At 45.5% G+C, this 57,671-nt stretch carries 54 protein-coding genes (2 of these 54 running past the window's edge); 15 read left to right on the plus strand and 39 right to left on the minus strand.

The annotated features are described in order from the left end of the window. The 5 genes in view from agaW to agaR (L3Q72_RS18975) are tightly spaced (at most 23 nt apart) and all read right to left on the minus strand, a layout consistent with a single transcriptional unit that may run on beyond the window. On the minus strand, positions 1-555 hold the 5' portion of the coding sequence (gene agaW / locus L3Q72_RS18955) for a PTS N-acetylgalactosamine transporter subunit IIC (protein ID WP_275133721.1). The gene continues 222 nt to the left of window position 1, outside the view; only the first 555 of its 777 coding nucleotides appear in the window; its start codon is at positions 553-555; its stop codon lies off the left edge, out of view. 18 nt (positions 556-573) lie between these two features. Continuing rightward, positions 574-1,047 carry a PTS N-acetylgalactosamine transporter subunit IIB gene (agaV, locus tag L3Q72_RS18960; RefSeq protein ID WP_275133722.1) on the minus strand — a complete coding sequence of 158 codons (474 nt, stop codon included), beginning with the start codon at positions 1,045-1,047 and terminating at the stop codon, positions 574-576. A gap of 23 nt (positions 1,048-1,070) precedes the next feature. Then, the gene (locus tag L3Q72_RS18965; RefSeq protein ID WP_275133723.1) at positions 1,071-2,240 is read right to left on the minus strand and encodes an SIS domain-containing protein; all 1,170 of its coding nucleotides are present in this window, start codon (positions 2,238-2,240) and stop codon (positions 1,071-1,073) included. Further along, positions 2,237-3,544, minus strand: coding sequence for a D-tagatose-bisphosphate aldolase, class II, non-catalytic subunit (locus tag L3Q72_RS18970; RefSeq protein WP_275133724.1), 1,308 nt, complete (start codon positions 3,542-3,544; stop codon positions 2,237-2,239). The genes L3Q72_RS18965 and L3Q72_RS18970 overlap by 4 nt, the downstream gene beginning before the upstream one ends. A 9-nt stretch (positions 3,545-3,553) precedes the next feature. Continuing rightward, the gene (gene agaR / locus L3Q72_RS18975) at positions 3,554-4,330 is read right to left on the minus strand and encodes a transcriptional repressor AgaR (protein ID WP_275133725.1); all 777 of its coding nucleotides are present in this window, start codon (positions 4,328-4,330) and stop codon (positions 3,554-3,556) included. 126 nt (positions 4,331-4,456) lie between these two features. Here agaR (L3Q72_RS18975) and L3Q72_RS18980 point away from each other — a divergent pair, with 126 nt between their 5' ends. Continuing rightward, positions 4,457-4,594: a hypothetical protein gene (locus L3Q72_RS18980; protein ID WP_275133726.1), complete on the plus strand. Its 138-nt coding sequence runs from the start codon at positions 4,457-4,459 to the stop codon at positions 4,592-4,594. A gap of 92 nt (positions 4,595-4,686) precedes the next feature. Here the strand turns inward: L3Q72_RS18980 and agaR (L3Q72_RS18985) are convergent, their stop codons facing one another. Then, a complete protein-coding gene (agaR, locus tag L3Q72_RS18985) occupies positions 4,687-5,454 on the minus strand; it encodes a transcriptional repressor AgaR (RefSeq protein WP_275133727.1) in 768 nt (255 codons plus the stop codon). Positions 5,455-5,712: 258 nt separating this feature from the next. Here agaR (L3Q72_RS18985) and uhpT point away from each other — a divergent pair, with 258 nt between their 5' ends. The 4 genes from uhpT (at position 5,713) to uhpC (ending at position 10,730) form a co-directional block, all read left to right on the plus strand. Then, positions 5,713-7,107 carry a hexose-6-phosphate:phosphate antiporter gene (gene uhpT, locus L3Q72_RS18990; protein WP_275133728.1) on the plus strand — a complete coding sequence of 465 codons (1,395 nt, stop codon included), beginning with the start codon at positions 5,713-5,715 and terminating at the stop codon, positions 7,105-7,107. Between the two features lie 116 nt (positions 7,108-7,223). Then, the gene (gene uhpA, locus L3Q72_RS18995) at positions 7,224-7,832 is read left to right on the plus strand and encodes a transcriptional regulator UhpA (protein ID WP_275133729.1); all 609 of its coding nucleotides are present in this window, start codon (positions 7,224-7,226) and stop codon (positions 7,830-7,832) included. Between the two features lie 9 nt (positions 7,833-7,841). Next, entirely contained in the window at positions 7,842-9,374 is a 1,533-nt protein-coding gene (gene uhpB, locus L3Q72_RS19000; RefSeq protein WP_275133730.1) for a signal transduction histidine-protein kinase/phosphatase UhpB, read from the plus strand. A gap of 12 nt (positions 9,375-9,386) precedes the next feature. Next, the gene (gene uhpC, locus L3Q72_RS19005) at positions 9,387-10,730 is read left to right on the plus strand and encodes an MFS transporter family glucose-6-phosphate receptor UhpC (protein ID WP_275133731.1); all 1,344 of its coding nucleotides are present in this window, start codon (positions 9,387-9,389) and stop codon (positions 10,728-10,730) included. A gap of 165 nt (positions 10,731-10,895) precedes the next feature. Here uhpC and L3Q72_RS19010 read toward each other — a convergent pair whose 3' ends face one another. Further along, complete coding sequence (locus L3Q72_RS19010; protein ID WP_275133732.1) at positions 10,896-11,969, minus strand: SDR family NAD(P)-dependent oxidoreductase; 1,074 nt, start codon at positions 11,967-11,969, stop codon at positions 10,896-10,898. 96 nt (positions 11,970-12,065) lie between these two features. Here L3Q72_RS19010 and L3Q72_RS19015 point away from each other — a divergent pair, with 96 nt between their 5' ends. Then, positions 12,066-12,989 carry a LysR family transcriptional regulator gene (locus tag L3Q72_RS19015; RefSeq protein ID WP_275133733.1) on the plus strand — a complete coding sequence of 308 codons (924 nt, stop codon included), beginning with the start codon at positions 12,066-12,068 and terminating at the stop codon, positions 12,987-12,989. Between the two features lie 301 nt (positions 12,990-13,290). On the opposite strand, the gene L3Q72_RS19020 is transcribed toward L3Q72_RS19015, so the two are convergent. The 7 genes from L3Q72_RS19020 to L3Q72_RS19050 form a co-directional block, all read right to left on the minus strand. Then, positions 13,291-13,908 (minus strand): LysE family translocator, encoded by a 618-nt coding sequence (locus tag L3Q72_RS19020; protein ID WP_275133734.1) that lies wholly within the window; start codon positions 13,906-13,908, stop codon positions 13,291-13,293. Positions 13,909-13,949: 41 nt separating this feature from the next. Continuing rightward, a complete protein-coding gene (locus L3Q72_RS19025; protein WP_275133735.1) occupies positions 13,950-14,081 on the minus strand; it encodes a hypothetical protein in 132 nt (43 codons plus the stop codon). Positions 14,082-14,106: 25 nt separating this feature from the next. Then, positions 14,107-14,433 (minus strand): multidrug efflux SMR transporter, encoded by a 327-nt coding sequence (locus tag L3Q72_RS19030; RefSeq protein WP_275133736.1) that lies wholly within the window; start codon positions 14,431-14,433, stop codon positions 14,107-14,109. Next, positions 14,430-15,374, minus strand: a complete 945-nt coding sequence (gshB, locus tag L3Q72_RS19035; RefSeq protein ID WP_275133737.1) for a glutathione synthase — start codon at positions 15,372-15,374, stop codon at positions 14,430-14,432. Before gshB ends, L3Q72_RS19030 begins: the two co-directional genes overlap by 4 nt. 42 nt (positions 15,375-15,416) lie before the next feature. Continuing rightward, a complete protein-coding gene (gshA, locus tag L3Q72_RS19040) occupies positions 15,417-16,967 on the minus strand; it encodes a glutamate--cysteine ligase (protein ID WP_275133738.1) in 1,551 nt (516 codons plus the stop codon). 98 nt (positions 16,968-17,065) lie between these two features. After that, positions 17,066-17,905 (minus strand): S-formylglutathione hydrolase, encoded by an 840-nt coding sequence (gene fghA, locus L3Q72_RS19045; protein WP_275133739.1) that lies wholly within the window; start codon positions 17,903-17,905, stop codon positions 17,066-17,068. A 78-nt stretch (positions 17,906-17,983) separates the two neighbouring features. Then, on the minus strand, positions 17,984-19,132 hold the full coding sequence (locus L3Q72_RS19050) for an S-(hydroxymethyl)glutathione dehydrogenase/class III alcohol dehydrogenase (RefSeq protein WP_275133740.1): 1,149 nt from the start codon (positions 19,130-19,132) through the stop codon (positions 17,984-17,986). A 188-nt stretch (positions 19,133-19,320) separates the two neighbouring features. Here L3Q72_RS19050 and L3Q72_RS19055 point away from each other — a divergent pair, with 188 nt between their 5' ends. Both L3Q72_RS19055 and L3Q72_RS19060 read left to right on the plus strand, forming a co-directional pair. Further along, entirely contained in the window at positions 19,321-20,190 is an 870-nt protein-coding gene (locus L3Q72_RS19055) for a LysR substrate-binding domain-containing protein (RefSeq protein ID WP_275133741.1), read from the plus strand. A 151-nt stretch (positions 20,191-20,341) separates the two neighbouring features. Further along, positions 20,342-20,935 (plus strand): DUF938 domain-containing protein, encoded by a 594-nt coding sequence (locus L3Q72_RS19060; protein ID WP_275133742.1) that lies wholly within the window; start codon positions 20,342-20,344, stop codon positions 20,933-20,935. A 197-nt stretch (positions 20,936-21,132) separates the two neighbouring features. Here the strand turns inward: L3Q72_RS19060 and L3Q72_RS19065 are convergent, their stop codons facing one another. The 11 genes from L3Q72_RS19065 to L3Q72_RS19115 form a co-directional block, all read right to left on the minus strand. Next, the gene (locus L3Q72_RS19065; RefSeq protein WP_275132130.1) at positions 21,133-22,395 is read right to left on the minus strand and encodes an MFS transporter; all 1,263 of its coding nucleotides are present in this window, start codon (positions 22,393-22,395) and stop codon (positions 21,133-21,135) included. A 135-nt stretch (positions 22,396-22,530) separates the two neighbouring features. After that, positions 22,531-23,703, minus strand: coding sequence for a hypothetical protein (locus tag L3Q72_RS19070; protein WP_275132131.1), 1,173 nt, complete (start codon positions 23,701-23,703; stop codon positions 22,531-22,533). A gap of 8 nt (positions 23,704-23,711) precedes the next feature. Then, positions 23,712-24,389: an energy transducer TonB gene (locus L3Q72_RS19075; protein ID WP_275132132.1), complete on the minus strand. Its 678-nt coding sequence runs from the start codon at positions 24,387-24,389 to the stop codon at positions 23,712-23,714. Further along, the gene (locus tag L3Q72_RS19080; RefSeq protein WP_275132133.1) at positions 24,390-24,794 is read right to left on the minus strand and encodes a biopolymer transporter ExbD; all 405 of its coding nucleotides are present in this window, start codon (positions 24,792-24,794) and stop codon (positions 24,390-24,392) included. Beyond that, positions 24,791-25,276 (minus strand): MotA/TolQ/ExbB proton channel family protein, encoded by a 486-nt coding sequence (locus tag L3Q72_RS19085; RefSeq protein WP_275133757.1) that lies wholly within the window; start codon positions 25,274-25,276, stop codon positions 24,791-24,793. Before L3Q72_RS19085 ends, L3Q72_RS19080 begins: the two co-directional genes overlap by 4 nt. Before the next feature lie 86 nt (positions 25,277-25,362). Further along, positions 25,363-26,685: a MotA/TolQ/ExbB proton channel family protein gene (locus L3Q72_RS19090; RefSeq protein WP_275132134.1), complete on the minus strand. Its 1,323-nt coding sequence runs from the start codon at positions 26,683-26,685 to the stop codon at positions 25,363-25,365. Beyond that, entirely contained in the window at positions 26,682-27,446 is a 765-nt protein-coding gene (locus tag L3Q72_RS19095) for a DUF3450 domain-containing protein (protein WP_275132135.1), read from the minus strand. The genes L3Q72_RS19090 and L3Q72_RS19095 overlap by 4 nt, the downstream gene beginning before the upstream one ends. Before the next feature lie 31 nt (positions 27,447-27,477). Further along, on the minus strand, positions 27,478-28,728 hold the full coding sequence (locus L3Q72_RS19100; protein WP_275132136.1) for an MFS transporter: 1,251 nt from the start codon (positions 28,726-28,728) through the stop codon (positions 27,478-27,480). Between the two features lie 4 nt (positions 28,729-28,732). Then, positions 28,733-30,721: a TonB-dependent receptor gene (locus L3Q72_RS19105; protein WP_275132137.1), complete on the minus strand. Its 1,989-nt coding sequence runs from the start codon at positions 30,719-30,721 to the stop codon at positions 28,733-28,735. Between the two features lie 41 nt (positions 30,722-30,762). Continuing rightward, a complete protein-coding gene (locus L3Q72_RS19110; RefSeq protein ID WP_275132138.1) occupies positions 30,763-32,469 on the minus strand; it encodes an ABC transporter ATP-binding protein in 1,707 nt (568 codons plus the stop codon). After that, on the minus strand, positions 32,462-34,129 hold the full coding sequence (locus L3Q72_RS19115; RefSeq protein ID WP_275132139.1) for an ABC transporter ATP-binding protein: 1,668 nt from the start codon (positions 34,127-34,129) through the stop codon (positions 32,462-32,464). Before L3Q72_RS19115 ends, L3Q72_RS19110 begins: the two co-directional genes overlap by 8 nt. Positions 34,130-34,381: 252 nt before the next feature. Between L3Q72_RS19115 and L3Q72_RS19120 the strand changes: the two genes are divergently transcribed. Beyond that, positions 34,382-35,272 carry an AraC family transcriptional regulator gene (locus L3Q72_RS19120; protein WP_275132140.1) on the plus strand — a complete coding sequence of 297 codons (891 nt, stop codon included), beginning with the start codon at positions 34,382-34,384 and terminating at the stop codon, positions 35,270-35,272. A gap of 353 nt (positions 35,273-35,625) precedes the next feature. Here L3Q72_RS19120 and L3Q72_RS19125 read toward each other — a convergent pair whose 3' ends face one another. The 4 genes from L3Q72_RS19125 to L3Q72_RS19140 all read right to left on the minus strand — a co-directional run bounded on the left by L3Q72_RS19125 (position 35,626) and on the right by L3Q72_RS19140 (position 39,360). Further along, entirely contained in the window at positions 35,626-36,147 is a 522-nt protein-coding gene (locus tag L3Q72_RS19125) for a DUF2058 domain-containing protein (protein WP_275132141.1), read from the minus strand. 60 nt (positions 36,148-36,207) lie between these two features. Further along, positions 36,208-36,933: a gamma-glutamyl-gamma-aminobutyrate hydrolase family protein gene (locus L3Q72_RS19130; RefSeq protein ID WP_275132142.1), complete on the minus strand. Its 726-nt coding sequence runs from the start codon at positions 36,931-36,933 to the stop codon at positions 36,208-36,210. Positions 36,934-36,980: 47 nt separating this feature from the next. Next, positions 36,981-37,748, minus strand: coding sequence for an SDR family NAD(P)-dependent oxidoreductase (locus tag L3Q72_RS19135; RefSeq protein ID WP_275132143.1), 768 nt, complete (start codon positions 37,746-37,748; stop codon positions 36,981-36,983). A gap of 139 nt (positions 37,749-37,887) precedes the next feature. Then, complete coding sequence (locus L3Q72_RS19140; protein WP_275132144.1) at positions 37,888-39,360, minus strand: PLP-dependent aminotransferase family protein; 1,473 nt, start codon at positions 39,358-39,360, stop codon at positions 37,888-37,890. A 141-nt stretch (positions 39,361-39,501) separates the two neighbouring features. Between L3Q72_RS19140 and L3Q72_RS19145 the strand changes: the two genes are divergently transcribed. From L3Q72_RS19145 to serC, 6 genes are all read left to right on the plus strand, one after another. Beyond that, complete coding sequence (locus L3Q72_RS19145; protein ID WP_275132145.1) at positions 39,502-40,875, plus strand: aminotransferase class III-fold pyridoxal phosphate-dependent enzyme; 1,374 nt, start codon at positions 39,502-39,504, stop codon at positions 40,873-40,875. 206 nt (positions 40,876-41,081) lie between these two features. After that, positions 41,082-42,110: a taurine ABC transporter substrate-binding protein gene (tauA, locus tag L3Q72_RS19150; protein WP_275132146.1), complete on the plus strand. Its 1,029-nt coding sequence runs from the start codon at positions 41,082-41,084 to the stop codon at positions 42,108-42,110. A gap of 32 nt (positions 42,111-42,142) precedes the next feature. Then, complete coding sequence (locus tag L3Q72_RS19155) at positions 42,143-42,997, plus strand: taurine ABC transporter ATP-binding protein (RefSeq protein WP_275132147.1); 855 nt, start codon at positions 42,143-42,145, stop codon at positions 42,995-42,997. Further along, positions 42,994-43,947 carry an ABC transporter permease subunit gene (locus tag L3Q72_RS19160; protein WP_275132148.1) on the plus strand — a complete coding sequence of 318 codons (954 nt, stop codon included), beginning with the start codon at positions 42,994-42,996 and terminating at the stop codon, positions 43,945-43,947. The genes L3Q72_RS19155 and L3Q72_RS19160 overlap by 4 nt, the downstream gene beginning before the upstream one ends. Positions 43,948-44,107: 160 nt before the next feature. After that, complete coding sequence (locus L3Q72_RS19165) at positions 44,108-44,860, plus strand: sulfite exporter TauE/SafE family protein (protein ID WP_275132149.1); 753 nt, start codon at positions 44,108-44,110, stop codon at positions 44,858-44,860. Between the two features lie 25 nt (positions 44,861-44,885). Further along, complete coding sequence (gene serC, locus L3Q72_RS19170; protein ID WP_275132150.1) at positions 44,886-46,085, plus strand: 3-phosphoserine/phosphohydroxythreonine transaminase; 1,200 nt, start codon at positions 44,886-44,888, stop codon at positions 46,083-46,085. Positions 46,086-46,313: 228 nt separating this feature from the next. Here serC and L3Q72_RS19175 read toward each other — a convergent pair whose 3' ends face one another. From L3Q72_RS19175 to L3Q72_RS19220, 10 genes are all read right to left on the minus strand, one after another. Beyond that, positions 46,314-46,745 carry a cupin domain-containing protein gene (locus L3Q72_RS19175; protein ID WP_275132151.1) on the minus strand — a complete coding sequence of 144 codons (432 nt, stop codon included), beginning with the start codon at positions 46,743-46,745 and terminating at the stop codon, positions 46,314-46,316. A 30-nt stretch (positions 46,746-46,775) separates the two neighbouring features. Continuing rightward, a complete protein-coding gene (locus L3Q72_RS19180; RefSeq protein WP_275132152.1) occupies positions 46,776-48,272 on the minus strand; it encodes a DUF1566 domain-containing protein in 1,497 nt (498 codons plus the stop codon). 42 nt (positions 48,273-48,314) lie between these two features. Next, positions 48,315-49,532, minus strand: coding sequence for a multidrug effflux MFS transporter (locus L3Q72_RS19185; RefSeq protein ID WP_275132153.1), 1,218 nt, complete (start codon positions 49,530-49,532; stop codon positions 48,315-48,317). 121 nt (positions 49,533-49,653) lie between these two features. Beyond that, complete coding sequence (locus L3Q72_RS19190) at positions 49,654-50,985, minus strand: MFS transporter (RefSeq protein WP_275132154.1); 1,332 nt, start codon at positions 50,983-50,985, stop codon at positions 49,654-49,656. Between the two features lie 641 nt (positions 50,986-51,626). Beyond that, positions 51,627-53,363 carry an FAD-binding protein gene (locus tag L3Q72_RS19195; RefSeq protein ID WP_275132155.1) on the minus strand — a complete coding sequence of 579 codons (1,737 nt, stop codon included), beginning with the start codon at positions 53,361-53,363 and terminating at the stop codon, positions 51,627-51,629. A 12-nt stretch (positions 53,364-53,375) separates the two neighbouring features. Beyond that, positions 53,376-55,040 (minus strand): FAD-dependent oxidoreductase, encoded by a 1,665-nt coding sequence (locus L3Q72_RS19200; RefSeq protein ID WP_275132156.1) that lies wholly within the window; start codon positions 55,038-55,040, stop codon positions 53,376-53,378. A gap of 106 nt (positions 55,041-55,146) precedes the next feature. Beyond that, positions 55,147-55,584 (minus strand): MarR family transcriptional regulator, encoded by a 438-nt coding sequence (locus tag L3Q72_RS19205; RefSeq protein WP_275132157.1) that lies wholly within the window; start codon positions 55,582-55,584, stop codon positions 55,147-55,149. An 87-nt stretch (positions 55,585-55,671) separates the two neighbouring features. Further along, positions 55,672-56,112: a type II toxin-antitoxin system HicB family antitoxin gene (locus L3Q72_RS19210; protein WP_275132158.1), complete on the minus strand. Its 441-nt coding sequence runs from the start codon at positions 56,110-56,112 to the stop codon at positions 55,672-55,674. A gap of 487 nt (positions 56,113-56,599) precedes the next feature. Then, positions 56,600-57,469, minus strand: a complete 870-nt coding sequence (locus tag L3Q72_RS19215; RefSeq protein ID WP_275132159.1) for a 4Fe-4S dicluster domain-containing protein — start codon at positions 57,467-57,469, stop codon at positions 56,600-56,602. Positions 57,470-57,471: 2 nt separating this feature from the next. Continuing rightward, positions 57,472-57,671, minus strand: partial view of a molybdopterin-dependent oxidoreductase gene (locus L3Q72_RS19220; protein WP_275132160.1) — the 3' portion only. Its footprint extends 2,770 nt past the window's final position; the window shows 200 of its 2,970 coding nt (coding positions 2,771-2,970); its start codon lies off the right edge, out of view; it ends in the stop codon at positions 57,472-57,474.

A 57,671-nucleotide genomic window follows, 5' to 3' on the forward strand; every position in this document is an offset into this window, starting at 1 on the left:
GCCCGCTACACCCAACCCATCAATCAGGTCCTTCGGCAGTTTTTCAACAATAGCTCCGGCGTGTTCTGCACCCAGGAAAATAGGCAGGAAAGCACACAGGAAATAGAAGGTACCCAGCACCGCCAGTGCAAAGTAGTTCACCCGTTCAATCCCTTTAGTGTCAGCATTATCTGCATACTCATCACAACGTGACATCACCGCAGACATGGCAGAGAAAAGTAGGGTGATACCCATCTGAACCGCCACGGCAAAAGGTACGGCAATACCAACGGCGACGTTAGGTTCAACACCGGTGGTAATCGCAAATGAAGTACCCACTATGGTGCCGATAATTACGTTTGGTGGCTGAGCACCGGCCAGAGGGGCCAGTCCCATCCAGATAAGCTCAAGAGTACCGCCTACCAGAATACCAGTATTCAGGTCACCAAGGATAAGGCCTACCAGAGGTCCTAAAACGACCGGACGGTGAAAGTGGGTAAGACCGTTAAACAGGTCTAGCCCGGCAAAAAAGGCGAGGATGCCCAGCATCGCTGCCTGTAATAATCCTATTTCCATGTTATTGCTCCTTAAGAATTAAAGTAGAGTAAAAATATCTGTTGCACTTTCTGTTGGAACTCCCTGAACCGTGCAGGAAACACCGAGCGCTTTTAATGTGTTAAAGTGTTCAATGTCATTGGCATCCACTGACACGGTTTTAGAAACCTGATTCTTTCCTTCCGCGTAGTGCATGTTACCCACATTGATCTGGGTAATAGGTACACCGCCTTCCACCAGGCTGCGGAAGTCTTTTGGTGAATTACAAACCAGCAAGATCTTCTGCCTGTCAGCGGCTTTGTGAATGGTGTCGATGGTCTTTTGGATAGACCAGAAACGGATAGCAATACCCTCAGCCAATACCATTTCCATCAGGTTCTGCTGGATCTGATCTTCAGCAACAGCGTCATTGGCTACCACAACAATATTTGCTCCGGCAAATCCAACCCACTGTACGCCAACCTGGCCGTGGACCAATCGTTCATCAATTCTGCTTAGTACAATATTAGGCATCTGTTTTTCTCTCACATTTTGAATTAGTTACTGTTATTAGCGTTATATGTATGAATAGTGACCCCCTGGACCACACGGTTCACTTCGCCTGTCGGACAGGGGTTATCGGGGGTAAGTCCCAGCTTCAGAGACTTACCAAGCGCAAGCATTTGGGTGAAAACAATGTATGGGAACAGCAACCATTGCTCGTCCAGGCCATTAGAGCCCAGCTCAACAACGGTATCGGCATCGAAACTTTCTGCGGTCAGTGCAACCTGACCAAGTACCTGACCATCAGCCTGCATTTCATTGTGCAGGTCAATGTCGTACTTTCTGGAGTAGGTATCGCTGGAAAAGAACTGGATAACCAACGAGCTACTATCAATGATAAATTTAGGTCCGTGACGAAAACCCAGCGAAGAATCAAACGCAGTCATTACCTTACCGGCACTCAGCTCTAATGATTTCAGAGCGGCCTCTCTTGCCAGTCCGGCAAAACCACCGTTACCCAGAACCACCAGGCGCTTGTATGGCAGATCCGTCAGTTGGCCAATTTTGCCGATCCAACTTTGAATATGTCGCTCACACGAGGTTGCCAACGTATCTACATTCTCACCAAATGCAGCCGTGTCGTCGTCTCCCAGTACTGCCAGCGAAGCCATCATCATGCAGGTAAAGCTAGAGGTCATAGCAAAACTCTTATCATTAGAACGCTCTGGCATGAGGACGCAAAGCGCGCTTTTTTCCTGGTCCGCGTATTGTGCCAGCTGACCTTCACCGTTACAGGTTAAGAACAGGTGATAGCATTCCGGAATAACCTGACTGGCCAGCTCTACCGCCGCCACACTTTCTGGGCTATTACCTGAACGGGCAAACGAAACCACCAGGGTTGGCCGGGCAGGATCAAGATACTGCTCTGGATTAGACACAATGTCCGTCGAAGCAATAGCTTCTACTGCAAAACGGTTGTTATTTTGAATAAACGGAGCCACTGCATCTCCGGCAAATGCCGATGTTCCGGCTCCTGTCAGGATGATCCGCAGATCCCGCTTTGCTTTCAGTGGCTGCATAAAAGCATCAATTTCATCTTTTTTGTCAGCCAGAATTCCTACCAACTGCCGCCATAACTCAGGCTGCTGATGGATTTCTCTGGCCGTATGTATCGCCTTGTGCTCAAGAAGCCAGGCTTCGTCATATCCCAGATAACTACTCATAATTGATTCTCCAGCGATAACTGCTTGTCTGGAAAACAAGCTCGCGCATATAGTTGGGTAACTTCCATTACCTTGTGAATGATTAATTCTTTCGGGTTGTTGGCTAGCGTGCCTTCCATCACGGCCCGGGCCTGATTGGTCATATACTGGCTGATAAGAGTGACAGGAGCCGGCCTCTCGGTTAGATTGCTGATCAGTTTATTGCACGCCTCTTCCACTTCTGGAAAAGGCCAGTAATAACGAATGCGGTCACTTAAACTGTATGAGCAATCTAAAAACTGTTGATGACCGGTTTCCTTGTAGTAAGAATGCCAATAGTCCCGGTTCTGATGCATCACCTGATCAAGAGTGGATCTTAGGTGAGAAGCGTTCAGACTCCCCAGCCACTCCTGCTCAATAGCATCCAGAGCGTAAAGTGCCTCTCTCAGAGCAAACGTCAGAGCTGGCCCCACTTTTAAAATGGCAAAGTGATCACGAACCAGTGCAAGGTATGACTCTGCAACCTGATAGTCTGTTGAGTGAGCCTCAAACACCATATTTGGGTAGGCTTCAATCATCTCAGACAGTGGTTTAGCTTTTTCTGGCTGGTAATGGATTACGTTATGATGATCAAACTCAACACCGGGTTGTACCACCAAACCGATTACCCGCTCCCAGGTTGACTCCAGGTCATGCTGTGCAAATGCGTCTTTGTGAGCCCGAATCGTCTGTTGCGCTGCATTTGGTGAGGTGACCTCTATCCCCTCATCCAGCGACTCCTGAGCACCGCCCGGAACAGGGACTTCCGTACCAACGATATAAACCGGTGCTTCGCCACCGCAAGTTTCCCAGGCACGCTCAGCTATCTGGCAAAGTCGTGCTGCACGGTTTGCGACCACCTCGTCACTCAGTGGCACAGGGTCGTCGGCACAGGACATAGAGCAATCAAGATGAATCTTACGAAAACCGGCTGATACATAGTCATGGATTAACACTTCTGACTTAAGCATTGCCTCTTCAGCATTCAAGTCTTGCCAGCAGTTAGGGCCTAAGTGGTCACCCCCCAACAAAATCTGTCCCCGGTTTAATCCGTTCTCTTCCGATAGCGTTTGTACATAATCGACAAAATCCGCTGGTGTCATACCTGTATAGCCACCATCCTGATTGACCTGATTAGAGGTGGATTCAATCAACAATAGTTGCCCGTCTTTTTTTGCCTGCTGCATTCCTGCCGCCAGCACAAAAGGATTAGCAGAGCAGACGGAATAGATACCTACCTGCTGGCCCTGCTTATGCTGTTTTATTAAATTAGTTAGTGCCTTCATCTCATCTCCTCAGCAGGTAATCTTGTCAGCAAGAATGACTTCTACGCCCATCCCCGTCAGGGTCTGATAGTAGTGCTGCGGAATCTGACTGTCGGTAATCAACATATCAATCTCATCCGCCCCACGAATCATGCAAAAGCTTTTACGACCAAATTTGCTTGAATCAGCGACAGCGATAACCTGTCGGGAAACCTCGCACATCGCTCTGTTTACCTGAGCTTCTCCCTGATTAGGTGTCGTTATTCCCGCTTCGAGATCAAAGCCGTCAACACCGAGGAAAAGCTTGTCAAACCGATACTCTTTCACCTGTTGCACACCATGAGATCCCATAAGAGAAAAGGAAGCGCGTCGCAGGTTTCCCCCAACCACGAATAAGTCAACATTGTTATAACCACTCAGTTGATGGGCGGTATTTAACGCATTGGTCATAACCACCAAATCCTTTTTCCTGCCCAAATAGGGAGGCATACAGGCGATAGTGGAGCCAGAGTCAAGAATGACTGCCTCTCCGTCCTGGACTAACGATGCAGCAACCGAAGCAATCTTTTCTTTCGCTGATTTATTCATCAACCCCTTACGATGCAGCGGTTGGTCAAAGGCAAAGTTGGGATTAAGTGTGGCACCGCCATAGCAACGGTGTACGCATCCCTGTTGTTCAAGCAGGTTAAGGTCATGACGGATGGTCACAGCGGAAACACCAAACTGGTCAGCAAATTGATCAACTTTGCCTTCGCCCTGCTGATGAATAAGCTCTATTATTTTTTGTCTGCGTTCCGAACTGGTCATCGTAACTCTCACATATTTCGTTTGATTTCGCTTAACAAGAAAACCTTTCGATTTCTTTCGGTGAGGATTACAACATTCTTGATAAATTTATTTTGCAAAGCAGATCACAAGGCATTAGGAAGGAAAATGAAAGAAAAAAAACTTTCACTTCAGGCAAAACGAAAGACTTTCGCAACAAGCTGTAGTGAGAGAAATAATAATAAGACCACACAGGGAAAGAAGTTTTACCTCTCAGGAACGAAAGATGCCCTCAAGAGAAGATAAATTGAAGAGTTTCAGTGTAACGAAGGATCGATGTCACGTTTTCGAATAAAAGGCGTTTTTCGCCTGCCATATCGTACAGTGTGCAGGCACAACTAATCAGCAATAATAACCTCCACACCGTGAGCCACAAGCGCATCGACATAGTGTTGAGAGATACCACTATCGGTGATCAGTACATCAATATCTTCAAGAGTCGCGATAATGCAGAAACTCTTACGGTCAAGCTTGGAAGAGTCACAGACCGCGATAATTGTTTTCGCCACTTTACACATGGCACGGTTAACCAAGGCTTCTCCTTTATGCGGGGTCGTGATCCCCAGATCCATGTCGAAGCCATCAACACCAAGGAACAGTTTATCAAAGCGATACTTAGCAAGTTGTTCCTCAGCATTTTCACCATGTAGTGAGAAAGCATTTTTCCGCACAGTCCCACCGGTGATCATTACCTCTATGTTTTCATAGCTGGTTAAACGGTAAGCTATATTGAGTGCATTAGTCATAACCACCAGAGCTTTATCTGATGGAAGTTGCTGAGCTATCTTGTCTGTCGTTGAGCCTGAATCCAGAATGATAGAATCGCCATCCTGAATAAGATCGACAGCCTTCTTTGCTATCTGGGATTTAAGATCAGCCTGAAGCAGCCCTTTTTCTTTCAGTGAACGGTCAAACGCAAAATGTTTGTTAATCGTCGCTCCACCGTAACAGCGTACAATGCAACCCCGCTTTTCCAGAACATTCAGATCATTACGAACAGTAACACTGGATACCTGATACTTACGGGCAAAATCTTCAACGTAACCAATACCATTTTCCTGAATATGTGTAAGTATCTCTTCACGGCGCTGTGTAGTTATTGTCATGGCTTATCAATTCGCTTACAAACGTATATCCCATTATTTTTTACTTTCTTGAAAAGAATGCAAGATCTAGCGTCTAGGTTTTGCCCGAAACTTCATTAATACTATGTTCTGACCAATATGTGATCCAGCACATGTTTATTTCTCCACTCCAGCAAAACTTAGACTATTTCTTAGTTAAGTTAAGTTTCCGTCTCATGCGCTCCACCTCGTAGCCTTCTTATAATTCAGCTCATAAACTGACCCCAATGAGGAAATATCATGCTGAAGATGCTCGAGCAGGTGCGTCGTCCTACTCTGGACATACCTGTTGAAGAACGAAAAAAAATGTGGTTTAAGCCATTTATGCAATCTTATCTGGTTGTATTTATTGGTTACCTGACCATGTACCTAATCCGTAAAAACTTTAACGTTGCCCAAAACGATATGGTTTCAACTTATGGTCTGAGTATGACCGAGTTGGGTATGATCGGTCTGGGTTTCTCTATTACTTATGGTATTGGTAAAACGGTGGTTTCCTATTATGCGGATGGGAAAAATACCAAGCAGTTCTTGCCATTCATGCTAATCCTTTCAGCCATCTGTATGATTGGTTTTGGTGTCAGCATGGGTGCATCAAGTACCAGTCTGTTTATGATGGTCGCTTTTTACGGTCTGAGTGGTTTCTTCCAGAGTACTGGCGGACCTTCAAGTTACTCCACTATTACAAAATGGACACCACGTAACAAACGAGGCACATACCTGGGTATGTGGAACATGTCGCACAACGTAGGTGGTGCGGGTGCTGCTGGTGTTGCTCTGTTTGGTGCGAACTTCTTCTTTGACGGCCACGTTCTTGGTATGTTTATTTTCCCGTCGATTATTGCCCTGGTAGTTGGCTTCTTTGGCCTGCGATATGGTAGTGACTCACCTGAAGCCTATGGTCTTGGTTCTGCTGAAGAACTCTTTGGTGAAGAAACCAGTGAAGAGGATATGATCGCTGAAGAAAATCAGATGACCAAACGTGAAATTTTCATGGAATATATCCTGAAAAACAAAGTAATCTGGTTGCTGTGTTTTGCCAACATCTTCCTTTACATCGTTCGTATTGGTATCGATCAGTGGTCTACAGTATACGCTTATCAGGAACTTGGCTTCTCAAAAGAAGCCGCTATTTCCGGCTTCACTCTGTTTGAAGTAGGTGCGCTGGTTGGCACACTAATGTGGGGTTACTTATCTGATCTCGCGAATGGCCGCCGTGCATTGGTTGCTTGTGTATCACTGACGATGATTGTTTTCTGTCTTGAGTTTTACCAACACGCCACCAGTGAGTTTATGTACCTTGCATCTTTGTTTGTACTGGGCTTCTTAGTGTTTGGTCCTCAGCTACTGATTGGTGTTGCGGCAGTTGGCTTTGTACCTAAGAAAGCAATCAGTGTTGCTGACGGTATTAAAGGGACATTTGCCTACTTAATCGGTGATAGCTTTGCTAAACTTGGTCTGGGTATGATTGCTGATGGCACACCTATTTTTGGACTGACTGGTTGGAAAGGAACTTTCGTTGCTCTGGATACCGCTGCTGTTATCTGTATAGGGTTACTTGTCTTTGTAGCGATTGCTGAAGAGAAGAAAATACGCAGGGAAAAACGGCTTCAACTGGCATCCGACAATGCGTAATCACTTAACAACTAAATAATTTTTACCCGAATACTGGTCATGCCATGTATTCGGGTTTTGTCGTTTTTATCTGACCCTATGTTTCTGTTTATTCTTAAATCGTTTGGGCTTTCACTATGATCAACGTAGCACTTGTAGATGACCATACTATCGTTCGTTCCGGCTTTGCGCAGTTGCTTTCACTGGAAGATGATATTCAAGTTGTAGGTCAGTTTGATTCTGCCGCTGAAGCGCGAAAAAAACTGCCTGGTATTCAGGCTCATGTCTGCATTCTTGATATTTCAATGCCAGACGAAAGCGGGTTAAGTTTACTGGCGGATCTCCCTTCAGGACTGGCTTGCGTAATGCTAAGTGTTCATGATTCAGCCACTATGGTAGAAAATGCACTCAATGCCGGAGCAAAAGGGTATTTAAGTAAACGTTGCAGTCCGGAAGAACTCATTCAGGCAGTGCGCACGGCTTATTCCGGAGGCTGCTATCTCACGCCCGCTATCGCACTTAATCTGGCTTCAGCCAGTCGTGCAACCAGCTCACTGGAAAGCCTGACCAAAAGAGAACGCCAAATAGGGGAATTGCTCGCCAAAGGAATGGAGGTCAGAGCCATAGCGGACCAGTTAAATCTAAGTCCAAAAACGGTTCATGTTCACAGAGCGAACGCTATGGAAAAACTTGGCGTGACCAATAATGTCGCACTTGCCCGTTTTTTTGAGTCTGATGTGATATAAGCGGCCTTTATGCGAAACTCTCCGATACTCAGCCTGAGTATATTCCTTGGCATGTCTTGCAGCTGGTTCTGCCTGTGGGTCATTTCGTACCATTTCGTATTGGATGCCGAGCTGGCAATTCTTTTTTTCCCATTTGCTTTACGTCTGGGGAGTTGTCTGCATATATCCCGGACATACTGGCCGGCAGTCTACCTTTCTGAATGGCTGCTCACGATATCTCTTGCACTTCTGATGGAGCAGCCCCAATGGTTCTCAGTTCTTGGGGCCAGCATGGCAAGCTACCCTTTTCTCTGGATGATAAAACCACATTACTATGGCGAACAATGGCGTAAGTTGATGTTTATGGGAGCATGTATCCTGATGCAAACCCTTATCAACATATTACTTGTTGATTTGTCATACTCTATGTTGCTGACTGTCAGTTTGGTGAGCATCACCGGAGGGCTGATGCTGGTCCCTTTCTGTTATTTGCTCAGAAGTTACCTTTTTAATACCAACTGGGCTCCGCTCACTGCAAGTTCAATTTCGAGTTCTACACATCTGCGCTATCAGCATATAGCACTTTATGCTGTCCTGTTCGCCGCCAGCATTGCAGTGCAGATCGGTTTGCCCAGTGATATGCGTAGTTTTGCTCCATTCTGTCTTGCTATACCAATTGTACTGCTTGCCTATCGTTACGGATGGCAGGGCGCATTGATAGGGACTCTACTCAACAGTGTGGTTCTTATAGCGGCACGGGGTAGCATATCTCAGTTGGAGATCACCGACTTACTGTTATCTCTTAGTGCTCAGAGCCTGACGGGTATCATCCTGGGCGTAGGTGTACAAAAACAGCGTGACCTCAATGAACAGCTACGAAAAGAGTTAAGCAGAAATCAGAACCTGTCAACTCAGCTGGTTAAAGCGGAAGAGTCAGTACGCCGTGAAATCGCGCGAGAATTACATGATGAGATTGGTCAGAACATTACTGCGATTCGCACTCAGGCTAACATCATCAAAAGAGTCAATAATGTATCGGCAAGCGAGCAGTGCGCTTCTACTATCGAAAAACTATCTTTAAATGTCTACGACACAACCAAAGGACTATTGAGCCGGTTACGCCCTAAGATTCTTGATGACTTAGGTATTAAATGTGCGTTAAAGCAGCTGGTCTCTGATCTGGAGTGCGAGGCAAATGGAATCGAGGTTAGTATCCATCTATCTGAAGATCCCACATCCGGTAATAAGCTTGCTGACCTGAGTGACACGCTAAATATCACTATCTATCGTATTTGTCAGGAGTCCCTGAACAATACCGTTAAATATGCCCAGGCATCGAATGTTACGGTGAACATTCATCTTTCAGATAAAATAAGGATTGTAATCGCAGACAACGGAATTGGAATCGATGCCAAAGATACCTTTCAGGGTTTTGGCTTAAAAGGAATGAAGGAAAGGGTGCAAGCATTGGGGGGAACCCTGCACATCCGCTCCTGTCTGCACAATGCGAATCCTCAACACAAGCATGGCACAAAAATTAGTGCCGAACTCCCGTTAATATAAGTACCCTGCCCTATGTTTGGAATATTAAAAATCCCGTCAGAATCCAGCCATGAAAGAATCCCTGCAGATCAGGTGGATGACTGCTACAAACACTGGCGTATACATATTATGTTTACTATGTATATCGGTTACGCGGCATTCTATCTGACCCGAAAGAACCTGAACTATGTCATGCCGGTAATGATCAGTGATCTGGGATTAGATAAGTCTGACATAGGTATGATGGGGACCTTATTCTACATTTGTTACGGCTTATCCAAATTCGTGTCAGGCATGATGTCAGACAAGTCCCGTCCCCGGTATTTTATGGGTATAGGATTAATTATTACCGGGATCGTTAACATCCTATTTGGCTTTTCCAGCTCTATTGTTATGTTGACCTTTTTGTGGATATTAAATGCTTGGTTTCAGGGATGGGGCTGGCCTGCCTGCTCTAAATTGCTGACAAGCTGGTACTCCCAGTCAGAACGGGGGCGCTGGTGGGGAGTGTGGAACACCGCGCACAATGTCGGCGGCGCTATGATCCCGCTTCTTGTTAGCTACCTGACGCTGCACTATAGCTGGCGCTACGGATTTATTGTTCCCGGATGTATTGGGGTGGCTGTTGGTCTGTTTCTTTGCTTTTATCTCAAAGATACTCCTAAGTTTATGGGACTTCCCAGTGTTGGTTCCTGGCGGAATGACAGTCTGGAAAAGACCAACGAGAACCTGGATCCAGGAATGTCCTATGGCAATATCTTGAAAAAGTATGTTATTCGAAACAAGTTTATCTGGTTACTCGCTTTCAGTTACGCCCTGGTTTATTTTGTCAGAACATCCATAAATGACTGGGGTAATTTATACCTTACGGAAATGCACGGTTTTGACCTAATCACGGCAAACTCGGCTATCTCATTGTTTGAAATCGGCGGCATCTGCGGATCTCTTGTTGCAGGTTGGGGCTCTGACCGTCTGTTTGGCGGAAACCGGAGTCCAATGAATTTGTTGTTCTCTATTGGCATTTTCATGTCTGTAGCAGCCTTATGGTTAATGCCGATGGCGAGTTTTGTAGTGCAGGCTGCCGGGCTATTTACTATCGGATTTTTTGTATTCGGCCCCCAAATGCTAATTGGTATGACCGCAGCAGAATGTTCACATAAAAGCTCTGTCGGAGCGGCAACCGGGTTTGTTGGCATATTTGCTTATATGGGAGCAGCAATAGCAGGGTATCCTATTGCTGTTGTTCTGGAGTATTTCAGCTGGAGCGGATTCTTCATGATAATTTCACTCTCTTCTGCTGGCATAGGCCTGCTCCTGTTACCGTTTTTGTTGGTTCAGACTCCGGCTATAAATACAGTGAAAGCTCAAACTAAATAGGACTATTTGTACCATCGAAAACATCAGATAAAGCTAGTGGTAACCGATAAACACAATTACCGGTTACCACTAAACATTCTACAAGCTGGGGGTTGGGCAAATTAAGTCAGATCTTCAGTATTTTCTTTGAACTGAACACCTGCGTACCCGGTGTTCAGAGAACGATTAAAGTGTTAGCACAACACTATTTAGGCCCTGAAGTTGCCCTGCTTCATCGATTCCTTGCTCAATTTCCTCAATAGAGAAAGTTTTTGCAGGGATCTGAGACAGATTGATCAACCCGGATTTAACCAATGAAATCAGTGCGAGGTAGTCTTCTTTGGTGTACATGAAGTTACCTTTAATTTCCCAGTTATTCAGAAGTAGCTGGTTATAATCAATAGACAACTCTGCCAGAGTACTTCCCATCAGAATTAACTGGCCGCCACGTTGCAATGCATTCAGACTTACTGAAGTACTGTGAGAGTCAGTAGACTGCCCAACCATACAAAGTGCCTTGTGCGCCGGAGTAGCAAATGCCTGGCGAAGTGCAGCAACATCGGTCTCGACATCACCGGTTTGTGCCACAACCCTTACGCGCTCTTCTGCTACGTTCAGCTCAGAAACCACTTTGCTAAGTTTGGCTTCGCTGCGTCCGGTTAATATAACATTGGCTCCCATTGCCAGTGATAGCATAACGGCAGCAGAGCCGAAGTAACCACTTGCACCATTGATGATGACGGTTTCACCAGCCTTAAGCTGCATTCTGCGCAGCCCGCCAAACGGAACAACCAGCTTTGCGATAGATGCAAGTGTAGCTGAGTCTACGCCATCGGTATCTTCGATTGGGAAAACAACAGAAGCAGGGAAATCTCCGTATTGACGCCAAGTGCCATTCGGATACTCTTCCAGCATAGGTGCGCTTCCCATACTGATACCCGTTAACCCAATAAGAACCCGTTCAGGCTCACTCACGGCCTCATCTTTTTCCCAGTTACAATCTACGATAACTCTTTGGCCCACTTCCAGACCCAGAACGCCTTCACCAATCTCATGTACGACACCAACAGCGTTAGTACCCGGAGTAAATGGCATTGGTGGATACATGTAAGGCAGTTTGCCCTCAAGGTAATTTCGGGAGTAACTTAGTAGTGGTGTTGCTTCAAGCCTGACTACTACGCCATTTCTTTTCGCTTGAGGGATGTCACTTTCAACAACTTTAACTGGCTGGTTTGTATCTAATAACTTAACTTCTAACATACCAATATTCCTGTGGTCTGGTTCTCGTGTGGATTTGAATCTTAGCAACTGGCGAGGTATCCTTGAAATTGATTATTTAGATTAGGGGTATCGATAATGGCGATAGATGGTTCGACAGATAGTTTAAGAAAGGTGGACTTAAATCTGCTCGTTTCATTAAATGTCCTGTTAGATGAGAACAGCGTCACTGGAGCAGCCCGTAGATTAAACCTGAGTCAATCTTCAGTATCTACTCAGCTATCAAAGTTAAGAAGAGTTTTCGACGATCAACTGTTGGTTCCTGCCAGCAACGGTAGAGGAATGCTACCAACCTCGAAAGCCAAAGAGATTCGTTCATCATTGAAACACCTTCTGCATGGTCTGGGGGAGTTGGTATCGCATGGTCAGGAATTTGACCCAAAAACAGACAAACGTATCTTCAATGTTGCCATTGCAGATTATCCCCTGACAATAATTAGCAAAGTCTTAGTGCCTAAGCTCTTTCATGAGCTCGGAGACAGAGTTCAAATCGCTTTCCATACAGATGTCAGGCAAGCGAATGAAATGATGGAAAGAGGAGAGCTGGATCTTGTGATTGCATCTGAAAGAGGTATTCCTCTGGACTCTAAAGCGGCTTTGCTTTTTGAAGAAAAATTTGTCCTGGCACAAAGGAAAAATCACCCAAGAGGAACAAAACCTCTGTCTCTGGACGAATACTGCCAGCTTAAACATATTTTGGTATCGACTTCAGGAGGAAGCTTCTTCGGCTTCATGGACGAACAGTTGCAAAGCCTGGGAAAATCACGGCAGATTGCGCTGTCAATTACACAGTTTAATATGGTCAATGAGCTGCTAAAAGGCTCCGACTTTGTCTGCACTCTTCCTTCTAAACTGGTACAGCATTATTGTGATGACCTGGACGAGTTTGAGCTCCCCTTTGAAGCAAAAGGATTCAAACTCTATCTGGGCTGGCATACAGCTTATGATAAAGATCCGGCCATCAACTGGCTAAAGTCTCTATTTATAGAATCATATAATTAGCGCAACACGTTTCTGCTTATAGCAAAGAGTGCGACTGGAACAAACCCAAATAACACCCGCACAAATACTATCTGCATCGGAGAAATCTGCAGGGCTGCCAACTTCATAAAAATGAAGTTACTTCCCCAGATTAAGCCGACAAAACTGAATGCGAGCAGCGTTAAGTGTTTTTTAGAAAACAGCATAGTAAAGGTTCTTTTTCTATTTGATTTAATGAGAGTGCGCAGCCGACAAATTTATCACCATGACACCAAAAGCGATAAATGAAATACCAATCCAAACGGTTACATCCAAGGCGTAATTATTCTTCATAAACAAGACCTAATCCGAATCCAACGAAAGCGGCAGCTGTTAACTTATTGAATATCTTCATTGGGCCTTCCTTTGAAAGGACATTAGCTAGCCGAGATGCAATAAATGCATAGGTTGATAACACCAAAAGGGACACACTCTCAATAGTAAGGATCAATACTGCGTACTGTGGTATTACACTCGTTGTCAGGTCTATAAACTGTGGGAAAATTGCTGTAATAAATGCGATTGCTTTAGGATTTGCCAATCCAACACTAAATCCTTCTTTAAAACTTGCACGTATCGTCCTGTTGCTCTTTGTTCTTTTCACTTTTCCAAGCTTGTTACTCGGGGCTCTCCATGCTTGAACTCCCAAGTAAATCAGATATAAACAGCCCAGTACTTTTAGTGCATAAAATAAAGAGTGAGACGCCATTATAATAGCCCCTAATCCTAATGCTGATATAGAAGCCAGAATTACCATTGCGACAAAGTTACCTAAAATGCCAGAAATCGCAATTCTTCCTCCATATAAGATAGAGTTCTTAATAGTGAGGATAGCTAATGGCCCAGGGATAACAGTTACAGCGAAAGCCAAGGTAAGATATAGAGCGTAGTCATTAATCATAAGGGATGCTCGTCTTGTGGGTTTTGTATTGCGAAAAAGGATTATACTGCTTCTACTATCTGCATCGGAGAAATCTGCAGGGCTGCCAACTTCATAAAAATGAAGTTACTTCCCCAGATTAAGCCGACAAAACTGAATGCAAGTAGCGTTAAGTGTTTTTTAGAAAACAGCATAGTAAAGGTTCTTTTTCTAATTGATTTAATGAGAGTGAGCAGCCGACATGTTTATCACCATGACGCCAAAAGCGATAAATGAAATGCCAATCCAAACGGTTATATCCAGGTGTTGCTTGTAAATAACCATAGACAGCAAGCTAACTAATACGATAGCCGAACCAGCCCATACCGCATGCACTATGCCAACAGGTAAGTCTCTCATTGCCTGTGAAAGGAATAGAAATGCCGCTATGTGTCCAAGAATAACAATTGCACCAGGTACAGGACGTGTGAAACCGTCAGCCGCTTTCAGGGCTACATGAGAGACAGCTTCAGTTAAGACACCCATTAATAGAAAAAACCAAGTCATAATAACTTTTCCTCAAGCGCATCCATCAGTTTACCCGTGATGGAGATATCAAATGCCGCTTCTATTTCACGGATGCAGGTTGGGCTGGTTACGTTTATTTCAGTGAGTTTGTCACCAATCACATCCAGGCCAACAAAGATAAGCCCCTTTTTCTTAAGGATGGGGGCAACGGCGTTTGCAATCTTAAGATCTGTCTCACTTAATGGTCTTGGTTCGCCTCTGCCGCCTGCTGCAAGGTTACCTCGGGTTTCTCCTTTGGCCGGAATTCGGGCAAGGCAGTAAGGCATTGGCTCACCGTCAACAACCAGGATCCGCTTATCGCCATTGCTGATATCCGGAACAAAAGTCTGTGCCATAGCATAGTATTCGCCGTGGTTGGTCAGAGCTTCAATGATAACGGAGACGTTAGGATCGCCTTGCTTTACCCGGAAGATGGACGCACCACCCATACCATCCAGCGGCTTAAGGATAATATCGCCGTGCTCATCCTGAAATTTGCGGATCCTTTTTGCTTTACGGGTAACAATCGTTGTCGGAGTCAATTCCGGGAACCAGGCGGTAAACAGCTTCTCGTTGCAGTCTCGCAGGCTCTGAGGTTTATTGACGATTAGTGTGCCTTTCTCTTCAGCGCGCTCAAGGATATAGGTTGCGTAGATATATTCTGTATCGAACGGGGGATCTTTACGCATTAATACAGCATCCAGCTCAGAAAGCTCAATAGTCTGCTCTGATTTGAATTTGTACCAGCCGTTTGGATCCTCTTTTAGCTTTACGATCTTTGTCTCTGCCATGGCAACGCCTTGTTCCAGGCTAAGGTCCTGCATTTCCATATAATGGATTTCATAACCGCGTTTTTGCGCTTCAAGCAGCATGGCGAAGCTTGAATCTTTTTTTATGTTAATGGATGAAATTGGATCCATTACTATGCCAAGTTTAATCATTATTTACTCCCGATTAATCAGGTTCATCAAAGAAAACACACCTTAGGAATTTGCAATAAGAAAAGCATCAAAATCTAATACATCGGATTTCTCTGATGCTTCTTGTTCATGCAATGAGCGAGCGACTTCATTTTCCATATCTTGTGCGTTATAAAAACGGTAGTGATGCTTTAAATGTGAGCACGTATGCCTTGTTCCCATCTCATGACCGAATTGTCTGAACCCTCCCGCCTTTTCAATATCAGCCTGTAGCAGACCGGCCGTCGTGAATTCAGGATCGTGAATTGCTGCAGCCAGTTTATGACACACGGATTGATACTTTATGTCTCCGCTTGCTTTATCCATCGCCTTTGCAACCGCGATAATTTCTTTGATTATCAACATCGCCCACTCCTGCAGCGCCTGAGCATTGTCACTGGAGCAACACTCAAGCTGCAGTCCGGGTTTCCTTCCCTGATAAATAACTTTATTCCAGTTACTTAAGCAGATGTCCTTTTCTTGCTTTGTCATCAAGTCGGAGTCTTTTAAGACTGCCCATATCAAAAATAAGTCCAGGAACCGGACCTGCTCTTCACTTATGCCCACAGCGCTATACGGATTGATATCCAGTGCACGAACTTCAACATATTCAACGCCCCGCTGGCTCAAGGCCTCATAGACTTTCTCATCCTCTTCAGGAACTCGTTTAGGCCTGATTGGTGCGTAAAGCTCATTTTCCATTTGCAGAATATTGCTGTTGATCTGTTGGTGTTCACCGCTCACTTTTACACCAATCTGTTCGAAGGCAGGCGAAGATGTCTGTGTTGCTTTTTTCAGACCAGACAAATAATCATCCAGGCTATCTAAACCAATATTAAGTTGCTCCTGATTGCTATTGGAATAGCCAATATCGCTTAAACGCAGAGAAGTAGCGTAAGGCAGATACAGCATGTCTTCAGCTTTAAGGAATGGCTTATCCGTCTTCAATTCTTTTACGTATGAAGAACACACCGCCGGAGAGGCACCAAAAAAATACGGTATCAGCCATCCAAACCGGTAGTAATTTCTGATCAGCCCGAAGTAAGCATTAGATTTGGCTTCTTGCCGCTCTTGTTCCTGCTGTTTGCCAAATAAATCATCCCAGAAGGATTCAGGAAATGAAAAATTGTAATGGACACCTGAGATGATCTGCATCTTACTGCCATACCTGTGCTTAAGACCTTTTCTGTAAAGCGTCTTAAGCCTTCCGGCATTGCATGCGCCATACTGCCCGAGAACGATATCACTTTCATTCACCTTGTAAGGCATCGACATTGGCCACATATATTCGTTGCCCAGATTGGTCTGGGTAAAATGATGGATATCTTCCAGTTGTGCAAATAACGTCTCAATATCTGTCGAAACGGGTGTCACCAGTTCAAGTTGTGATTCCGAAAAATCGGTTGTGATCCATTGATTTGCATAGGCGGAGCCCAGCGCTTTGGGGTGAGGTGTCTTAGCAAGTCGGCTTTCTTCGCTATAACGCAAAGCCTCTCGTTCAATGCCACGTTTCAGGTTATTCAATACACTTGGGTTTTGGGATACCCGGGCTAATTTCAAAGAAAAACTGGTCATAAAGCAAATACATATAGTGGTAACCCAGGTGTCATGCACCTGGGTTTATTTCGTACAGTCAACCGCCGGTATTCCGGTCAATTACGCGACAAACTTATTCAAGCCGTTAAATGCTTAGCATGAAATTCCAGATGGTCGTCTATAAAGCTTGAGATAAAGAAATAGCTATGGTCATAGCCAGGCTGCATTCTCAGTTTAACGGCTGAGTCAGTGGTCTCTGCGGCTTTAAGCAGTTGCTCTGGTTTGAGTTGCTCTGCCATAAATTCGTCTGCATCCCCCTGATCGACCAGGATTGGCAGACCGGACTTTTTATGCATCAGTAGTTCACATGCGTCGTAGGTTTTCCAGGTAGAAAAATCATTGCCCAGATATTCTGTGAACGCTTTTTTTCCCCAAGGTGCCTGCATCGGATTTCCAATAGGACTAAAGGCTGAAATAGATTGATACTGCTCAGCATTATTAAGCCCGATAACCAGTGCGCCATGCCCGCCCATGCTATGGCCCGAGACTGATTTTATCCCCGATACCGGAAAATTCTTTTCAATCAGCTGCGGGAGCTCTTCAAGAACGTAAGAGTACATGTGGTAATGCTCTGACCAGGGCTTTTGAGTCGCATTGACATAAAAGCCGGCGCCTTGCCCCAAATCATAGCTTTCGTCGTCAGCAACATCATCGCCGCGAGGGCTGGTATCAGGAGCAACAATCGCAATACCCAGCTCTGCCGCTTTTTTAAAGGCCCCGGCTTTTTGCATAAAGTTTTCATCGGTGCATGTCAGGCCAGACAGCCAGTACAGGACAGGGACAGGGTTTGCCTTTGAAGCGCCTGGTGGTAAAAATACCGCGAAGCGCATATTGCAGTCTAAAGTGCGGGAGTCGTGGGTATACTGCTTGTGCCAGCCCCCGGCAACCTTATTCTGACTTATGTTTACAAGTGTCATAGTCTTTACGATTTTACGTTGGTATGACAATCGCCGCGTCAACGAGAAAACACAGCGATTGTCATCGGATTATTGATATTACTTATCCATATGGATAACAGTACGAATACTCTTACCTTCATGCATCAGGTCAAAGGCTTCGTTGATATCTTCCAGCCCCATGGTGTGAGTAATAAACTCCTGCAGACCAAACTCACCTGCCATGTAGCGATCGACAATTTCAGGTAGTTCAGAGCGGCCTTTAACGCCACCGAATGCGCTGCCACGCCATACACGACCCGTTACCAGTTGGAACGGACGAGTGGAGATTTCCTGACCTGCACCGGCAACACCGATAATGACAGATTCGCCCCAGCCTTTATGGCAGCACTCAAGTGCCTGACGCATCACATTCACATTACCGATACATTCAAATGAGTAATCCACACCACCGTCGGTCATTTCAACGATCACTTCCTGAATTGGTTTATCGAACTTTTGAGGGTTGATAACGTCAGTCGCGCCTAGCTGCTGAGCCAGCTCAAACTTGCTTTCGTTAATATCAACACCAATGATTCGGCTTGCACCCGCCATACGGGCACCGATGATGGCAGACAGACCAATACCGCCCAGACCAAAGATAGCGACTGTGTCACCTTCTTTTACTTTTGCCGTATTAAGAACCGCACCCATGCCTGTGGTCACACCACAACCTAACAGGCAAACCTCTTCAAGTGGCGCATCTTTGTTTACTTTCGCCAGAGAAATCTCCGGTAGCACAGTGTATTCAGAGAAAGTAGAGCAGCCCATGTAGTGATAGATAGGCTCACCATCTTTATAGAAACGGGTTGTGCCATCGGGCATCAGGCCTTTACCCTGGGTTTCACGTACCGCCTGGCAAAGGTTGGTTTTGCCCGACTTACAGAACTTACATTCGCCACATTCTGCGGTGTAAAGCGGAATAACGTGGTCGCCAACTTCAACGCTGGTTACGCCTTCACCGACCATTTCGACGATACCGCCACCTTCATGGCCCAGAATTGAAGGGAAAATGCCTTCCGGATCATCACCGGAAAGGGTGAAAGCATCGGTATGACATACGCCGGTGGCAAGAATGCGAACTAACACCTCACCTTTCTTAGGCAGTTGAACATCCACCTCTTCCATTTTCAGTGGTTCACCGGCTGCCCATGCAACCGCTGCTTTTGATTTGATAAATTCCTGACCCGGTTTGATATCTAATGACATAGTCAATTCCTTAGAATTCAGTACAAGATAAAGTCCTAAAGATGGAAACGTTTAGAACTCGTGAACATTTAAGTTAGGCGTATTTTAAATATTTCCTCTTATTTGATAATCCGGTGAAATTAAAAATGTCTTTTACGTATACGTAATAATCGATAAACTGTTGATGAACTAATTAATGAGAACAAGACATGGCCAACTGGGAAGGTGTCACGGAATTTGTAGCGGTGGCAGATACACAATCATTCACTAAAGCGGCGAAAAAGCTGAATACCTCAGTTGCGCAGATAAGCCGGCGAGTTTCAATGCTGGAAGAGAGGCTGGCAGTAAAATTGCTGCTCAGAACAACCAGAAAAGTATCCGTCACAGAAGCAGGACAAATCTACTACCTTCACTGCCGCAGTCTGGTTGAGGGGCTTGAAACCGCAGAGCTTGCCGTAACTCAGATGCAATCGACGCCGAAGGGGTTGCTAAAGATAACCGCGCCTGTCGCTTATGGTGAGTCCCATATTGCTCCATTGCTCAATGATTTTCTGGAGCTTTATCCTCAGGTTGATCTAGAACTCAACCTGACTAACTTAACGGTTGATCTTATTGAGTCCGGTATGGATGTCGCTATTCGTCTGGGGCGTCTTAAAGATTCCAGCCTGATCGCAAAAAGGTTAGCCTACCGGCAATTGTTTGTCTGTGCCACACCGGGTTATCTGGAAAAATATGGTATCCCCCATACTTTGTCCGAACTGGACAATCATAACTGTCTGGTTGGTTCTTCTGAATATTGGCGTTTTAAGGAAAATAAAACGGAGAAATCCGTAAAAGTAACCGGACGTATTCATTGTAACTCGGGGTTTGCACTGTTAAATGCGGCCACTCGTGGTTTAGGTCTGGTTCAATTGCCGGAGTATTATGTTCAGGAAGCTTTAGATTCCGGGAAATTAGTTGAAATATTAAGCGACTACCGGGATGAAAAAGAGGGGATCTGGGCACTGTATCCACACAACCGGAACCTGTCTCCCAAGGTTCGGTTACTTGTCGATTTTTTGGCAGAAAAATTGAGTTAATTGCAGACAATGAAGTCCTGAGTTGATAATCCATTTCTTCTGAGAAACACTTTTACAGAATAGACAATAATCAGCGTAATGGATTATTGGTATAGTGGCGGCTTAATAATGGATAAACCAAAGAACGCTTAATTTTTGCAGGTGGACAATCATGTCGAAGAACTTTAGCCGGTATTTTGAAAGAAACAAGAGACCGATTTTGGATCAACTATCCAATTATTTTAAATCCATTGGACATGTTCTGGAGATCGGCTCCGGTACCGGACAACATGCAGTGTTTTTTGCCTCTCGAATGCCTCACTTGAACTGGCACACCAGTGATATGTCTGAAAACCATACCAGCATTAATGCATGGATAGCAGAATCTTCCTTGAAGAACATTCATGCTCCGGTGGAATTTATGGTAGGCCGAGATGCCTGGCCTGATATAGAGGTTGATGCGGTATTTACGGCAAATACAACTCACATTATGCAGCCTTCTGAAGCAAAAAAAATGATGGAGTTAGTTTCAGAAAAACTCCCTGAAGGCGGTATCTTTTGTCAGTATGGGCCAATGAAAGTGGATGATGAGTTCACTACTCAAAGCAACAGGGAGTTTGATGAGTATCTTAAACAGAACGGGTTCGGAGGAATTCTCGATATTGAACAACTGGACTCATGGGCCGCTGACTTAAAATTAACGACTAAAGTAGCAATGCCTGCTAATAATTTTTTGTTAGTCTGGAGTAAAAATTCAGCGAGTTAATGCCTGTGTTCAAATGGATTAGTCTAGACTGAATCTATCAGAGTTTGCCCTCGATCTCCTAATATCGAATGAAAACTACCGATGATCGTTTTTGGACATATTGATGAAGAAAAGAACATAAATCTGGTGGCTGCACAGTTGAATGTGTAGTTTATCGAGCGCTTACAAAACAACTGCTGTTTATAATTTAATCTCCTTCAGGTTGCTTCGGCATTCAGGTTAACGTGCTCGTAGTATTTATGCTTAAGCAGTGTAATTAAACAGAGAAGTTCTATACAGTTGCCTAGTATAAATACCATTGAATAACCCAGTGTGCTAGCAAGTGCCGTTGCAACAGATGTGAAGATTATCTCATTTAGTGTCTGGGCACTCTGAAAAGTCGCGATATTTGTACCGGGCTGGGACGTTTTCTGAGAAAAACGCATGGTGTAAGTATATGTACTTACTGTTACCAGCCCCATGCCTAACCCGACAATCAATGCCGCCATCCAGATAACAGAGGTTGGTGTGTACATTGTCTGTGCAATTACCGCCCAAAGCCCGCCCCCCAGTATTACCATACAAAGCCCGGTAGCCAGGGTAAACTTAAATCCGCGGCTATTAAGCACAGGCCTGGCTATCAGACAGCCGAGTATTGTCATTATAATATAAGCAATACCTGTGATAACGCCTATGTCTGTCATAGACCAGTTTCGGTCAGTCAGTACAAATCGAATAAGGCCTAAGATCATAACACCATTAACAGTCGTCAGTGAGCAGAGTAACAGACTTGATTTTGCATTCGGGGTGCGCCAAAAACGACGGAGAGAAGCTTGTTTACCGGCTAAGTCCGTATGGACTCCTGAGTTCGAACTATGAGTTGAATGTTCATTTCTGGTTTCAGGCCAGAAAATAATGGGGGTCATGGCCAGAACCACCAGTAATGATAGTCCCTGGCAGGTCACTGAAAACCCGAATTTCTCAAACAGTGCAAGGGTAAATGGACCCGCGATAAGCATTCCTGACAAAACACCGCACATCTGAATGGTATTAATAAGACTTAAATGCTTTACCTGGCTGTTTTCTGCTGCAAATCCGTCGGTTGCTATGTCCTGTGTTGCACCGGCAAAAGAGATTAATACCAAAATACATGACAGAGTTGGAATGGAGCTTTGTTCTACAGAGACAAAAGAGAGCAGGAATATGGCAATTGCAATGGTAAGCTGCATTGGAATGATCCAGGTTTTTCGCTTTCCTATCCTGCTGCACCAGTAATTATCAACCTGGGCACTCCAAAGAAACTTTAGCGCCCAGAAAATACCCGCAATCTGAATCATGCCGACATCTTCCAGTGCAAACCCTAACGTCCTGAGAAGGGTTGGGATGCTGTTAAAAGCAAGCCCCATAGGAAGCCCCTGAACCAAATACAATCCACATAGGGTCAGAATGAACTTGAAACTTGGTTGTTTTTTAGTTTCCATAACGGTTTCAGCATTGCCTATCCATAAATCCACAATGATAACTATTCTCATTACATTGAAGGCGGAACAATAGCAGAATCGGGAAGAGATAAGTAAAAAACGGGAATTTTTACCCAAAAACGCGCTTTCATCATGTTATTTGTGTTCATTCCTGACATTAGTAAGATACTTAACCCAACCAATCGTGCTTTCGGATGCTTCCAGTCGGTGAGCTTGGGTCGCTGCGTTTAATGCCTGGGTGAGCTCCCCAAGCTCGTTTAATACCTGAGCCTTAGTGACCAGTATGGATGAGTCCTGAGAAGGAACTTTGTTAATCGCGTCAAGAGCCGCTCTGTAATCTCTTAGCCTAAGTTTTACCAGGGCGTACTGTCTGAAATAGGCGGGATTGATTTTGGCAGCTTTATGCCAGCTCTCCAGGGCATGTTCCCACTCTTTCGCCAGTTGCCAGTAGGTGGCTTGTTGCGCCAGCAGATCTGGCGATTCATTGATGCCCTGCAATCGCTGATAGGTTTGTGCAGCCTTCATCGGAACCCCTGCCTGAGCGTATAGCTGAGCCATCAGCTTGATCTTCTCTCTGATTAACATGAAATTAGCCCTGTCTGCCTGCTGAAGCGTTATCAGCGCAGAGGCATGATTTTCCGTCTGCATATAAAGCGTTATCAGCTGTTTCCACCAAAGCTCGTTATTGGGCTCTTGCAATCGCAATAATTTAGTGGTCCCAATCGCACTTTTCCATTTCTTCCGGGCCAGTTGCGCACTAAGCAGCATATTAAGCGGCATTACTTTAGGCTTTATCTTTGCAGCCCGGCGGTATTTCTGTTGCTTAGAAACAGAGCTTTCCACTGAAGACCACTTGTGTTGCTGATACTGGGCCTGTGCGATTCGAAGCCAGATCCATTCTAAGTCCTTAGCATTCTGATACATATCAAGTAGATGACCGTAGCGTAATTCTGCTTGTTTGTATTTCCCCTGCATCAGCAAAAGGTCCGCCAGCATTCTGCTTGTGTCTTTCTGCTCAATATCTGATAGTTGACCCGAATCTGCAGCCAGAGAGAGGTGCTGCACGGCCAGTGCGGGCTGATCCAGTTGCCAATAGAGCCCACCCAACATTCGGTTAACATAGGCCTTGTCGTATTCTCTCTGTGAATTTATCTGAGTCAGCACCTCAACCGCCTTCTGGAATTGCTCTTCTTGCTGATATTCATAAGAGCGATGTACCTTACGTACAACGGAAGAGGAAAGATCTTGTGCCCAGACGCAGGAGGCACTCAACCCTGTTAAGGTACTCAGGACAAGTAAATAAATCATCCGTTTCATCATTGCAGTTTAAACTCCAGCTTCACCTTTTGCCCGGTTTTACCCAGAGCAAGCCCATTGACAATCTGAGGCTGATATTTCCATCTTTTCAGTGCTTTTAACGCTTCACGGTTGAAGATTCTTGCCGGTTTAGCCTCGATAATTTCAATGTTTTCCGGCTTACCACCAGAGTCTATGTCGAAACTTAACACCACATAGCCTTCAATCTTTCTCAGCAACGCCTTTCTGGGGTAGACAGGCTCAATACGGTGCAGAGGTATCAATTGCTGACTATGCCCAGTTTGCACCGGTACATCCGCAGGTTGGAGCACTGTTTTCTCCGCTGTTACCTCAACCGGGGCTAGTGCAGGCACTGAAACTGACATACCGGCAACGGAAAGATCCATCTTGATTTCTGGCATTTTTTCCAACGCTGGAGTCTCCATCGGGAACTGAGTCTGAGGCTGAGACAGTTTTATTGGCTTAGGCAACTGCGGAGTCAATTTTGGTGGCTCGGGCATCACCCTGTTTATTCTCTGGTTGTCTTGCTCTTTTTTACTGGCAAAAATGTCGAACTGAAGTGGTTCGCTTCTGTCTCTCACAGGCTTAGTGTTGAGGTCCACCATCCATGCCATCACACCAATAAGGCCATAGCATATTGCCAGTGCGAGCGGGAAGGCGACTATCAGACGTATCATCTATTTCTGCTCCGTTGCCAGTGCAATACTTTTAATCCCGGCCCCTTTTGCCGAATCCATGACAGAGACCACTGTGCCGTTAAAAGCAAATTCGTCAGCCTGAATAACAACCGAGGTGTTAGACTGCTCTGTCAGTATGTGTTCCAGCGTTGCCTGAACCCGCTCCTTATCGACAACCCGCTTGTCAATGTAGATATCGTTGTCAGCCGTTACTGCGATGAGAATGCTTGCATCTTTCTGGCTTACGGAATGGGATGCCTGAGGGCGATTTACTTCCACACCGGACTCGTTAACAAACGAGCTGGTAACAATAAAAAAGATTAGCATGATAAAAACGATATCCAGCATGGAAGTCATATCAACCTGCGCGTCTTCAGCATTATTTTTTCGGTTACCCAGTCTCATGCACGGCTCCTCATCAGTTTCTCTAAACGTACTTCTCGCTTCTCAATAGCTGCAGTTAAACGGGCGTAAGAAAAAACACCTGCCAGCGCTGCTACCATCCCTGCCATTGTCGGTATGGTTGCCAAAGAGATACCGGATGCCATTAACCTTGGCTGCGATGTCCCTTGTGTTGCAAGAATATCAAAAACTGAAATCATGCCGGTTACTGTGCCAAGCAGCCCCAACATCGGAAACAGACTGATCAGCAGCTTGAGCAAGTTGAGATTTTTGAATAACTCTACATGGGCTTCACTTAACCATGCGTTACGCTGCTTTTGAGCAAACCATGATTGATGGTCAACCCGTTCTCCCCATATTGTCAGCCAGGTTTTCTGACGTTTGGGGAAGGTAACAAACAGATAGATCAAGCGCTCTACCGCCAGGAGCCAAAAGAGTATCAGCGAGACGGCCAGCCACCATAGTACCGGACCACCCTGAGCCATAAACTGGTCAATACTACTACCCAGACTGATGTGCTTGCTTATATTGAGGCTACTTAACGCGTTTATCCATTCCATGCCATCTCACCTCAAGCTGCACGCAGCGTCATATCCTGCTCTGCACGCTGAGCGACAAGTCCAATACCTTGTTTTTCAAGTAAAGTACGTATGTTTTCCGCCTGAGAGCTTAATACATTGTGAAGGAATAGCAGTGGCATAGCAGCTATCAGGCCCAGTACCGTTGTGACCAGTGCGGTTGAAATACCACTTGCCATAATTCTTGGGTCTGCGTTTCCGTACTGAGTAATGACCTGAAAAGTTTCAATCATACCGGTAACAGTACCGAGCAGGCCTAGCATAGGAGAAAGTGCCGCAAGTAGCTTGAGCATAGAGAGACCTCTTTCCAGTTTCTGCTGTTCATCAAGAATGGTCTCATAGAGCCGGAGTTCAAGGGCTTCTACGTTGGGTGATTGATCGTACTTATAAACGCTCAACACCCTGCCAAGTGCGTTGTTACCAATGGCGGTAATGTCTTTCAGTTGCCTCCGGACTTTTGCCTGAGTGATAAACAGGAAACTTCCCTGAGTCAGACCAATAACAACACCCAGGGCAAGAATACCCAGAATCACTTTGCCCACAGCACCTCCCTGGTTGATTCTCTGCTTCAGAGTAGGAGCTAATGAAAGCTGCTCCAGCAATTTACCTTGAGACGGGTCAAAAGCCAGCAGTTGTCCGCTGGCTTTTGATGCCTTCATACCAGGGGCTGCTCCCGGCTGAACCGCATAGGGTCTCGCGCTATGTCCCTTGCCCTTCCAGACCAGATAACCCGACTCATCCACTAAGCCGAATGCTCCGATTCGAAGTACTTGCTTGCTGCCATGCACGCCATTCGCCTGAGTATAAGGCACAGTGACATAGCTGAGCTTCGAGCCAGCTTCAAGTTGATCATTCAAAGTATTCCAGAGGGTATAAAGCTGAGCTTTGGATGGCAGCCTTCTGGCACCAACAATTTCTTCAAGCGTTCTGAAATTCTCTTCCTGAGTAATTGCCGCGACAGAATTGCTCTGATGAACCTGAATCTCTTTGGCTACCTGGCGCACCACGCCAAACAGCTCCCCTAAACTTCCGGATTCCAGATGCAGTTTTTTCTCTTTCTCTGCCAACAACTTTTCATTGGTACTAAATTGGTCGCTCAGGGTATCAATAATGCTCTGGACCTGACTTCGTCTGGCAAGCAAACTGTCCCTGAGTGCTTTCAGCTCTTGCTCTTCGGAAAGAAATTCAGCTTCTCTCTGTTTGTTCATGGTTTGCTCTTTTGCCCTGGCCTGCTGAGTGCTCTTTAGCAACGTACTTGCAGTTGCAGGGAATGATGCCAAAGAGATGAGTAGTGAGATGAACATTAATGATTTCATTGGTTAATCTCCAGAGCAGACAGGGGAAGCATCAAGAGAGAGGGTGACGCCAGCTTGTTAGCAACAGAGAAAGCTTTATCCAGCTCGGTATTAGCGACAGCCTCCAATGCTACCCAATGTTGTTGCTCCTGGCTCCAGTACCAGTATGTCCGGTGATCCAGACTACGGGCGATAAACGAAATATGGCCGAGATAGAGTTGTTCCACTTCCCGGGAAACACCGTTAATCTCCACCAAACTTGTATAGGTGCCAAACTTAGTGACGTAATCCAGTTCGATTTGATACGCCTCCAGAATGCGACGATATTTTTCAGCATCACTAACACCAGATTCAGTCATCAGCTTTTTCAGCTTGTTGATGCGCTCTGTGCGGGTTTGTTTACGAATCGGCATATCTTGCTCAACGTAAGCTTCCAATCCATCAAGCATTTCATACATCAGAGGTATAACGCTCTGGCGGGTATCGGTGATCTCTTCCAGCTGTAAATCCAGCCCGGAAAGCTCTTGGTTCTGACTCTCTATCAGTTTGTCTAAATGGCCTTGATAGATTTCAAGGTTGTTGATTTCACTGCGGAGGATATCAATTTCCGCTTTTAGGTCGAAGGAGGCATCAGAGCTGCCTGTCACAACTTCCTGGCTCTTTTTAGCATCAAAGATAATGGCCTTTTCGATATTAGCGGATTTATCCAGAGTAGAGGCCTGAACCGGCAGTACTATCGAAGTAATAATCAGGGTTAATATCCGCATTGTTTTGTCTTCCATTGTGTATCCATCTCAAAGTAGTGAAAAACAATTAACCTACTGCTAGCAGTTGGTGATGTTGTCGCTTTCGGAAAGAAATAAATAACAGAGCAATCAGGGTGGTAATAATTGTTAAAGTAAAGTGAGTCGTATAACCAAACTCAGAAATGATCGCACCGCATAGCAAAGCCATGACAATCGCAACCAGCATATCCACAGACTGAAAAAGTGAGAAGTCCACTCCTGATTGTTCACCATATGAGAGGTCCATCATTAATGTGTAAAGAGCGACGAACTTAGCTGCAGAAACAACTGCATTAGTGACGTAAAGAATGTGGAGACCATATTCAAAACCAATATAAGTCAACGAACAAGCCATAAGCACAGAGAAAATAGCAGCTTCTATCACCAGAAATAGAAGCAAGACGCTGAATGCGCTAGAACGTTTTACAGCCCAGCCTCCTATTCCAACTCCAGCAAGACCTGTTATCACACCTCCTCCGGCAACTAATAGTCCAAGGTCTGCTAAGTTTATTCCCTGGTCGACCAAAAAAGGCATCATCATTGCGAGAGTACCGCGTGTTCCTAGTTGACATAAGGCGACAAGAAGCAGGCCCAAACGAACTTTAGGGTTGGAGAGCGCTTTTTTAATGGAAGGCTCTCTTTTTATGCTTTCACCGGTTGCTGTTTGAGCATTGTTCGCCTGCTTAAATAAATTCAGGCATGGTAAAGATATAACTAAAACCAGGCACGCCAAAATAAGCATCCCGTAGTTCCAGCTTATCTGGCTGGTAAGATAAATAAAAAGACCACCCCCAAAGACTCCTCCCAGATATGCACCGCCAACCTGCATCATATTCCCCAGATAGCGTTTCTCTGCAGGGAGTTGGTCAACCGCTAGACCATCGGTGGTTATATCTGCGACAGTAGAAATAAAAGTGAGGCTAAGGACACTGGCAAACAAGATTCCAACGTTGGATAAGTTGCCTGTTTTAGCGAGGAATAACATTATTCCAATTATCAGTAATTGTGTGCCAAAAATGAGATAGCCGTGATGAGCCAGTCCGGTACCTTGTTTTCGTGACAGCTCTACCTTAGGAGACCAGAGAAACTTTATTGCCCAAGGCAACATAGCAGCATAGAACAAGCCGATCTGAGAAGTAGAAACACCCTCCGTTCGCAATACTGCAGGTATCCCTTGGAGAGTAAACATTCCAAGGAGTGACTGTATGGTGTAAACACTCAAGAGTACAAGCAACAGTGATTTAAGCCCCAAAAGGGGCTTTGTAGGTTTATTGCTCATCTGATTACAGTTCCCAGTTCAGGGTCAAACCGATTTCACTGCCGTCACCATACTGGTAGTAATTTGTACCCATCATGCTAAAGCCATAGGTGGTGTAGGTCTCATCAGTAATATTGTTTAAGAATAACCGGGCTGAGAAGGTTTCACTGTAGTCATAGTTGAAGGATAGATCTGTTACAATATAGTCGGATTGAGACAGGGTGTTGTCGACGTCAAAGTACGTTTTCGACGTGTACCGAGCATTGGTCTGTATCGAAACATCACCATCGACAAGAGCTTGTGGTAGGAAGTATTCAAAACCAAGATTAGCCGTCCCTTCTGGAGCATACGCTAAAGAGTTACCTTCATAATCCCCGGTACCATCTTCAAAGGTTGATTTACCGGCAGTGGCTCCAAGGTTAATGGTTAAATCGTCAGTAGCAAAGTAAGTTAGCTCCAGCTCAATACCTTTACTCAGAGAGTCGCCAACATTAAATAAGCTTAACTGACCTATGGTATCACCGACATATGCCTGCGTATCTTCAGTCTCAATCCAGTAAATCGCACCACTGATTAATAGTTGGTTATCCAACAGTGCTGTACGCCAACCTAACTCTGCGTTGGTGGAAGTTTCAGCGTCATAACCTTCATATGCTTCGCTAGATGTAGGTACGTGGTTATAGCCAGCAGGGCGGTAGCCACTGGATAGTGAGGAGTATAACCGTGTATCAGGGGTAACTTGCCAGCCAATGGCTACTTTGGGGATAATTGCAGAATCGGTAAGAGACTGGTCATAGCTACTGGATACATACATGTTACCACTGAAGTCAGAGCTTGCTTCCAGATATGAGGCCCTCAACCCAAAGGTTAAATCAAGAGATTCTGTTATTCCGTAAACCGCTTCACCAAACAGGGCGTAGGTATCCGTCTGAATCTTATTGGTGCCACTATAAGCTTCGCCATCGTAGTGTTTCGATTCAAGGTATGCACCTAAAACTGCATCTAAGTTATCACCATATTGGGTAGTCAGACGGAGTTCCTGAGAAAAAGTTTTCTGATCCTCAACCGAGTCGTAGCCAAAAAACTCCCTTTCAATATCGCGAGTCTGTATCGCAGTCACACTGGTGATCTGACTCTCTCCCAGATCGTAACCGACATTCAATGCATAGGTGTAAACGTCTCGCTGCAGGTCAGGAATAACGGTACTGGTTTCCCCCGCCTTGTACTGTGCTTCTGTCAGATACACCTCTTCCTGGCTATCAAGCTGGTCAGCTGCCAGCGAGAAAGTAGAGCTTATTGCGGAGTTGTCCGGAAGATAGTGAAAACGGGCAAGCCCTGAGAACTCATCGGACTCATCAAAATCGCTTTCGTTGTTGCCTGAGCCAACATAGTCGATAGTGCCTTCTTCTCTCGCGCCTTTCAATGTAATGTCAGCATAACTGCTTTCACCAATTTCTGCTGCTCCGCTTAGTTCGAGTTGCTTATTAAGATTGCTGTAGCTCACTGATGAAGAAAGCTGAGGCTGATCAACCACTTTTTTAGTGACTATATTTATAACGCCAGCCTGAGCATTACTTCCGTATAGTGTACCTTGCGGGCCACGTAGCAGCTCTACTTGCTCAACATTTACCAGTGGCTGGGTCAGAAAAGTACTGTCCTGTGGAATGCCGTCAACGTATACGGTAAGTGGCATGTTGTAATAATCATTTGAGTTGATCCCTCTGAGCGTTACACTCGGGAAAATCCGGCTTCCCCGGGACTCAATCACTAAGCCTGCAAACACTTTTCCAAGATCCTGCACCTGAGTTACATTCGCTTTTTCAAGCTCTTCAGCTGTGACTACAGAAATGGCGTTATCTACTTCTTTAAGCGAAACATCCCGCTTGGTAGATTCAATAACCATAACCTCCATGGCTTCTGTGTTTGCAGTACTAGCTAAAGCTGAGCAGCTTCCGCCAGTTCCGGCGATGACCGCTGAAGCGACTAAAGTTCGTTTTAATAAACTGTTATTCATCAAGTTATATCCTTATTTCATCATCTTTTTTGATGCTATTTCTAGGCTTGTGCCTTGTTTTTAAGTGAGTTCTGGGCAAACCAGATCTTCTGATAAGTTTCGTTGTCGGCTAAAAGCGAAGTATGCTCCGCAACAGCAAGTATTTGTCCCTGCTCCATCAGGCAGATCTGGTCAGCATGCGTGATAGTCTCTAAGCGGTGTGCGATGGTGATGACGGTCTTCCCCTGACATAAAGTTCTGAGCGTTTCTAAAATTTGCTTCTGATTTTCCGCATCTAGTGCGGATGTCACTTCATCAAGCAGAACAATTGGGGTTTGCCGCATAAGTGCTCTTGCTATGGATAAACGCTGGCGCTCTCCCCCAGACAACAGATTGCCGTTTTCACCAATCTCACTTTCAAGTCCGGCTGGTAGCCGTTGGATCAGATCATCCAGTCCAGCCTGACGAATAGCCTCATTAAGATCGGCATCACTGGCATTCGAGTTAGCAATCAAAAGGTTGTCACGTAAACTTCCCGCAAATAACTGGACATGCTGAGTTATGTAGGAGAGGCTCTTATACCAGTGATAAGTACCAGCCTCTTCTAAACTTTTTCCGCCGATTTGCACATGTCCCCGAGTGGCAATATGGAAGGCGGCAATCAAATTAAGTAAGGTTGTTTTCCCGGATCCACTCGGCCCCGTGATAGCCAGGTGCTGACCCTGCTTTACCTGTAAGTTGATATCTTTCAGTACGGTTTGCTCTCCCATTTCAAAAGAAACATCTTTCAATTCAATATCAAAATGAGTGGGCAGGACTCCATCGTGTGGCTGATGGGGAGCTGTGGCGAGATCATGTAACCGGTGGGCTGCTTTGATCATATATCGCAGCAAAGCAGAGAATATGGTCATACGAACAAATGGACGGGTAGAGGCAACGCATGCTATGACGACAACCAGCCATTCCCCGCTGGTGATTACACCATGGATAACCAGATCGGCCCCAACCAGAGCGACCAATGGCCCACTAAGTTCCAGCACCAGTGTTGCAAACACAACTCCGGTTCCTCCGGCCCATTCCAGACCAAGGCCGCTTTTTCTAAGCGCTTCGATTTGATCACATAGTGGTGACGCTAGCTTATCTGCACGTCCAAAGCTTTTCAGCATGGGCAGACACTCTATGTACTCTAATGTCTTGTTGGCACAAGCGAGATTGACGCAGTGGTTGTGCTGAGCGCTATTAGAAAACCGCTTTTCAGTAAACAGCAGGATACCCCAAGCTATTGATACCACGCCCAGCAATAAAGCACCGAGTACCGGATTGACCATAAAGATCACGCCCGTCATTGCTATTGGGATTACCCAGGCGGCGATAAAGTCAGCAGCCAAATGGCTGAATATGTGTTCAAACTGTTTCATGTCAGTGGTGACAAGCTTGATTTTCTCACCTAACCCCTTTCCGGTCAGCGCTGCAAGAGGTTGACTGCGGATGTCCAGTAGCAGAGTTTTACGAAGCTGATGGCTGATATCATAGGCTCCGAGGAAACTCTGTTTAGCGGTCTGACCAAATATCCACTGCCCGACAATAACTGCAATTGATATCAGTACCATATGCGTAAGTGTGATTTCTATGCCTTCTCGCAGGAAGACGAACAGGATCAGCCAACAGATCAATGGCAGTGCTTCACTGGCTATTTTTCCACTGACACCAACCCAAAAGTCGCGATGGCTCGCCTTGCTGTGTTTAAGCAAATACGCAATCTTATTCATTGACGACTCCCTTCTGCTTTATCTCACTTAGAACGCCATCTTTCAGGCGATAACTGTGGGTCGCATCGGTAAGGGCTTGTGTTCGATGGCTGATGATCAATTGAATTTGATTGGGTGAAAATCTTCTTAGCCCGGTAAGGACCATCTGCTCTGTGAAATTATCAAGATGGGAGGTGGCTTCATCGAGAATAAGTACCGGAGTATTTGCCAAAGCAGCACGAACAATGGCAAGGCGCTGTATTTCACCACCACTGAAAGCACGTTCAGTCTCACCGATATCGGTTTCAAGTTGCTCTGGCAAGTCACGTATTAACTGGTTAAGCCCAACCAGAGTTAACAATTGCCATATTTTTTTGTCTTCAGTATCTGGCAGAGAAAGAGCGATGTTATCTCTTAGTGACCCGGTAAAAAACTTAGGGTGTTGGTCCACGACTGCCAGTAACTGGCTTCGTTTATCGTCACTTATGCCATTAAGTGGCAGATCATTGTAATACCAGCCACCAGCTTGTGGCTCAACGGTTCCTGACAGTGTCCCCAGCAAGCTGCTTTTTCCCGACCCGGAAGATCCCTGAAATACGATGCGTTCTCCCGGGAAAAAACTTAAGTTCACTGAGTGAAAGAGGTGCCTCTCTCCTCTGAATAAACTCAGGCTTTGACAACTTAACTCTTTCAACTGCTGGCAAGGAGATGCGTTCTCGGTTTCATAATGGTGAAACAGTGGAATCAGGCGGCCGATAGCGAGCATAGATTGCTGAACCTGGCCGAATATCTGGGTGAGATCCAACCAGGGTTTTAATATTCCGGCGCAAAGCATGACTATCATTGCCAGCTCAACGTGAGTAAGATCACCGATAACAGTAAAGTACAGAGCAAAAGGAATGGTAGTCATTAGCGAGGCTTGAGCCAGGGTCACAAATGTGACCCAGGCACCAACCATCTGGTTAGTGTAGGCGCCTACCAGCTTGTGATGTTTGTTCATAGTGCGGCTTAGTTGGCGGTAAGAGTCTACATCTACGCCAAACAGTTTCATCACCCCAATGCTACGTAAGAACTCCAGTTGTGCCTGATGCATATGGCTAACGATCTGGTTGTAGCTTTCCTGCCGCTTGGTAAAACCACGCATCATTAAAAACTGAGCAACAGCGGCTAAAGGGAGTGGACTTAGGGCGAACAAGCCTACCCGCCAGTCGATCCATAGCAAGACGGCCATTAGAAGAACTGGGGTTAGCAGCCCACTGATAATATCAGTAGTGTGATGGGCTATTAATGGCTCCAGCGACTGACAATCATCACTTATACGCTTTTCTAAATCACCACGATGGAATTTTTGCAGTCGCTCATTTGGCATACTGGCCAGAGCCTTTACGATATACTGTCTGACTCTCTGGATAACATGATAAGCCACTAAGTGTGCCTGCCAGACAGAAAGTGTATAAAACACATAGCGCAACACAATGGCTGTTGCCATGGCGATCAGATAGATTTCCGGATGGTCCCCCTTCAACAAAACGTTTGCAGCCTGGAAAAAGCAGACCCAGGGAATAAGCTCAATCAAAGAGCTGAGTATTGCACAGCCGATCGTAGCCCACATGCGGGATTGCTCTGATTTTAGCATTTCCATAAGTGCACTCTTGGTGCCCATGGTTTGAGATAGATACATGAACGACTCCTTAATGGGAATCATTCTCATTCATTATGTGCTATAACAATAGTAAGATCGGGAATCAGAATGTAACTATCAGGAATATTTGGCCGACTAAGCAGATTCTTCAAACATCAATGATGCCTGCATGGCTCGGTTGAAACGGTAAAGTACCGATATTTGCATCAATAGATGCTCATTGGACTATAAGTGAGATTAATTATCATTTAATATTAGCAGTGCGAGTTAAGAAAAGTAAAGGTGTACTGTATGAGCAATATTGTTGATAGCTTAAATGTAACTAGTGACTTAGAAGGACAGTATGATGTGATCACACTGGACGATGGTGTTACTGCATATATTGTAAATTGTACAGCAAGGCGCGCCGTTAACTTTAACGATCCCGCTGATGCCGGTTTCTATATCAGCTTTATCGGTACCAACGATGCTCATAGCCCCGACTATCCCGAATATCCGGCAGAAACCTTTGCTTTTCGCTGCATCGCCTCCATGCTACATGAGCCTGAGCCCAACAATCTTATTTCACTCAAAAAACAGGGGAAAATTGAGAGCATCCGCATTCACTTTCCTCTGCAGCATAGTTTAACCAAGAGCCTTTTACCGGAGAGTGATTCGCCATTCAGGCCCTTCAAACTCTATGAAATGGGGTGGCAAATGCCTTTAAGTGGTCAAGTTCGTGAAGTGGCAGCGTCTGTATGGAATAACGATTTCCAAGGGGGAACCCGGGCATTATGGCTAAAGGGGAAAATATATGAGCTGCTCGCTTTACTGATGATGCACAGGCAACCCAAATCTTTGGCTGATAAAGCGTGTGAAAGGATCGCCCAGCAGCCATATCTCAACTGGAATATACCTCGCCTTGCAAGAGAGTTAGCCACAAACGAGTGCTACCTGAAACAATCATTTCGGCAGCAGTTTAATATGGGGGTCGCTGGTTGGATTCAGTCCCACCGGATTGGACTGGCCAAAGAACGGTTGGCCGACCCCAGCGAGACTATTACTCAAATTGCATTAGATCTTGGTTATCAAAGCGGGAGTTATTTCTCTAAAGTCTTTAAACAGCATACTAATTTAACGCCTAAAGAATTTCGTGGTGAATTATCTGGGACTGTATCCAACAAGATTATCAATGAGCACTAAATTCCCTAGTTATTACTCATTCGTAGGTACTTAAGCATAAAAAAATGTTCAAGTTCAGCAAGATAACTTTTATTCCATAACAGGGTATATCCCCAGTCCCATAGCAAGTAAAGGTGTCTCAATATCTCGTTTCAGGTGGGCCCTTTTGCAATACTTGAAATGTTTTCTAGCTTCACTCGATGACACAGCTTTTTCTGCATAAAGTGAATATTACATCGCTGTACGGAGATGGAAGCTTCCGTCCAATAATGAGTCACGATACCAGCAAGCTGTCTGTACGAGTTGGTTGTGACTCATCAGAATATGTGTAAGAAAGCCGGGAGTATTTGTTAGTGTTTCTTACCTGGATTTGCTTACCACATCAAATCATCCGGCACGACAAACTTCGCGTACGGATCGTCTTCAGCAAGCTCTTCTTCAGATGAAGACTTATTCTCAATAATGGTCTCTTCATCGCGCGCTGCAATTTTGTATGCCACTGATGACGGGATAACCGCATAGCCCTCTTCATACCGGGCAACAGACAGTACGCCTTTAATCAGCTGATCGCGGATATCCTGCTCAACATAAATGGATTTAATAAAAGTACCATCGGTGAAGTTGTACTTGATATCACCATCTTTAAGATCGATTCTGTTCATCTCAATCAGTTGCTTCACCTGAGCTTTAATCTCTTTGCTCAGTTGCTGCTCATCTCTCTGCTTGTTCAGCTCGATATCCCGCTGACGCTGAGCTTCTTTATTATGCTCTACCGCTGCTTTGGCTTCACGGGCCTGAACACGGGATTTCTTCGAACCTTTCTTGGCTTTTTTTAATTTCTTTTCGTTAACCAGACCAGCTTTTAACATCTGCTCTTGTAGGCTTAATTTTGACATTTTCTATCCAAACACTGATTTTTTGTGCATTTTCGCATTTATCCGGGTATTTGGCACTGCCTAATTTTGATGTAATCGAGGTTCATATTCATTTAAGAAGTTGCAGAACCAGCGCATAACCAATGATGAATCCGGAGCAGAGTTCAGACTGCTTATTGCGGGAATGTAATGCTCGTCTCCGATAGCTTCTCTCATCTTTCCAAGCAAACATCTTTCAAAATCTACCGTGAACTCCGGATGTCCCTGAACAGTTAAAATATGCTTACCCTTAGTCAGCATATAATTAGGACAGAACTCACTTGAAACAATAGCCTTCATTGAAGAAGGCAAACTGATGACCTGATCCTGATGAAAGACCAGAAGCTCAAGTGCTGACTTTTCTGGCTTCATCCATGGAAGTTGAATATTGATTTTATTATCACTGCTCAGCCCTACTCCCCAACCTTTAGATGACTTTTCAACCCGGCCTCCTAACGCAAGAGCAATAATCTGATGCCCAAAGCAGATACCAAGAAGCGGTTTATGCTGCATATCACATTTACGTATCCACGCAGCAAGTGCATTTATCCACGGCAAGTCGGCATAGGCATCATAAGTACTACCTGTAATAATATAAGCATCGCAGCCATCATCAGTCTGTGGTAACTCATCCTTCATCGCATTAAACAGCAGATAGTCGTGCTGACTAAAAGGTGCAAGCCCCTGCTGAATCATATCCGCAAATTCCCCGAACTCAGACGACAATACCGGGTCGACGATATCACAAACGATTATGCCTATTTTCATTAATATCCTTATCCTTGTTTCTTATGGCACCTACCGTTAACCCTACTCTATCCGCGAATCACTTTAAAGTTATCCCAGGCCTGACTGGTTGGCATAACTTCCAGGCTGTTGATGTTGATATGAGTTGGTTGCTCAGCTATCCAGAATATAATATCGGCAATATCCTCTGGCTGAAGCGCGTTAGTTTCGTTGTAGATAGCGTTATATTTTTCCTGATCACCACCAAATCTCACCAGGCTGAATTCACTTTCTGACAGGCCAGGTTCCAGGCTGGTTACACGTACACCTGTCCCGGCAAAATCACTTCTCAGGTTTCGGGAAAACTGCTGAACAAACGCCTTAGTTGCCCCATAAACATGTGCGCCTGGATAAGACCAGTTAGAGGCAATACTAGCTAAGTTGATAATACTTGCTTTAGGCTGTGCTTTCAGAATAGGTAGTAGCGCATGTGTGACATTGACCAGACCTGTAACATTGGTATCAATCATGGTATGCCAGTCATTAAGATCGGCCTTGTCTGCCGGGGATGCACCTAGCGCCAGTCCAGCGTTATTTACTAAAACCTCGACTCTTTTAAATGGCTCAGGCAGAGCTTTCATCATACTATTTACTTCTTCTGCCTTTCTGACATCAAGCTTATAGATAAAGACTTCCGTCAATTGCCCCAGCTCATCTGCAAGAGCCCGTAAGCGCTCTTCCCGGCGTCCTGTTAAAATGAGCGGGTATCCGTTATCCGCAAATTTTCTTGCTGTCGCTAGCCCAAAACCAGACGTAGCACCGGTAATTAATACGGTAGGTAAATCAAATCTCTGCATTCCTTGCTCCAAATAGGTACTTTCTCCATATAAAAACAAGTTACATGTCACAGAAATGATTGGTTAGAGCCAGTTTTGATTATTTTCAGAATTATATGGTACCAGACAAAACGAAAGCTCACATCAGACACTACAGTATCTACAATAAGGCTGATAATTTTATGATTCCCTGAGGAATAGCAGCTATATCTATTGCAGAAAATCCCATACGAATGTAGCCGTACTTCTCTTTTTCCGGTGAAGTAAAGTGTATATCTCCGGGCTCCACCAATACACCGACCTCCTGAGCCCGTCTGGAAAATTCTTCGGCTTTCACCCCCTCAGGTAAACGCAGCCAGAAAGAGCTCCCCCCCAAAGTATCACTGGTAACGCACTGAGGCATATGCTCTTCAAGCATCTGTCTCATAAGTGTCCATTTATCTTTGTAGCTGTTTCTCAGCTTTCGGACATAGGTGTCATAATGCCCAAGAGAGATAAACAACGCGCATGTTCTCTGATTATTGGATGGTGGGTGTCGGTACATCAACCGACGCAGTTTTCTGACTTCTTTTATTAAGTTAGCTTCTGCCACCATAAAGCCAATTCGTAACCCGGGCGAGAGCGATTTCGACAAACTTCCTACATAAATAACACGACCATTTTTATCCAGGCTTTTTAACGCAGGCGAAGGCTGACTCAGAACATTAACTTCACTCTCGAAATCATCTTCGATAATAATAAAGTCTTTTTTTTCCGCAAAATCGAGCAGTTCAGCCCTTCTGTCCATAGACATAGTGACATTTGTTGGCACCTGATGGCTAGGTGTCGTGTAAACATAATCACATCTCGCCATTTGAGAGGAAATCTCCACACCTTGCTGGCCAATAGATAACGCTTCAATAGTTGCCCCATGGTGACTAAAAATATTTCTTGCATCCGGGTAACCAGGATCCTCAAGGCCCACTCTGGTTCCCGCCTCCACAAGTAAATCTGCAAGCAGATAAAGTGAATTTTGCGTTCCAATAGTGATAAGAATCTCTTCAGGTTTGGCCGTAATTCCTCTTTTGCTCAACACATTTGTCTGAAGCTGCTTTACCAGCATGGGGTCATCGTTATCCACCGAGTCCGAAATCCAGTCTTTAATTACGCTGCTACGTTGAGCAAGCCGGCCACACTCTCGCCAGTGGGCTAATGGAAACAGTGAGTGTTCCGGCTGGGCAAACAAGAAAGGATAAGGGTACTGCTGCCAATTAGTCTCTTTTACCACGTTACGCTGGCTATCAAGATCCGACTTAAAGCGCTTGCGCCAAAAATGTGCAGGCTTAACATTGAGTTGCTTTTCCTCAATCGAAATCACCTGGGCTGAAAGGCCTGTCTTTTTCAGCGCTTCTTCTGTCGCATAATAGCCACTTCTTTCCTGAGAATAGAGGTACCCTTCGTCGACTAAACGTTCATATACCAAAACCACTGTATTTCTTGATACACGTAGCATTGATGCCATTTTACGACAGGAAGGAAGTGCATTATCAGCAAACACACCTTGCTGGATACTCTCAATTACGTGTTCATGAATCTGCTCTTGCAGACTTCTGTCCGGAGTAAACTGAATATGCATTAGGTGTTCACTTTTCATGTCCTGCGTCCCTATGTTTTTACCTTTTTGACACACAGAGCATGAACTGTGCCAGCAAGCTGTCCCCATAAATAATTCACACTGGTTCTATCAGCCAGATTACAGGCGATTTATTTTCAGTATTAAACACAGGGAGGTTTTATGAATGATCTAACCACTGAACAAATCGTCGACCTTGATAAAAATACGGTTTGGCATCACATCACCCAACATGCGGTGTTTGAAAATCAGGACCCGTTGATTATGGATCATGCTGATGGCATGTATATATGGGATATCAAAGGGAACCGCTATCTTGACGCTACATCTGGTGGCGTATGGTGCGTCAATGTTGGATACGGAAGGACCAGCATAGCAGACGCTGTCCGGGATCAGCTTGTTAAGCTAAATTATTTTGCTGGAACTGCAGGAACGCCGGTAGCGGCACAATTTGCTGCAAAGCTACTGGAAAAAATGCCGGGAATGAGCCGGGTGTATTACTCAAATTCAGGCTCTGAGGCTAATGAAAAAGCTTATAAAATGGTACGCCAGATAGCTCATAAGAAATATGGCGGAAAGAAGGAGAAGATCCTGTACCGCGAAAGAGACTATCACGGAACTACCATTGCTTGTCTTAGTTCCACCGGGCAGGAACAAAGACGCTCTCAATATGGCCCATTTGTCCCTGGGTTTGTTGAGTTCCCGCACTGCTGTGAGTACCGCAGCCAGTATGGCGATATCGAAGGCTACGGAATAAAAGCAGCACAAGCCTTTGAAGAGGTCATTCTTCGGGAAGGGCCCGATACTGTAGGCGCTGTAGTAATCGAACCTATCACAGCGGGAGGCGGTGTCATCACTCCTCCAGAAGGCTATCTCCCGGAAATAGAAAGAATATGCCGTAAATACGATATTCTCCTTCACATTGATGAAGTTGTATGTGGCCTTGGCCGAACAGGGGCATGGTTTGGCTATCAGCACTACGGGATCAAACCTGATATCGTCACCATGGCAAAAGGTGTAGCTTCCAGTTACGCCGCTATCTCTTGTACCGTAACCACAGAAGAAGTCTTCAATTTGCTCAATGATGACGCGTCTGATAACGAGGGATATTATCGGGATATCAGCACGTTTGGTGGGTGTACCGCAGGCCCTGCAGCCGCTCTTGAAAACCTGCGTATTATAGAAGATGAAAATTTGCTCGAAAACACCGCACACATGGGTGAATACCTGTTTGCCAGACTAGGGGCTCTACAGGAACAGTTTACAATTATCGGCGATGTGCGGGGTAAAGGTTTGTTCCTTGGCCTTGAGCTGGTAAAAGACCAAAACACCAAAGAACCTGTTCATGAATCTGTTACAGCCAAAATAGCCGGGCTGTGTATGCAAAAAGGACTGATAATTGGCAGAACAAACCGCTCATTCAAAGAATTCAATAACACTCTCTGCTTCAGTCCGGCATTAACTATCACTCAGGATCAGGCTGACGAAATGATTGAAAAACTTACCGCCGCATTTACAGAGCTTGAAGATACATAATGCATAACGCCGAAACTATGCCCGGATTCCTTCCATTTATGCCCGCTTTAATCAGCGGGTATTTTTTACCTGCAAGTTCTGTTTGCACCAAATATGTGCACAGCTTTGGGGCAGATCTGGCCCAATAATGATTAAGTTTGGCTCTATTCTGGCCCCATAGCACAGACTAGTATGAATGTGTAATTTATCACAAAGAGGACGTGACCATGATTGCAAATAAATTTGCCAAATCCACCCTAATTAAATCAGTTGCCCTGGCTTCAGCCTTTCTTTGTTCAGCTTCAAGCTGGGCAGCGAAAGAAGTAACCATTGGTTATCAGGGAATGTATAACCCAATGAAATACGCAATTGATACAAAGCTATTTGAAGAAAATACCGGCTACGAAATTAAATGGCGTAAGTTTGATTCAGGAGCGAAAGCCATCACGGCAATGGCTGCCGGGGCCGTAGATATGACAGTGGCCGGCTCCAGCCCGATAGCAAGTGCCGCTAGTAAAGGCATCGACATGGAGCTTATCTGGGTAATGGAAAACATTGCTGACGCAGAAGCATTCGTGGTTAAAAAGGGTAGCGGAATTACTGCACCTTCCGATCTGAAAGGTAAACGAATTGCCGTTCCTTTTGTCTCTACCACCCATTTCCACATGTTGTTCGCTCTTGAACAGTTCGGCCTGTCAGAAAAAGATGTAAAACTAATCAATATGCAGCCTAACGCTATCATGGCGGCATGGCAGCGTGGCGATATCGATGGTGCATTTATCTGGGATCCGGCTCTGGGCAAAATTAAGAAGGACGGCAAGGTACTCATCACTTCCAAGCAGTTGAGTGCATGGGGAAAACCTACTTTTGACGGCATGATTGCAAGCAAAGAATTTACCGCTGAGAACGAAGAGTTCGTTGTTAAGTTCCTGTCAACTCTGGCTGCAATTGACCGCGAATATGTAGCAGGCCGCGAGTCTATGACTGCTGACAGTAAGATGGCTCAATCCATTGCGAAAATGGTTGGCGGTGAGCCAGAAGGTGTAGTCGAAGCGATGAAGCTTTATGAGTTTCTGGACTTTGACGGTCAGTTATCCTGCCAATGGCTTGGATGCGGTGAAAAAGGCGGAGCTACCAACGCAATTAAATCGACATCAGAGTTTCTGCTGAAAGAGAAGAAAATTACAGAACTGCAACCCGATTACAGCGTATACGTAAACCCTTCTTTTGCTGAAAAAGCAAAAGCGACAATGTAATCAAGAGAAAGACAGTACTGGAGGACGTCGATATGACAACAGATAAAGTTCTTAAGATACAGGATGTATCAGTAATCTATGAAGACCGCCAGGGGGGAGACCCGGTTACCGCTCTGTCGGGAGTCAATCTGGAAATTGAACAGGGAGATCTCGTTGTCGCACTCGGCGCCTCCGGATGCGGTAAAACAACTCTGCTTAACCTGATGGCTGGTTTTATCCAGCCAACAGATGGTTACCTGACTTTAGGTAACTCAAAAATCGAAGGCCTTCCACGGGTACAGATGGGCAAGGATATCGGTGACCAGATCCTTGGTCCGGGCGCTGAACGTGGTGTGGTATTCCAGAAACATGCCCTTTTCCCATGGCTGAATGTTTTAGAAAATACAGCCTTTGGTCTGAAGCTTCAGGGCGTAAGCAAAGAAGAGCGGACCGAAAGAGCCGCTAAATATCTCAAGCTTGTGGGACTTGAAGACTTCCACGATCACAAAATCTACCAGCTTTCAGGTGGTATGCAGCAACGTGTGGGTATTGCTCGTGCACTGACCAATGATCCGAGCATTCTCCTCTTAGATGAGCCATTGGGTGCACTGGATGCACTAACCCGAGAAGTGCTTCAGGAACTACTTCTCGATGCCTGGCAGGCAACAAATAAGATGATGTTCTTTATCACTCACAGTGTTGAAGAGGCGCTATTTATGGCATCAAGGCTGATTGTTATGTCTCCTAGGCCGGGCAGAATTACCCACAGTTTCGAACTGGATTTCAACAAACGTTTCCTTGAGTGCCGTGATGCCAGGGCTGTGAAGTCAATGCCTGATTTCATTGAGATGCGCGAAAAGATCCTTTCCATAATTCATCAGGACGAACAACCGGAGGTAGCAGCATGAGCCAGCAGCAAGCAGCAACACCTTTAGAAGAAACGACACCTTCAGCAGAGCTACATGAAGTTGAGTATAAACCTGTGAAAAGCTACACCGAAAAAGAAACATATGCTCCAGAGCCTCACCTTATCAAACTGCTTAACAAGATAAAGGCTTACACATTAACGCCCGGACAATATTACGGAGAGCCGGGGCAGGGCAACTCGCGACTAATCTCCATTATGTCAGCAATCAGCTTTATCTTGCTCTGGGCTCTGGTCACAGAGGCCGGCTGGGTAAAACCCCTTTTCCTTCCCTCTCCGATTTCCGTTGCTGAACGCTTTGTAGATCTTTGGACTGAGGGATTTGCAGGAGTCTCTCTGGGGCAGCACCTTGCAGCCAGTCTGACTCGTGTATTCGGAGCTTTCTTCTTTGCAGTACTAACGGCAATCCCCGTTGGGATAATGATCGGATGCAATGTGTGGATAAGAGGGATATTCGATCCTCTTATTGAGTTTTACCGGCCCCTTCCACCACTGGCATACTTGCCACTGGTCATTATCTGGCTCGGTATTGACGAAACCAGCAAAATCACTCTGATATACCTGGCCATGTTCGCGCCAATTGCCCTAAGTGCCCGTGCAGGCGTATCTTCAGCTAAAAGCGAACAGATACAAGCGGCATACTCAATGGGCGCATCAAAAGCTCAGGTGTTATGGCATGTAATCATAAAAAGCGCAATGCCGGAAATTTTAACCGGTCTTCGTATAGGTATAGGCTTCGGATGGACAACTCTGGTTGCCAGCGAAATGGTAGCAGCAGAAGCAGGTATTGGTTACATGGTGCTTAACGCGGCCGAGTTTCTGGTTACCGATGTTGTAATTGCAGGCATAGTGATCATCGGACTGATTGCTTATACCTTTGACCTCTTTATGCGCTATCTGGAAACAAAACTGGTCCCTTGGAAAGGTTACTAGAGCATTATCATTGGCGCGGGAGACCTTCTCCCGCTTTTATTTGTACTCCTCCGAAGCATATTTCACTGCCTGTGCTAACTGGTGCCAAATAAATTCAAAGTTGGCGCTAACTACAACTTCAAGTGCTGCTTAGGCTCTATTTGATGTTGGCTAAGTAAAAATGGAGAAAACCATCTTGTTTGAATCAATCCTGATAACAACACCCGTCGTGGCACTGGCTGCATTAGTACGTGGCTATGCTGGGTTTGGCTTTGCAGCAATAGCTGTTGTCGGCCTTAACCTTTTTCTGTCACCCCAGCAAAGTATCCCTCTCATTCTTGGTTTGGACGTGCTTTGCAGCGCAGGCCTATGGCGACAGGCACGATGTCAAGCCGATATTCCAACATTTAAAGTACTAACGATAGGCTCGCTATTGGGTATACCCATGGGCCTCAGTCTCTTGCTGATCGTCCCGGAAGACATTCTTAAGCTTCTCATCTGTATTGCTATTCTACTGTTTTCTCTAGTCCTGCTCTTTGACTTCCAGTTACGTAGTACCGAAGGGTTAGGGACAAAGCTTAGCTTCGGTATGGCAAGCGGGCTTGGAACAGCCGGAGCCTCAGTGGGAGGCCCCATGATCGTCTGTTATATGCTCTCAAGTCCCCTATCTCCCAGCGCACAACGAGCAACAATGATTCTTTTCTTTATCATAAGTGAACTACTGGCTTTAGGTGCACTGTTTATTAGTGGCCTGGTCGATTTGCAGGTAGTACAGCTTTTATTAATCCTGTTGTTACCTACCTTGCTGTCAGTACGTGCAGGTCAATGGTTATTCAACCGCTATCCGCCCAAGTCACTTAAACACTTTGCCCTTCCTATTTTGGTGATGATCTCTGTACTTGGCATCAGCGCCTCTCTTAACACACTGATTTAGTAAAATTAAACATGGAATTGTAACTATGGAAGCAGAAAATATTATGAGCACAGAAATTCATCCGGCTCTTGTCGGTTCACTCAATTCTGTTGCTCCACCTGAAAATACTATCAATTTTGGCCCTGGCCCTACATCACTGCCAAAGGCTGTAGAGAAGAGAATAGCCGAGAGCTTTAATAAACCGGGCTTGACATCTCTGGCCTTGTCACACCGGGCTCCTGAGTTCCAAAAGATACTTGACCACGCAATAACAACCACAAGAAAAGTGATGGAGATTCCCGAAGACTATGAAGTACTTTTCACCCATGGTGGTGGTCATGGACAATTTGCAGCCATTCCCCTCAATCTTTGTCACCACCAATCAGATATCGCAACTTATGTTGTAAATGGTACTTGGTCTGCAAGAGCAAGTGATGAAGCACAACGATACTGCACGGTTCAAAATATCAATGGCAGTGATCCAAAAACCGGTGGTTTTACAACTTTCCCTGAGCTGACAGAAGCAGATGTAGATCCACAAAGTAAATATGTCTACATATGTTCTAATGAAACAGTAAATGGTATTGAGCTTCACAGGCTTCCCAAGCTACCGGAGTCACGCAAACATATCCCTCTGGTTATTGACGCAAGCTCTGACTTCACCACTAAACCTATCGACTGGCATGCTAGCCGTGTCGGCATACTCTTTGCGTGTGCATCAAAAAATATTGGCCACCCAGGATTGACCATAGCAGTCATCCGGAAGGACCTTCTTGGTGAAGGTAAGGCATCTCCTTTCTGCCCGGGAGTTTTCAACTACACAACCAATAGCAAAGCGGGGAATCTCTGGAACACCCCTGCGACTTTTAACATTGAAGTTGTCGGTTTTCTGATGGAATGGTTAGAGCGCGAAGGTGGCGTATCTGAAAATGAGCGACGATCCATTGCTAAATCCCAAGTTCTGTACCATATCATTGATAACTCAAATGGGTTTTATGGCACCCCGGTACAAGACAAAACTCTGAGAAGCAGAATGAATGTTCCGTTCAATTTAAAAGGAGGTGATGAAGCACTAACCAGCAAATTTCTGATTGAAAGCTGGGAGCGTGGAATTGTCGGCCTACGCACTCTGACACCTTTTGGTGTTGGGGATTACCTCAGAGCTAGCCTGTATAACGGTGTAACTGAAGAGGAAGCAACCCTCCTCGCTGACTTTATGGTCAACTTCGCCGCTCAAAATGCATAACTTAGAGCCACTCTAAACGTAATAACGTGATGAGGAAAAAAAGCAGATCTTTTTTGACAGTGAACAAAAAAAAGCCAACTGAAAATCAATCAGTTGGCTCATAAATACTGTGAACAATTTTATTCACTAATAACGTCAGTTAATTAGGTGGTCCCCGGCTTTAAAAAAGGACCGCTGCGCAGTATATTACATTTGTAATATTATAACAACAAATATCCTTACCTGTACTTAACTTTTTGGACGAGGAGGACCAACAACGAGCATCTTAACCAGCTTGTCACTCTTGTTGATAATGCCGCATTCAGCGCCTGCCGGTCTGTAGATCGACTCAAACTGATTGAGGACGATATCACCATCCGGAGTTGTGATGGTTAGCTGCCCCTCAAGAACAAAATATACGCGCTCCGGGCCTTCACTGTTCGATTCCGCTCCACCGCCCGGTTCAAAAACGGAAATGCCGATACCAAACGCTTTAGATCTGCCAACAGCCTCATTGTGAAGACCGGCAGCCGTCATTTTAAAATGACCAGGGGGAGAGTATTGCTTTGCATCATCCAGAGTCACTTTCTGCACCTTCGGCCCATCCGCCAGAACGGGTCTTGAAAGCACACAGGCCAGAAGCAAAACAACGGCTACAAGTACATTTTCTTTCATTTTCATAAAAACTATCTCCTTATACAGAAAGATTGATCACTTCGTTATCACTCTTACCGGACGCACCATATTAAGAACACGAGTTTCGTCTCCCTGAGGGTGCATCCCGCCGATCCACGGATAAACGGTTTCACCGTTACCAAGAGATCTGTCGTCACCACGCTGAGCCCCGGCACCATGAACGTCCATTGGGTAACTACCCAAAGCACCCATTGCTCTGCCAAAGCAGATATATATGGTTTGATTTCGCGCACCGAAAGGCGTTGAGGTCCAGTAGTAACCCCAGTCTTTTAATCCTGCCATGTTCACGATAGGGGTACTCTGGAATATAGGATCAATTGCCGGTGTACCGGTTACGTCCGGGCTTCGGGTGTAGTCCACGATACTGTGAAGTTGCTTGGTATCCGGAAGTCTCCAGTCATCGTAACCGGCAAACTGAAGAGCATCGCAGTGTTTAAGCGCAGATTTCCAGTCCATTTTACCGTCACCTGCCGGACCCAGCTTGAACATTCCCGAGTCATATTTCATCCACATCAGTCCGGTGGCAAGATCAGAAATTGTGCCGTCGCCGTTATCTACGAACATATTCTGGCCGTAGTTTTTGTTGCCGCGCACATAGTAAACGGTGAATGTCTTGGTTGACGGATATCCTTTAAGATAACCATCCCTGAAGTTATAGCCGAACATAGTCGTAACAGAGCCCAGTGTTTTACCGCCGTAAATCGTGCTGGTTACTGTCTGGGTATCCAGAAAACGGTCTCCGGGAACGTAGACTTCCGGTACGTCCGGAATACTAAAGTAGTTCTTATCAAAGAAAGGCTCAGAGGTTTCAGCATCAAAGCCAAAAACACCTGAAAAATCTGCCAGTGAATAAAGCTCTTTAATGGTTGGAATGCGCCAGTCATCGAATCCGCCCGGCTTTTGCGCATTAAAATCATCAAGACCTTCCATGGCTTCCTGATAGGTCACTTTCTGTTTGTTAAATAGAAACGGGTTACTGGTCCACATTAACCCGGTCACTAAGTCTTCAACAAACTCTTTGCTCTCGTCATAAAACTTATATTTTGAGTTATTTACCTTATCCGTAGTGTTGTAATAGGCACTTTGCTCACAAAAATCTTCACCCTGTTCAGGCTCTGCCCCCGCTTCAAAGGTACCTGTATTGTGGTAATAGAGGTCACAACCATCTGAAACGATAGGATAGCCGCCTTCAGCCGCTTCGTAGCCCACTTTGTCATGCAAATTCTTAGCTAACGCCTGAGCATCTTCAACTGAAAGTTGTGGCCCCTTGGAAAGGAAAAACGCCATGGCCTCAGCTTCTTTTTCAGAAAAAAGCCCGGTTTCCTGAGCAATATTAATTGCCAGACTTTCGTTGCCAGCGGCTGTACCATCTAAAATTTCAATGAACTCCAGCTGTTGTTCCCAGCTAATAGCGTGTTGTGTATGCGCCTGAGCAACTCTAGGGTCGATATATCCAAGCGCCTCTTCAGCACTCATCCCTGTACCTAACTCTGTTTCGGTTAATTTATCCATCAGTTATGCCTTTCGTTTTATACACCTTTGATATGGTTCTGTTCACGAACCGGAATAAGTCGTTTGTACAAGCTTTTCAGCAACAAACGGGCGATTGCGCACCAAAAGCCAGAATAGGGAACCGGCAACACCAACGGTTATCTGCAGAGTCCCCAGGCTTAATATCATCTGCTCCGGACGAAGAGATACCAGATACATGCCGGCAGAACCCAGCATCATAGCGGTAAACTGAATCAATGCTGCCGCCGACCCGGTATCACGCTCCTGCTGCTCAAGCATCAGGTTAGTCCCCGGAACCCGGAGAGTAATAACGGCCAGAGTGGCAGGTGCAACGAGCACAGCAAAAAGCCAGGGAGAATAATCACCGGCAGTAACCATGGCCAGACCACAAATAAGTATCAGTGCGAAACAATAGGAAACTATCTTTTGAACAGCTATCTGCCTTGAAATCCGGATATATATCATTGGTCCGGCAGTCGCAAAAAGAGCATTGAAGGCGAAGAAAAAGCTAAATGTCTGCTCTGACAAACCAAAACCGTCGATATAGATAAAAGAAGCCGCGGCAATAAAGGCCATCATCGACATAGGGGCGATAGAAAAAATAGCCAGAAGCATGCTAAACCTCGGGTTCTTCAGCACAACTCCAACCCTTCCCCATGCCCTGAGCACTGACCCGGTATACTTATCATCCAGTGTTTCCCGGAACATAAGCGTTCCTAAAACAGCGACAGAACCGAATATGGCAAGAACAACAAACATCATTCTCCAGGACGCCACTTTTAGTAAGAATGCCCCCAGTACCGGCGCCACCATAGGTGCAATAACCACCAGCGACATCACGGTTGCCATGATTTTTTCCCGTTCACGGCCATCGTACAGATCTTTGATAACCGCCGTCGCAACCACGGTAACTGCGCCACCGCCAAAAGCCTGAGCTACTCTGAACAGGATTAGCATCTCAATACTTTCAGCCAGTGCGCACAAGATACTGGATGCGATGTAAACGCCTAACCCGGTCAGCAATATCGCTTTACGGCCATACTTTTCACTTAGCGGTCCCCAAAAAAGCAGCCCTATGGAAAACATCGCCAGATATCCACCCAGCGTCAGGTTAACCATAGCCTGAGTGGTAGAAAACACATCCACCATCTGTGGAAGAGCAGGAAGGTAGAGATCCGTGGTCAAAGGAGGAAATGCGCTGATGATAACCAGAAAAAACAGTGTACCTTTCCCGCCGAGTATTGGTTGTTCTTTTTTCATTAAATTAACCCTGCAACGCCAAAATAAATATCAGTAATCATGTATAAACAAATTGCCGTAAGCAGGGTTGCATTGATCAGGGCCCCGGAACCTGAAGTATTCCGGGGCGTTAAGTTCATCATTAACCGACTGCTTCCGGCTGTTTAGCCATTTCTGTATGTGAACTGTCTTCAAGTGCCTGACGTTCCGGGTCGTAGGTCTTCTTAATCATAAAGAACATCACACTACACATCAGGGCTAGCGGTATAAAGGTAATAAAGGACATGCTGTAAGAACCGGTCATATCATTCATCACTGCCAGGTAAGTCATACCGATACTCATACAGATCATCTGCAATCCGTAAACCCAGCGGTAAATATTCACAAACTCGTTGCGGCCAAATACCCAGGCGATCAGGGACGGCATTAGGTTAGGCATACCTCCCACACCCAGTGAGATACAGAATAGTGCAATGTAGATTAGGTACATGTTGTCCGGACCGCCAAAGGCAAAGCCTGCCGCACCGATAACATAGGCCAGAGAGAAAACTGCATTAGTCTTAGGTGTACCGATCTTGTCGTCCAGCCAACCCCAGAAGTAACTAAGAGGCATGCCACCAAGAGCCATAGCAGACATCAAAAACAGAGCAGAATCCAACTCTACGCCCGAACCTGTAAGAATCGGGATTACCTGACTCATAATACCCGCCATCATCAGACCACCGATAAGCGACCATGGAATAGCCACATACCAGAACTCTTTACAGCGCAGCAAGCGCGGAACATTCCAGGCGCTCTTACTGTTCTTTTCAGCCTCACGTACCGCTTCCAACTCAGCACGTTCTTCAGCTGTGAAAGGAATACCATCAGGATCAAAACCGTGATCTTCCGGTCTTTCTCTCATGGCCCAGACACCCAGTACACCCCATATGGCAATAAACACACCAAGTCCGGTATAGAAGTCGGCGAAGCCTACCTGCTGAAATATTTTCATACCGATAGGCGTAAAGGTTGCCGTACTTAGCGGTGCTGAGATAGTCACGATGCCGAAGATAATGCCCTTATAGCGCACAAACCAGTTGGCAATCAGACCGCCCTGGATCAGCATCAGTACCGGAGTAAGAATGGTCAGAACAGTCTGGATAATCATAATATCTGTCCAGTTGTCCACACGTCCCATCATGGCAACAGCAATACCACAAATGATGATAGACGGGACACCAATTATCTTAAAACCAAGCTTCATAATCGCCCAGCCGGCAATAATACCCGCGACCACACCCACCAGCCGGACTGCCGAAATTGCACCCATGATCTCGCCCGGGTTCATGTGGAACTTCTCAATCAAAGCTGGCATCAGTATGTTCATACTATCCGGACCTGCGATAGTCAGTTGCAGGTACATAGTGACAAATACGTAGATAACTACACCAAGTGCCTGAGCTTTAAAGCCTTTCTGGAGCACCTTTTCCATGTTTCCTCTCTTAATTGATTTATTTGCTCTTCATTACATCCAAAAAAATAAAAACACGCGCTTCAAACCGGTTAAATAACTGTTATTTATTTCAAATTAAAATAACAATTTTGGCTGTTTAATTTTTATAGTAAAACCATACTCCTTTTTAGTTAAACTTAAAACCAGAGCAATAATTAATGTGATCGCGAATATATATTCCCATTGAGACAAAGATCAAATACACAAATATCTTTGAGAGACCAGTCACAATAATATTTAACTAATTCCCATCAATGCAAGCCACCTTTTTATTGATGAAAAAATTTAAGCCACCAAATAAAAACACATAGAAATAACAACAATTATCATTACAACCAATAACATGATAAGATAATGATTATTAAGACCTTTTATCAAAATGCTAAGCGCAAAAAAAATTAAAAGCAAGAATAAACAAATAGAGAGGACCCGTGGCAAAACACAGGATTAAAAACATATCTACAAGCTTATACCCTGTAGAATGAGAAGATTATATCTAAGCATAAAAAATACACTTAAATATATAAGAAGAATTGAATTTAAATATCAACTAATACAAGTCAAAAAGTTTAACCTGTATTAGCTAATAATTTTATTTTTATAACAAAGATAATTTTTCGTTAATCAAGAATACCCACTTTTGCCCTTTCTTCATCCTCATTCGGATAAGCAAAGCCATATTTCTCGCGATAAGTCAGAGACGGATCCGGATGCCACTTTTCAGGAATAGGGTGCATCTCATGCTTCACGTCACCTTCCTCATTCAGGCTCAGTTTCACCCAGGCAAGGAAGTTCTTATCATCACGATACGGGTAGTCCTCACGATAATGAGTACCCCGGCTCTCTTTACGCGCCAGACCGGCGATAAGCTTCATTTCCGCATTAAGCAGCATATTGCGGGTCTCAATCGCATTGCGAAGATCGTGGAAGTTATCCACTTTCATCTTGTCGACAAAAGTCTGAAGATACTTGATCTGTTGCAGCGCATTTTCCATACGGCTCTGCTCTTTCACATACATGATGAAGTATGGGAACATCGCGCCCTGCATAATGCGGGTAATCCACGCAGGAGAATAACCTTTCTTGTTATTTATCGGGGCAAACATTTCCTGCTTCATCTGTTCAAGACGTTCTTTTGAAACCGACGGAGCTGGCTGAGTTTTCACATATTCTGCCGCAGCCCAGCCAGAACGAGCACCCTGGACTGAAGAGCCGGATGAAGAAGAACCAAAACCGGCATACCCGGCACCATTTTGCATGGAACACATGGCATCGCCTGCCGCCCACAAACCTTCCACACTTGAACGGCCGTTTATATCATGAGGGAAGACACCTTCGCCCTTGTGGTTGCCCATACCAACGGTTGAGAACCCCATTCGGGTCGGTGCGTCTGTGCCTGCACCACTTTCAAGAGGTGGTGTACCGCCCGGACCAAGGTTATATTTCTCATCAATTGGCTGACCACCAAGGCTAACCCCAATGGCGGAATCCGTTCGTAAACCCAATTTTCCGCTGTCAAGCTCATCCGGATTAAGCGGGCCGTCCTGACTCGGTGGACCGCCACCAAAGTCCAGTACGGTTTTCTTACTGGTTGCATCCCCGGAGGCACTGCTTAATTTAGATTCATCTAGATAGTTTGCTTCTTTAGCAGGGTGAGCATCATTAAACTCTTTCCCTGAGATTTCAGCACCGACACGAATTGCCATTGCATCGCCATCAGCTGTTGTTGAACTACACGGATAGCCCATACCAAGCGGTTTAAACGAAGATGGCCCAGAGCAAAGGATGGTTGCTTTAGCAAGGATTGCATAAGGCTTACCGGTTTCCATATGGAAACCTATACCACCAACTACTTTGCCATCTTCTTTGATAAGGTCAGTGATCATCACACGCTCAAGCATCTCTACACCAACGGAAACCGCCTTACGACGCATCGGATCACCGGCGTTCACATATTCGATTGAACGCGAAACTGTACCGTGCTGAATGTAGTGAGAACGTCCCTTATCCGGGTTATTCAGAGCGGTAGGCGTACCCCACTCCTGAAGCTCCTGGAATCTGTCCCAGGACTCATCCATCAGCAGCTTTGAGAAATCCAGGTTATTCAGGTACTCACCGGAAAGCTTAAACTGCTTAATATAGTCTTCTGCAGTAATGCCCTGAGTATCGTGAAAAACAAACCAGCTGTTTGCCCACGGAGTCAGGCCACTACGGCCCGTGCGGCCTTTCACCGCCATAAGCACTTTTGCACCGGCTTCTGCGGCCTTGATTGACGCAAAACATCCGGCAAAACCACCACCGACAACGAATACATCTGTTTCCAGCGTTGTCAGTTCAAAATCAACTTTGTTACTCATACCAGAATTCCTTTAATTGTTCAGCGCTTTACCAAGGGTGACAACGTCGAAGTTATGCAGAGAACTGACGTAGGCACCATCAGATATCTCGATACAGTCAGCCGGACAGTAATGGGCACAAAGACGGCACACCTGACAGTCATCAACATAAGCAATGGTTGAACGGCTGCCACAGGTCAGACAACGCTCAGCTTCACGTTGAGCCTGCTGATGGGTCAACGACTGCATGGTCTCATCAAAACTGGTAACGCGAACTTGCGCATCGGCATTGCTTCTTTCCTGACGCTGTTCCGTGTACAGGTTATGACCCTGAGGAACATTTTTAGCCACCTTGCGCTCAGCTGCCGGGATCTCCAGCTCTTGACCCTGAATATAACGGTCAACCATCAGAGCAGCGTGCTTGCCGGATGCAAGAGCCTGAACCACAGTTGTTGGTCCGGTCACACCATCACCGGCTGCGAACATATCAGATTCAACCTGAAGTGTTTTGCCGTCTGCTTTGATGTAGCCACGCTCGTTAACCGCAAACTCCTGAGGAACAATCTGCGCATCCGCGCTCTGTCCGATAGCAAGGATAACGCCGTCTGCATCCAGAGTTTCCACCACTTCGGTGCCAAGGTCAGGGCTAAAGCGGAAGTTATCATCACGTACGCTGTGACATTCGATAAGCTCAAGTCCGCTTACCTTTTCACCACTAACATTAAAGGAATTTACGCTGCGCTTAGTATGGAAGATAACGCCCTCTTCCTGAGCTTCACGGATCTCTTCCGCCAGCGCCAGCATATTATCTTTATGCCCAGGCTCAATGCGCTCAAGACAGACAACATGCACTTCCTTCGCGCCGTAACGGATCGCGGTTCGCGCTGCATCCAGAGCAACACTGCCACCACCAATCACCGCCACTTTAGCCGGAACGGATTCAACTTCACCCATGCGGGCACGTTTAAGGAAGTCAATTGCAGTATCTATTCCCTGTGCGTCAGCGCCAGGAACATTAAGTTGCAGTGGTTTTGCAGCGCCGGTAGCGGCAACAAATGCTTTGTAGCCCTGTGAGACCAGCTCTTCTTTGCTGATATCTTTGCCGACCATAACACCGGTTCTGAACTCAATACCCATCTTCTTGTAGAAGGCCATCTGCTGATCAATAACCGCATCAGAAAGACGGAATGCCGGAATGGAGTACTGCATTAAACCACCTGGTTTCTGGTCTTTTTCAAATACCGTCACCTGATAGCCTTTCATTGCCAGATTATATGCCGCGCTCAGGCCAGCAGGGCCGGAACCGATAATGGCAACCTTCTCACCTGTGCTGTTGTTAACCGCTACACCGTTTTCCAGCAGGTAATCACCCAGATATTGCTCCAGGCCATTAATGTTGATAGCTTCATCAACCTGCGAACGTGTGCATGCGCTCTCGCACGGGTGGGGACAAACACGTCCGGTAATCGATGGCATAGGGTGAGCGGCTTGTATTGCTGCCGCGGCATCATCAAGCTGATTCATTTTGATCAGGTAGTGCCACTCACGCTGATTGAGTCCTAACGGGCAGTCATTGCTACAGGGAGATGCCTCCGGCTGGTTTTCTGAGGTATCCAGCCTGAACACATCCATCGGACATGATTCCACACATGTCCCGCACCCAATGCAATTTTCCGTGTCTATCTTTCTAACAGGCATTGCTTGCTCTCCAGTTACTTCTTGGTAATTTTAATTAGTTTCCCTAGGTAACTATTTGGGTAAATTTTTTATTGGTTTCCCAGGGCAACTATTTGGGTAAATTTTTTTAGCCAATGGTATTTTTAAGCATTTTTTTCAGAGTTACTTTAAACGCTTCCGCTTCTTCCGGGCTAATGCCCTCAAAGACACTCGCTCTGTGTGCATCGATCGTTCTGTAGATAGTCTCTTTGATTCTCTTCCCTTCCGGGGTAAGGTAGACATCTTTATTTCTCTGATCGTCACTGCGCGGGATCCTGACCGCAAGGTTATTGGCTTCAAGCAGATTAATCGCTTTTACTATGGAAATTTTGGTCATTTTCGTCAGCTCGGAAAGACGCTTCTGGCTGATACCATCCTCCTGAAACAGGTATAAAAGAAGATGAATCTGCTGATGCGACACGTTCAGCCCCTGTTCTCTTACTCGTTTTGCCAGCGCTTCGCGCAGGTGCTTATCTGCAACACCAGTCAGGTAAAGGGGACAATCTGACGTATAACTATTTTCCATTTAACTCTTAAAACACTCACTTCAATTTAGTTACCCTAGGAAACCAAATTACAGCTCAAAGATCAATTTTCCTGTTATTTCGTGTGGTTATTTTATGCGCGGGATCTCATTCGAAGTCTGGTTCAACCTTTCCAGCTCTTTCAATGCAGCAGACTGAATAAACTGAGAAAAACCACTGTACTTGCTGTTTTCAGTAATAGTGTCATCAATCTTCTTTCGCAGAAGCGTCGGCAAAGAAACATTATATTTCCTGGACTTTCCCATAAAGGGCTCAACATCCACTTCCACAACCGCCCATGCCCATCCTGCATACTCTTCATTTTTCTGCCATTGAGCCAGGGATCCTGCCTGTGGAGGTAACAGACCACGCTCGGCCATATCTTCCAGATAAAACTCAGCGGCTTCTTTTGCATTCGCCAGAGCCTCTTCCAGAGTATCACCGGCAGAAAAACAACCCGGCATATCCGGAATAGCGACACCGTAAGCGTATTCATTATCTCCGGTCTCAATTGCAATTGGATATAACATCTGTTTTGTCCTTATCGAATATCAACAAATCCGTGAACTGGCAAGCGCCCAGCCTAACTCTTATACACAAGTTTAAGGAGCCAAAGAATGCTCCTCCCCTTAGTCTCGAAAGGCTGGATTTTCGAAGAAGTAACATCGAAGGGGAGGCAGGGAGGGGTTGTTTCTCATGGGGTTAAGTCTTGGTGGTTTAACCATGCATGGCATAACCAACCCCCTCTAACTCCCCCTTCTATTAGCTTTATCAACCAATTAGGCCTTCCACTCAAGGGGGAGAACCGTTCTCTGGTCACTTAAATATTAACCCCAATAACCCCTAACTACAATATTTGTTGGTTCAGCGATAAAACCGGATAACTAACCACAGAAAAGTAATTTAAAAACAATAACTTAATCAAATTGTTAAGCGTTTTTTTAGAAACACACCCCGAAAAAAATCCCCACTTAACTAAGCGGGGATTGTATAGAGTTTATTTCAGAGCAGGTTTACTTAAGCAATGGTAAGCACACCCAGATTCACACTTTCACTCAGCGTAAACGCTTTGGAATAGCTTCTCTCACCCTGAGTGACCGACAAGGTATATTCACCGGAATTTGGCTCCAGTTTGTCAAACTTAAAATCACCAAAGTAATCGGTTTTCAGTACTTCAATCACCTTATCACCTTGCTTGAGAGTCACCTCTGCATCTTCGACACAATCGGTCACACCATCGGTAACGGCAACTACTGAGCCAGCCACATGTTCTTTGTCAAAGCGGTACAGATTTTTGTACCAGATCCTTGGCTTAGTCTCATGCTCGGGTTCCAGTACTTCCAGACCTTCCTGCGCGGCTTTTTTCTCCATCTCATCATCTGAGATTTTCAAAGATTCCAGCGCGCCGGTACCACAGGACTGAACACAGCGAGGCTCTTTCCAGCCGGCATCCAGCAGGTGAGCATCAAAGAACCACTTCTGCGGCAGCTCCAGCTCTTCGTTCCACCAGATATGACCGTAAGGACAGGTCTTCACCAGACGCTTCTGACCCTTGGCCTTCACCGGATCGATAATCACGATACCGTCATCACGCTGGTAGATTTCCCCATTTTTCGCTGCTTTCACACAAGGCGCGTCAGCACACTGGTTACACATAGTCGGAATGTAAGCAACATCAATCAGTGAACCGCCACCACGCTCACGGCGTTTGATATCAATCCAGCGATGACCGTGTCTTGGCTGCTCTTCGGTATAACCCGGGAAGGAGTTTCCGCAATACTCATCTTTGTCTGCCATAAAGCAGTTGTTGCAGTTTTCACAACGCTCAACATCGACAATCAGGTTCCACTTAGTGCTTACCTTAATCTCATTATTTTTCTTACTCATGATTACTCTCCCTCCCAAACTCGGATATTAACCAGACATGAGTTACACGCAGTGGAGTGCGATTTCTTGATAATCGGACGGCTTGGCGTCAATGTGTTCATTGAGCCGCCTTTATCCGGTGATTTACCCGGCTCGCCAATCGGCTCATAAAGTGCGGAAGACTCGTAAGAGTGAACCGTACCTTCAGGAACACGCTGAGTCA

Source organism: Vibrio sp. JC009 (assembly GCF_029016485.1).
Lineage (GTDB): Bacteria > Pseudomonadota > Gammaproteobacteria > Enterobacterales > Vibrionaceae > Vibrio.

Bases quoted from the DNA above. Each gene is read 5' to 3' on its own strand.
- fghA (WP_275133739.1), bottom strand. From the start codon at position 17,905: ATGACACTTGTAAACATAAGTCAGAATAAGGTTGCCGGGGGCTGGCAC.
- L3Q72_RS19065 (WP_275132130.1), bottom strand. From the start codon at position 22,395: ATGGAAACTAAAAAACAACCAAGTTTCAAGTTCATTCTGACCCTATGT.
- L3Q72_RS19185 (WP_275132153.1), bottom strand. From the start codon at position 49,532: ATGAAAAAAGAACAACCAATACTCGGCGGGAAAGGTACACTGTTTTTT.
- L3Q72_RS19210 (WP_275132158.1), bottom strand. From the start codon at position 56,112: ATGTTATATCCAATTGCAATTGAGACCGGAGATAATGAATACGCTTAC.
- L3Q72_RS19015 (WP_275133733.1), top strand. From the start codon at position 12,066: ATGGCGATAGATGGTTCGACAGATAGTTTAAGAAAGGTGGACTTAAAT.
- agaR (WP_275133727.1), bottom strand. From the start codon at position 5,454: ATGACAATAACTACACAGCGCCGTGAAGAGATACTTACACATATTCAG.
- L3Q72_RS19105 (WP_275132137.1), bottom strand. From the start codon at position 30,721: ATGAATAACAGTTTATTAAAACGAACTTTAGTCGCTTCAGCGGTCATC.
- L3Q72_RS19110 (WP_275132138.1), bottom strand. From the start codon at position 32,469: ATGAATAAGATTGCGTATTTGCTTAAACACAGCAAGGCGAGCCATCGC.
- uhpT (WP_275133728.1), top strand. From the start codon at position 5,713: ATGCTGAAGATGCTCGAGCAGGTGCGTCGTCCTACTCTGGACATACCT.
- L3Q72_RS19180 (WP_275132152.1), bottom strand. From the start codon at position 48,272: ATGGATAAATTAACCGAAACAGAGTTAGGTACAGGGATGAGTGCTGAA.
- agaV (WP_275133722.1), bottom strand. From the start codon at position 1,047: ATGCCTAATATTGTACTAAGCAGAATTGATGAACGATTGGTCCACGGC.
- L3Q72_RS19140 (WP_275132144.1), bottom strand. From the start codon at position 39,360: ATGAAAAGTGAACACCTAATGCATATTCAGTTTACTCCGGACAGAAGT.
- gshA (WP_275133738.1), bottom strand. From the start codon at position 16,967: ATGACCAGTTTTTCTTTGAAATTAGCCCGGGTATCCCAAAACCCAAGT.
- L3Q72_RS19160 (WP_275132148.1), top strand. From the start codon at position 42,994: ATGAGCCAGCAGCAAGCAGCAACACCTTTAGAAGAAACGACACCTTCA.
- uhpA (WP_275133729.1), top strand. From the start codon at position 7,224: ATGATCAACGTAGCACTTGTAGATGACCATACTATCGTTCGTTCCGGC.
- L3Q72_RS19075 (WP_275132132.1), bottom strand. From the start codon at position 24,389: ATGATACGTCTGATAGTCGCCTTCCCGCTCGCACTGGCAATATGCTAT.
- L3Q72_RS19205 (WP_275132157.1), bottom strand. From the start codon at position 55,584: ATGGAAAATAGTTATACGTCAGATTGTCCCCTTTACCTGACTGGTGTT.
- gshB (WP_275133737.1), bottom strand. From the start codon at position 15,374: ATGATTAAACTTGGCATAGTAATGGATCCAATTTCATCCATTAACATA.
- L3Q72_RS19125 (WP_275132141.1), bottom strand. From the start codon at position 36,147: ATGTCAAAATTAAGCCTACAAGAGCAGATGTTAAAAGCTGGTCTGGTT.
- L3Q72_RS19195 (WP_275132155.1), bottom strand. From the start codon at position 53,363: ATGAGTAACAAAGTTGATTTTGAACTGACAACGCTGGAAACAGATGTA.
- L3Q72_RS19200 (WP_275132156.1), bottom strand. From the start codon at position 55,040: ATGCCTGTTAGAAAGATAGACACGGAAAATTGCATTGGGTGCGGGACA.
- L3Q72_RS19190 (WP_275132154.1), bottom strand. From the start codon at position 50,985: ATGGAAAAGGTGCTCCAGAAAGGCTTTAAAGCTCAGGCACTTGGTGTA.
- L3Q72_RS18965 (WP_275133723.1), bottom strand. From the start codon at position 2,240: ATGAGTAGTTATCTGGGATATGACGAAGCCTGGCTTCTTGAGCACAAG.
- L3Q72_RS19155 (WP_275132147.1), top strand. From the start codon at position 42,143: ATGACAACAGATAAAGTTCTTAAGATACAGGATGTATCAGTAATCTAT.
- L3Q72_RS19145 (WP_275132145.1), top strand. From the start codon at position 39,502: ATGAATGATCTAACCACTGAACAAATCGTCGACCTTGATAAAAATACG.
- L3Q72_RS19070 (WP_275132131.1), bottom strand. From the start codon at position 23,703: ATGATTTATTTACTTGTCCTGAGTACCTTAACAGGGTTGAGTGCCTCC.
- L3Q72_RS19135 (WP_275132143.1), bottom strand. From the start codon at position 37,748: ATGCAGAGATTTGATTTACCTACCGTATTAATTACCGGTGCTACGTCT.
- L3Q72_RS19025 (WP_275133735.1), bottom strand. From the start codon at position 14,081: ATGCTGTTTTCTAAAAAACACTTAACGCTACTTGCATTCAGTTTTGTC.
- L3Q72_RS19100 (WP_275132136.1), bottom strand. From the start codon at position 28,728: ATGAGCAATAAACCTACAAAGCCCCTTTTGGGGCTTAAATCACTGTTG.
- L3Q72_RS19175 (WP_275132151.1), bottom strand. From the start codon at position 46,745: ATGAAAATGAAAGAAAATGTACTTGTAGCCGTTGTTTTGCTTCTGGCC.
- L3Q72_RS19030 (WP_275133736.1), bottom strand. From the start codon at position 14,433: ATGACTTGGTTTTTTCTATTAATGGGTGTCTTAACTGAAGCTGTCTCT.
- L3Q72_RS19130 (WP_275132142.1), bottom strand. From the start codon at position 36,933: ATGAAAATAGGCATAATCGTTTGTGATATCGTCGACCCGGTATTGTCG.
- serC (WP_275132150.1), top strand. From the start codon at position 44,886: ATGGAAGCAGAAAATATTATGAGCACAGAAATTCATCCGGCTCTTGTC.
- L3Q72_RS19050 (WP_275133740.1), bottom strand. From the start codon at position 19,132: ATGTCATTAGATATCAAACCGGGTCAGGAATTTATCAAATCAAAAGCA.
- L3Q72_RS19090 (WP_275132134.1), bottom strand. From the start codon at position 26,685: ATGAAATCATTAATGTTCATCTCACTACTCATCTCTTTGGCATCATTC.
- L3Q72_RS19080 (WP_275132133.1), bottom strand. From the start codon at position 24,794: ATGAGACTGGGTAACCGAAAAAATAATGCTGAAGACGCGCAGGTTGAT.
- uhpC (WP_275133731.1), top strand. From the start codon at position 9,387: ATGTTTGGAATATTAAAAATCCCGTCAGAATCCAGCCATGAAAGAATC.
- L3Q72_RS18970 (WP_275133724.1), bottom strand. From the start codon at position 3,544: ATGAAGGCACTAACTAATTTAATAAAACAGCATAAGCAGGGCCAGCAG.
- L3Q72_RS19095 (WP_275132135.1), bottom strand. From the start codon at position 27,446: ATGGAAGACAAAACAATGCGGATATTAACCCTGATTATTACTTCGATA.
- L3Q72_RS19060 (WP_275133742.1), top strand. From the start codon at position 20,342: ATGTCGAAGAACTTTAGCCGGTATTTTGAAAGAAACAAGAGACCGATT.
- L3Q72_RS19165 (WP_275132149.1), top strand. From the start codon at position 44,108: ATGGAGAAAACCATCTTGTTTGAATCAATCCTGATAACAACACCCGTC.
- L3Q72_RS19215 (WP_275132159.1), bottom strand. From the start codon at position 57,469: ATGAGTAAGAAAAATAATGAGATTAAGGTAAGCACTAAGTGGAACCTG.
- agaR (WP_275133725.1), bottom strand. From the start codon at position 4,330: ATGACCAGTTCGGAACGCAGACAAAAAATAATAGAGCTTATTCATCAG.
- tauA (WP_275132146.1), top strand. From the start codon at position 41,082: ATGATTGCAAATAAATTTGCCAAATCCACCCTAATTAAATCAGTTGCC.
- L3Q72_RS19010 (WP_275133732.1), bottom strand. From the start codon at position 11,969: ATGTTAGAAGTTAAGTTATTAGATACAAACCAGCCAGTTAAAGTTGTT.
- L3Q72_RS19115 (WP_275132139.1), bottom strand. From the start codon at position 34,129: ATGTATCTATCTCAAACCATGGGCACCAAGAGTGCACTTATGGAAATG.
- L3Q72_RS19085 (WP_275133757.1), bottom strand. From the start codon at position 25,276: ATGGCTCAGGGTGGTCCGGTACTATGGTGGCTGGCCGTCTCGCTGATA.
- L3Q72_RS19055 (WP_275133741.1), top strand. From the start codon at position 19,321: ATGGCCAACTGGGAAGGTGTCACGGAATTTGTAGCGGTGGCAGATACA.
- uhpB (WP_275133730.1), top strand. From the start codon at position 7,842: ATGCGAAACTCTCCGATACTCAGCCTGAGTATATTCCTTGGCATGTCT.
- L3Q72_RS19020 (WP_275133734.1), bottom strand. From the start codon at position 13,908: ATGATTAATGACTACGCTCTATATCTTACCTTGGCTTTCGCTGTAACT.
- L3Q72_RS19120 (WP_275132140.1), top strand. From the start codon at position 34,382: ATGAGCAATATTGTTGATAGCTTAAATGTAACTAGTGACTTAGAAGGA.
- L3Q72_RS18980 (WP_275133726.1), top strand. From the start codon at position 4,457: ATGAAAGAAAAAAAACTTTCACTTCAGGCAAAACGAAAGACTTTCGCA.